Source organism: Bradyrhizobium sacchari, assembly GCF_002068095.1.
Taxonomy (GTDB): Bacteria; Pseudomonadota; Alphaproteobacteria; order Rhizobiales; family Xanthobacteraceae; genus Bradyrhizobium; species Bradyrhizobium sacchari.
Genome location: NZ_LWIG01000004.1, coordinates 1 through 48,447 on the forward strand (window position 1 = coordinate 1; position 48,447 = coordinate 48,447).

Sequence of the window (48,447 nt, forward strand, 5' to 3'; positions counted from 1 at the left end):
ACGATCTCGACGCCGGTCTTCTGGTCGTCGTTCTTGGTGCGCAGGCCCTTGAGCTGCTCGGAGGCACGGAGCAGGGCGACGCCGCCGCCCGGGACGATGCCTTCTTCCACAGCCGCGCGGGTCGCATGCATCGCGTCATCAACGCGATCCTTGCGCTCCTTCACCTCGACCTCGGTCGCGCCGCCGACGCGGATCACCGCGACGCCGCCAGCGAGCTTGGCGAGACGCTCCTGGAGCTTCTCACGGTCGTAGTCCGAGGTGGTCTCCTCGATCTGCGCCTTGATCTGGGCAACGCGCGCCTCGATGTCGGCCTTCTTGCCGGCGCCGTTGACGATCGTGGTGTTCTCCTTGTCGATCATCACCTTCTTGGCGCGACCGAGCATGTTGAGCGTGACGTTCTCGAGCTTGATGCCGAGGTCTTCCGAGATCGCCTGGCCGCCGGTCAGGATCGCGATGTCCTGCAGCATGGCCTTGCGGCGATCGCCGAAGCCCGGAGCCTTGACGGCCGCGACCTTCAGGCCGCCGCGCAGGCGGTTCACGACCAGGGTCGCGAGCGCTTCGCCTTCGACGTCCTCGGCGACGATGACCAGCGGCTTGCCGGTCTGCACCACGGCCTCGAGCAGCGGCAGCAGCTCGTTCAGCGAGGAGAGCTTCTTCTCGTTGATGAGGATGTAGGCGTCGTCCATCTCAACGCGCATCTTGTCGGCGTTGGTGACGAAGTAGGGCGAGATGTAGCCGCGGTCGAACTGCATGCCCTCGACGACGTCGAGTTCGGTCTCGAGCGACTTGGCTTCCTCGACGGTGATGACACCCTCGTTGCCGACCTTCTTCATGGCGTCGGAGAGGAACTTGCCGATCTCCTGGTCGCCGTTGGCCGAGATGGTGCCGACCTGGGCGATCTCCTCGTTCGAGGTGACCTTCTTGGAGTTCTTCTGCAGGTCCGCAACCACGGCCTCGACCGCGAGATCGATACCGCGCTTGAGGTCCATCGGGTTCATGCCGGCGGCAACCGACTTGGCGCCTTCCTTCACGATTGCCTGGGCGAGGACGGTTGCGGTGGTGGTGCCGTCGCCGGCCGCGTCAGCGGACTTGGAGGCGACTTCGCGCACCATCTGGGCGCCCATGTTCTCGAACTTGTCGTCGAGCTCGATCTCCTTGGCGACGGTGACGCCGTCCTTGGTGATGCGGGGAGCGCCGAACGACTTGTCGAGCACGACGTTGCGGCCCTTCGGACCGAGCGTGACCTTCACCGCGTTGGCGAGAACGTCGACGCCGCGCAGCATCTTGTCGCGCGCTTCAACCGAGAATTTGACTTCTTTGGCTGCCATCTCGAATTTTCCTTGGATGATGTTTGACTGGAGGGAGGAGAGGGGCTCTTAAGCCGCCTTCTTCTTGGACTCGCTGACTTCGAGAACGCCCATCACGTCGCTCTCCTTCATGATCAGCAGGTCCTGGCCGTCGATCTTGACTTCGGTGCCGGACCACTTGCCGAACAGCACGCGGTCGCCGACCTTCAGGTCGATCGGGATCAGCTTGCCGGCCTCGTCGCGGCCACCGGGGCCAACGGCGACGACTTCGCCCTGGGAGGGCTTTTCCTTGGCAGTGTCGGGAATGATGATGCCGCCAGCGGTCTTCTCTTCTGCGTCGATGCGCTTGACCACGACGCGGTCGTGAAGCGGACGGAATTTCATGCAGTCCTCCTAAACATTTGCACGAGTTGAGGATTTTGAATTGTTAGCAGTCGATGCCCGTGAGTGCTAGCACGAGCGAGATTGAAATAGGACAGGAATTTTGCGGGGGCAAGGGCTTCTAGCAGAAAAATCAGCACCCGGAAGCGGGGACTGCCAGAATCTCTTTCCCATCGTTAACCAGCCTTGGAGACCGCTTCGAGGCTCCCTCGGGGACCGTATTAGCACGGGGGCATGTCTGCTGCTAACGCATTGAATTTCAACAGCTTGTTAAACTTTTGAGCTTGAGATGGGTTGTCAGTTTGCGTCACATTTCTCTCATGTGAGCGCATCTCCACCGGGTGGCTCGTAAGCAGCGTACCGGAAAGCCACCCCCAGAATGCGCTCCTGCAAAGGAGGTTGGCATGGGACTGCGGGTTGGGGGCGTTTCCGAGGACTTCCGGAAACAGATGCTGGGCTACGGGCTGACGACGGCACAAATTCTCTACCGGATGCCGGATCATCCCTCGCTGCTCCAGACCTATGTCTGGCAGAACTACGACATGTTTCCGAAATTTCCCGCGCTGACCGACTTTCTGGCCTTCTGGCAGGAGAAGCTCGACGGTCCCTTGTTCTCGGTGACGGTCGCCCATTCCAAGCTGATCAAGCCCGCCGAGCTGCGCGCCGTCGACGGCGTGTTCCGGCTGCATTGAGGGCGAGCCCCGATCTCGTCGCACCAGCCTCGCAGGGTGGGCAAAGGCGCGCTCTTCGCGCCGTACCCACCATCCCACCGCGATCGCAGCTGGCGATGGTGGGCACGCATCCGGCGTCGCTCTTCGAGCTATGGCGGACAAGCCGCTTTGCCCAACCCTGTGAACGCGCTATCTGCTCGACCGGTGCCTGAGGGTCATCAAGCGCCGCTGCTGCAATAGCGCTTCCACATCGCGCGATAGGCCTCGTCCACCGCTTGCGCGTAGGCGACCGGGTTGCAGGCGGCCGCAGCGCGCACCTGTCCGGGCAGTGCGTGGCGCAACTCGTCGAGGTCGCCGAGCTCAGCCGCACGGCTCACCGCGATGTCGACATAGGCCTCCTCGCTGTCCGTCACCCAGTCCGGCAGGCCAAGCGCGGTAAGGATGGAGCCGGCGGCACGGCTGGGCAGGCTCTGCCCGAGCTTGGCCACCACCGGCACGCCCATCTGCAAGGCTTCCAAAGTGCTGACGCCGCCATTCTGCGGGAACGGGTCGAGGGCAATATCGACGCGATTGAACGCTGCCAGATGATCGATGCGCAAGGTGGTTCCGAGCAGATCGACGCGTTCGGCCGGCACGCCGCAAGCTGCAAGCCGCGCCAGCAGATTGTCGCGGACCAGTTGATCGTCCAGCGCAACATCCTTGATCAGCAGTCGCGACCCCGGCACCCGCTCGAGAATCCGGGACCAGGCTTTCGCGGCCTGGTCCGAAATCTTGCTGATGCGGTTGAAGACACCGAATGTGACGAAGCCGTTCGAGATCGCCGGCGTTGACGTCTGCGCAAGCTCGATCGGCAGTGGCTCCAGCGTCACAAAGCACGGCAGATCGACGATCGTTTCCGCAAACAGATGCCGGACCGCGGGAGGAATCGCGACCGGGTCCGAGAACAGATAATCGATCGTCGGCAGCCCGGTGCCGGTGCCGTGACCCCAGCCATGGGCCTGGATCGGCGCCGGCTTGCGTGCAAATACGCTGAGGCGGTTTCCCTTGGTGTGGCCGGACAGATCGATCAGGATATCGATGCCATCGGCGCGGATCTCGGCATCGAGGCGATCGTCGTTCCATTGCGAGGCATCGCGCCAGCGATCGGCGATCTTTCGGAATTCGGCGGTCGCCGGATCTTCTTTCGACGAACAGGAGTAGCACACGACCTCAAACTGTGTCCGGTCGTGGTATTGCAGGACCGGCTTGAATATGAACGCGGCCGAATGCGCGTTGAAGTCCGCCGAGACATAGCCGAGCACCAGTGGGCGATCCGGATCGCGGCTGTTATCGTACGCTTCCACCGCTCGTGAAGCGAACGTCTTGCCGATCCGCTCCCACCAGACCTGCCGCGCCTGCTGATGCTGCTCGACGCTGGCATCGGCCGCGAAATCGAGCGTGAATATCTTGTTGGAGATGGCGCCTGGGAAGTCAGGCTCGATCTCGAGCGCTCTGTCGTAACTGGCCAGGGCTTCGTCGACCCGCCCAAGTGCGGAGAGACAAATGCCCCGGACCAAATGAGCTTGAGCGGCATCGGGATCGAGCGCGATAGCTCTCTCACTATCCTTCAATGCTTCGGCGATTTGCGGGATCTGGAGCCAGACACAGGCGCGCCCGAGCCACCCGTTCATCTCGTCGGGCGCCAGGGCGATTGCCCGATTGCAATCCGCCATGGCGTCGTCAAATCGCAGAAGTTCCTGCAATGCGATGGCGCGGTTCGCCAGCGCCGAGGCATAGTCGGGCTTGATCGACAGCGCGCGGTTCAGGCTTGCGATGGCCTCGTCGTAATTGCGCAGACGGCAGAGCACCCAACCCCGGCCATTGTGGGCTTCGGCAAGTTTTCCGTCGATTGCGAGCGCCTTGTCGTAGCAATCGAGCGCTTGCTGAAGATCGAGGGTCACGCTCGCGTTGCCGAGATTGGACAGGGCTACGGCGAAGTTGGGGCGCAGGGCGAGGGCCCTTCGATAGCTCTCGCGGGCCTCGTCGTGACGTCGCAGCTTGTTCAGTGCGATGCCCCGGCTCATGTGAGCATCGGCAGATTGCGGATCCACGGCAACCGCCCGGCTCAGCAGAATTTCGGCTTCCTGATAGTTCTTGGCATCAGACTCCAGACTGCCGAGCATATGCAGCGCGATGAACTGGTTGGGCGCAAGCTGCAAGACCTGGCGGTAGCCGGCCCGGGCCTCGGAGAGAAGCCCTTGCTTGTGCAGCTGGAGGGCCAGCCCGAGCAATGGCAGCACTTCGGCTTTCTGTCGCTTTTGAAGCCGGGCATTGTGAAATGCACGCTGACCTACGCTGTTGCTCATCAATCAATCCCCCAGAATCTCTTATGGGAGATTAAGTCGGCGAGGGCGCGAATACGAGACGACGGCCGTTCGTGACGACAGCTTCGGGCAAGCTACGAGCGGTTGTGGTCATCGCGTTGACTGGCCCGCAATTGCTGCCCGGTCCAGGACTGGCTAATCTACCGTTGGGTTGTCCCCGTCCGGCGGGCGCGGCTCAGATCAGGGAGACAGACAATGGCCAGGCAAAAGGCATCAAGACCCGCAACCAAGACCGCGGTCAAGAAGCGGAGCGGCACCAAGGCGGCGGCGCGATCCTCGGCGCGCAAGGCGGTGAAGACAAAGGCGCGCGCGGCCGCACCGAAGAAGCCGGCGCGCCCCAGGCAGCGCATCGCGATCAGCCATCATCGCGAAGAAGACTTCAAGGCCGACGGCCTGCGTGCCTACGCAAAATACCGCGACCTCGGCATTGCCGCTGCGACCCATGGCCTGGCGCAGGCGCACGTGATACGCCTGCAAGGCCCCTGCGATCCGGCGGAGGTCTCGAAGCTGCACTTCCACGACGTCGAATTCCAGATGGTCTATGTGCTCAAAGGCTGGGTGAAGACCTACATGGACGGGCAGGGCGAGACCTTGATGAAGCAAGGCAGCGCCTGGACCCAGCCCCCGAAGATCAAGCACATGATCCTGGATTATTCGGACGATGTGGAGCTGCTGGAGGTGATCCTGCCGGCGGAGTTCAAGACGGTGGAGTTGAAGGCGTAAGGGGCTGCGGAAAGAGCGCGCCGGTCTCTCAACTCGTCATTGCGAGGAGCTCTTGCGACGAAGCAATCCGGACTATCTCCGTGGGACGCATTTCCGGATTGCTTCGCTTCGCTCGCAATGACGGGTGGAGAGAGCTAACTCAGCACCCCCACCACCGCCCCCATCAGGCACGTCGTCAGCGTCCCCGATACGATCGACTTCAGCCCGAGCGCGTTGATCTCCTCGCGCCGCTCCGGCGCCATCACACCCAGCCCGCCGATCATGATGCCGAGGCTGGCGAAGTTGGCGAAGCCGCACATCGCGTAGAGCATGATCAGGCGCGAGCGTGGATCGAGCGTATCGGGCGGCAGTTTCGAGAAGTCGACATAGGCGATCAGCTCATTGAGCACGGTCTTGGTGCCCATCAGGCTGCCGGCCGTTACCGCCTGGTCCCACGGCAAACCCATCAGCCAGCACACCGGCGCCATGACAAGGCCCAGCAGGCGCTGCAGCGAGATCGCGGCGCCGCCGATGTTTGGCAAGAGGCCGAGGATGGCGTTGACGAGGTAGACCAGCGCCACGAGCACGAGGAGCATCGCGACGATGTTGAGCAACAGCTCGAGCCCCGCGCTCGTGCCTTTCACGATCGCATCCATCGTGCTCGCGACCTCCATCTCCGGATCCTCCAGCGCGCCGCCGGTGCGCTTGTCCGAGGTCTCCGGCACCATGATCAGGCTGACGAGGATCGCGGCCGGCGCGCCCAGCACGGAAGCGATGACGAAATGCGCGGCCGCATCAGGAATAAGAGGAGCAAGGAGCGTCGCATAGAGCACCAGCACGGTGCCGGCGATGCCGGCCATGCCGCCGGTCATGACCAGGAACAATTCGCTGCGGGTCATCTGCGCCAGATACGGCCGCACGAACAGCGGCGCCTCGACCATGCCGAGGAAGATGTTGGCGGCGGTCGAGAGCCCGACCGCGCCGCCGACGCCGAGCGTCCGCTCCAGCAGCCAGGCCATGCCGCGCACGATCGGCGGCAGCACGCGCCAGTAGAACAGCAGCGTCGTCAGCACGCTCATAACCAGCACGATCGGCAGCGCCTGGAACGCCAGGATGAAGTCCGCGCCGGGCACCTTCAGGTCGAAGGGCAGGGTGCCGCCGCCGATATAGCCGAACACGAAGGCGGAGCCTGCGCGCGAGGCCGCCGAGATCGCGCCGACCGCATCGTTGATGGTGCCGAAGGCATGGGCGACGACCGGCAGTTTCAGCAGCACGACCGCGGTGACGAAGGTCACGGCGAGGCCGATCGCCGCCTGGCGCAGCGAGACCGCGCGGCGATTCTCTGCGAGCGCGAAGGCGATCAGCAGCAATGCGAAAATGCCGAGTGCCGATTGCAGGCGAAGCATGATGTCCCCAAACCCCCAATGATTATGGCCGCGCCTGCGTTGCAAAGGCAATGCCGACAGGCCGCGGAAGCGCCCCGTTGTTGACAAGCGGACCCGTCTCAGCCACGCGGGGAGACCCATCGAGATAAGGGGGCGGACCGCCCGAGGTGACCGAAAAGGCGATGCCAGAGCAGCCAATATCCCAAAATCCGCCGGTCAGCGCCGGCGCGCTCCTCGCCCACCGCGCCTTCCTGTACTTCCTGCTCTCGCGCAGCCTGTCGCGCTTCTCCAGCCAGATCGCCGCGGTCGCGATCGGCTGGCAGATCTACGATCTCACCGGCTCGGCCTTCGACCTCGGGATGGTCGGGCTCGTGCAGTTCCTGCCGACGGCGCTGCTCGTGTTCGTCGCCGGCCACGCCGCCGACCGTTTCGAGCGCAAGCGTGTGGTCCAGCTCTGCCAGCTCGTGGAAGCCCTGACGGCGCTTTATCTCGGCGTCATCACCTATCTCGGCGCGGTCAGCGAGGTGCAGATCTTCATCGCGACCTTCGTGCTCGGCATCGCCGGCGCGTTCGAGAGCCCGACCACCGCCGCGCTGCTGCCGCTGATCGCGCCGCAGGGATCGCTCCAGCGCGCCACGGCGGTCGCGAGCGGTGCGGGGCAGGTCGCGACCATCACCGGTCCCGCGCTTGGCGGTTTCGCCTACGCGATCGCGCCGCATCTCGCCTATGCCGTGATGCTGCTGTTCTGGATCGTGGGGATGATCCTTACCGGCTTCATCCGGCCGCGTCCGCAGGCGGTGGCCAAGGACATGGACGATGCGGACAATATCTTCGCCGGGGTCCGCTTCATCCGCAGCAATCCCGCGATCCTCGGCACCATCTCGCTCGATCTGTTCGCGGTGCTGTTCGGCGGCGTCACCGCGCTCTTGCCGATCTATGCCCGCGACATTCTGCAGACCGGCCCGGTGGGTCTCGGTGTGCTCCGTGCCGCGCCTGCGGTCGGCGCGCTGCTGATGACCATGGTGCTGGCGCGCCACGCCATCTCGCGCCATGTGGGCCTGCGCATGTTCCAGGCCGTGATCGTGTTCGGCCTTGCCACGATCGTGTTCGCGCTGTCGTCCTGGATGTGGCTGTCGGTGCTGTCGCTCGCGATCCTCGGCGCGGCCGACACGATCAGCGTCGTGATCCGCTTCTCGCTGGTGCAGCTGTCGACGCCGGACGAGATGCGCGGCCGTGTGGGCGCGGTGAATTTCCTGTTCATCAACGCCTCCAACCAGCTCGGCCAGTTCGAGAGCGGGCTCACGGCGGCACTGTTCGGCACCATGCCCGCCGCCGTGCTCGGCGGCATCTGCACGGTCGCGGTGGCGCTGTTGTGGATGAAACTGTTTCCGACCCTGCGGCAGGTGGAGAGCTTGGAGTAGGCCCCCGCTCCCTCCACGTCATTACGAGGAGCTCTTGCGACGAAGCAATCCAGAATCTCGCCGCGGAGGCAGCCTGGATTGCTTCGCTGCGCTCGCAATGACGATTGTTGAGATAGCGTGGTGACTTAGGTCACGTCACCCCCGCAGCCGAGCAGCAGCAGGCGCCACTTGACGCCTACTGTGCATGGGGTTGTTTTCGCAGTTTTCTGTTCAACCCCGTCCGACGAACGGCATCTTGGTCGCCATGACAGTCATGGTCAGCACGTTGGCATCGAGCGGCAGGCCGGCCATGTAGGCGACGGCATCGCCGACCGCCTTGGCGTCCATGCGCGGCTCGTGCTTGGTGGTGCCGTCGGGCTGCAGCACGCCGGGGCCGTTGACCATGCGGTCGGTCATCGGGGTCGCGGCATTGCCGATGTCGACCTGGCCGACCGCGATGTCGTACATGCGGCCGTCGAGGTTTGAGGCCTTGGTGAGGCCGGTGATGGCGTGCTTGGTCGAGGTGTAGGCGGCAGAGAACGGCCGCGGCGCATGCGCCGAGATCGAGCCGTTGTTGATGATGCGGCCGCCGCGCGGGCTCTGGTCCTTCATGATGCGGAAGGCGTGCTGGGTGCACAGGAACGGGGCGGTGAGGTTGGTGTTCACCACCGCCTGCCACTGCTCGAGGCTGAGGTCCTCGAAGTTCACGGCGGGTGCGCCCATGCCGGCATTGTTGAAGAGCACGTCGAGGCGGCCATAGGTCGCCTTCACCTTGTCGAACAGCGCGGCGATCTGGTCCGGCTTGGTCATGTCGGCGGTGATACAGAGGCTCTTCCCCGCGGGGCCGAGCTTTGCGGTTTCCTCGAGCATCTCAATTCGGCGTCCGACCAGCACCACGGTGAAGCCGGTATTCATCAGCGCCAGCGACGCCGCGCGCCCGACACCGGTGCCGGCGCCCGTAACCACTGCGATTTTTTTTGCTTCACTCATCGTTCCTGCCTCTTCTCTTAAGCTGTCAGGTTTTGGGTTCTTTTTCGTTCTTATAGGGCGGGCGCGGGATGTTCTGATGCGCGGCGCGTAAGGCCGCCGACCAGCGCGAGCGCAGATCGTGGAAATAGGGCTCGCCCGCCTCGATGCGGTGGTTGAGATCGGCCTCGCAGGCGTCCGTGCGCACCACCAGGACATCAATCGGCAGGCCGACGCCGAGATTGGACCGCATGGTCGAGTCCATCGAGATCAGGCCGGTCTTCAGCGCCTCGTAGAGCTCGACGTCGTAATGCATGGCGCGGTCGAGCACCGGCTTGCCGTATTTGTGCTCGCCGATCTGCAGGTAAGGCGTATCCGTCGTGCACTCGATGAAATTGCCGGCGGTGTAGACCATGAACAGGCGCATGCGCGCGCCCTTGATCTGGCCGCCGAACAGGAAGGAGACGTCGAAGGAGACGTCCTCTGACTTCAGCGCCGGGCCTTCGGTCGCATGCACCGCCCGGATCGCCCGGCCGATGCGCTGGGCGGCCTGGAACATGGTCGGCGCGTTCATCAGCGTCTCGATCTCGCCCGTATTGGGGTCCTCGAGGCCTTCGGTCAGCGTGGACAGCACCGACTGGCTGATGGCGAGGTTGCCGGCGCTGGCGATCGCCATGATGCGGTCGCCGGGCTTGGAGAAGATATGCAGCTTGCGGAAGGTCGAGACGTTGTCGAGGCCGGCATTGGTGCGGGTATCGGCGATCATCACCAGACCGTCCCGAACCAGGATTCCGCAGCAATAGGTCATTTCCAGTCCCCGAACGCGTTTGCGCGGAATTACTAGCGAATTTCAGGGAAGCATGAAACCCCCGATTCCCGCGGAAAGGGTCGTCATTCCGGGGCGCGAGGAAGTCGCGAGCCCGGAATCCATTCATCCACTAACCTTGCCGTCCGATGTATTCCGGGCTCGCGCGGCGCGCGCCCCGGAATGACGGGACGGAACGGCTTGGCTTTCCCACCTCAATCCGCGCTATCGACCAGAAACGCCGCATCGACGGGGACGCCGAGGGCCGTGACCAGCCGGTTGGTCTCCGCGGCCATGCCGACGATGGCGAGCAACTCGCCATATTCGGCCGCGGTCATGCCCTTGGCCCGGGCGCTCGCAGTGTGCGAATGGATGCAATAGCTGCAGCCATGCGCGACCGATACCGCGACATAGAGCATTTCCTTGACCTTGGGATCGAGCGCGCCCGGCGCCATCACCTCCTTGAGGCTGTCCCAGGTCCGCCGCAGCGTCTTGGGATCATGCGCCAGCGCGCGCCAGAAATTGTTGATGAAATCGGACTGCCGCACCTTGCGGATGTCGTCGAAAACGGCGCGCACCTCGCTGGAGAGTTCGTCGTCCGAAAGCAGTTTTACAGTTGCCATGAGGGCCTCGCGGGATCGGGTCTGATCCCGCGAGTTTAGCACGGCTGATGCGCTCAGGCGGCATCCTCGGCCGAGCGGCGCAAGGCGAGCTTGCCGACGTCGACATACTGCCGCTGCTGCGCATGGGCGTGCTGGGCTGCGACGTGAATGTCGCGCAGGCGCCGCTGCAGCGGCGATGTGTCGTAGACCGCGCTGCTTCCGGCCAGCGCGAAACAGGCATCCGCGATGCCGACGCAGGTCGTGGCGAGCCAGGTCGCCGATCGAGCCCCTTCGATCACGAGGTCTTCGTTGTTCAGCGTGCCGGACTGCGCGTGGCGCCAATGGCCGGCAACCTGGACCTCGTGAAAGCCCTGCGCGGCGCCGAGGTCGGCGGAGATCCGGCCGAGTTCGTACTGGAAAGTCTCGGACTCCCGCATCGGGACCGCCGCATATAATTGCTGCCGCCCTGTATGCGCCAGCGCGAGCAGGTCATCGACCATGCCCTCGGCGAGGCCCACCGAGAACGCGCCGTGAAGCAACGGCAGCCATTGCCGTAGTGCTTGATAAAGCGGACCCGACTGACGCGGGGCGGCCTCGAGATCGAAGAAATTGGCCTCGGGAACCAGCGTCTCCCGTAGCGTGACGTGATGGCTGCCGGTGCCCTTGAGCCCCGCCGCGTGCCAGGTGTCCTCGACGTCCCAGTCGCGCGCCGGCAGCGCAACGACGCGAAGCAGCGGCTTGCCCTGTGGGCCGGGGATCGGTTTGCCGTTTTCGGTGACGATGCAGAACCCGCCGATCCAGTCGGCATGCGTGCAACCGCTGGCGAACGGCCAACGGCCCTTGACCCGATAGCCGCCCGACACGCGTTCTGCCGTTCCACCCGGCTGGGATGAGCCGCAGATCGCAGTATCAGGTCCGTCCTGATAGATGCGCTTGTACAGTTCCGCGGGTGAGGCTGCGACGAAGAGGCTGCTGGCTCCGGCGACAACCGCGATCCAGCCGATCGAGCCGTCGAGACGGGCGAGCGCCTTGATGACCTCCAGTCCGGCGGGAAAATCGAGCTCCAGTCCGCCTTCGCTCCGCGGGACGAACATGCGAAAGATCCCGATCGATCGCAGCCGTTCCACGAGGTCGGGCGGGATGCGGCGTGCAGCTTCGATCTCTGCGGTGCGTGCCGTGATCTCGGGTGCCAATTCCCGGATGCCCACAAGCATGGCTTTGTGGGGATCGCGCAGTGCGAAGTGGTCGCTGAGTCTTTCTTGAAGCCGCATCTGTCTCAACCTCTGTTGCGGGAACGGATCGCAACGGAGGTTGAACAGACAATGCTACGGCGCGGCTTCAACGCGGCGGTCGTCGGTTACGGCTGTAACGCTGCTAGCTCTGGCGCTGGGACTGCGATTGCGATTGGCCGCCGCGGCCGGCCTGTTCGACCTTGACCGCGACTGTCAGCGTCTCCGCGCCGCCGCCATAGCGGGTGCCGCGCACGGGGGCCGCCCCGAGATAATCGAGGCCGATGGCGACGCGGACATGGGCATCGGTGGTGCAGATGCAGTTGGCGGGATCGAAGCCGACCCAGCCGAGGTCGGGGACATAGGCCTCCGCCCAGGCATGGCCGGCATCCTGATGCACCGTGCCGTCGGAGCGCAAGAAGTGGCCGGAGACGAAGCGTGCCGGCACGCCGCCGGTGCGGGCGCAGGCGATGAAGATGTGCGCGTAGTCCTGGCAGACGCCGCGCTTGAGCGCGAACGCCTCCGCCGCCGAGGTGCCGCTGTTGGTCGGGTCCTCGTCGAAGGTCATGTGGTCGCTGATCTCGCTCATCAGCGTGTGCAGGAAGCCGAGCGTGTCGCTCTCGGCCTCGCTGCGCAGCTGCCGTGCGACCGCCGCCATCGCCGGATTCACCGAGGTGAGGTCGGTGGCGCGCAAGAACATGCCGGCCGGAAAGCGCTCGTCGGCGCCGCGCAGCACGCCGCCGGTGTCGTGGGTCTCGATCAGCCCTTCGGCGGTGATCCTGATGTCGCCGACGGGCCCGCAGGACAGCACATGGGTGACGTTGCCGAAGGCGTCCTCATGGGTGTCGAGTCTGGTGTCCGTGGAGACGTCGATCTGCCACTCCGCCACATATTGTCCGTCATGGCTGCACGGCGTCATGCGCAGGATCTGGATCACGCTGGTGGCCGGCGGCTCGTAGCGATAGGTCGTGGTGTGCTGGATTCGCAGGCGCATGGTGGACCATTGTTCTGGCGTCGTCACTCCGGAGCGATGCGCCAGCATCGAACCCGGAATCTCGAGATTCCGGTCTGATCCTTCGGACCATCCCGGAATGACGGCGTCTATCAGATCAAATACTGCTTCGTGATGATTTCGCCCAGCCTGGAATTGTCCGCAATGAATTCCTGAATGAATTCATGCACGCCATGCTGGAAAATGTCGTTCATATTGCTGTGTTCCAGCCGGTTGCGGATGCCGCGGGCGTGGCGCTGGGCCGGACCCTGGCGGCCATAGGCAACGCCGATCTGGTCGAGGTTGCGCACGAGATTGCCATAGCAGCTGGCGAGCGAGCGCGGCAGCGTGTCGTTGAGGATCAACAGATCCGCGATCAGCCACGGCTTCAGCGTCTCGCGATAGACCCAGTGATAGGCCGTCAGTGCTGAGACCGAGCGCAGGATCGAGCTCCACTGGTAGAAGTCGAGCGGCCCGCCGACATGCTCTTCCTCAGGCAAGAGCACATGGTACTTCACGTCGAGGATGCGGGCGGTATTGTCGGCGCGCTCGAGATGCACGCCCATGCGCGAGAACCAGTAGGCGTCGTTCCGCAGCATGGTCCGGTAGGCCGAGCCGTCGAAGCGCAGCGAGGTCTCCTGCACGAAGCGCAGGAATTTGGCGAGGTCCTCGCGCGTCGAGGTGCCCTTGCTCCAGACCGCCTGCAGCTCGATCCAGGCCGAGTTGATGGTGTCCCACATCTCGCTGGTGAGCGCGGTGCGCACCGAGCGCGAGTTCAGCCGCGCCGCCTCGATGCAGTTCCGGATCGAGGACGGGTTGTTCGGCGAGAACGAGAGGTACTCCACGACGTTGTGCTCGTTGGCTTCCTCATAGGTCTGATAGAAGCTCGCGGCGACGCCGGCCGTGAGCAGCGCCGAGTCCCATTCGTTGGTCTTGCCGATATAGGCGGCGGGAAGCGCGGTGACGCGCAGCGTCGCATCGATGGTGCGCGCGAGATATTCGGCCCGTTCGACATAGCGGGCGAGCCAGTAGAGGTTTTCGGCGGTACGCGACAGCATCTCTCTACTCGTCCAGAATCCAGGTGTCTTTGGTGCCGCCGCCCTGGCTCGAATTCACCACCAGGGAGCCTTCCTTCAGTGCGACGCGGGTGAGGCCGCCCGGCACGATCGTGGTGCTCTTGCTGCCGGTGAGCACGAAGGGGCGAAGGTCGACGTGGCGCGGGGCAAGGCCCGACGCCGTGCAGGTCGGGCAGGTCGAGAGCGCCAGCGTCGGCTGGGCGATAAAACCTTCCGGCTCGCGCTTGAGCTTCTCGCGGAAGGCCTCGATGGTCGCCTTGGTCGCGGCCGGGCCGATCAGCATGCCGTAGCCGCCGGAGCCGTGCACCTCCTTGACGACGAGCTCGCCGAGATTGTCCAGCACATAGGCGAGGTCCTTCGGCTCGCGGCAGCGCCAGGTCGGCACGTTCTTCAGGATCGGCTCCTCGCTGAGATAGAACTTCACGATGTCCGGCATGTAGGAGTAGATCGCCTTGTCGTCGGCGATGCCGGTGCCGACGGCATTGGCGAGCGTGATGTTGCCGGCCGCATAGGCCGACATCAGCCCGGGCACGCCGAGCACGGAGTCGGGGCGGAAGGTGAGGGGATCGAGGAAATCGTCGTCGACGCGGCGGTAGATCACATCGACCCGCTTCACACCCTCGGTCGTCCGCATGAACACTTCATTGTTCTTGACGATGAGGTCGCGGCCCTCGACCAGCTCGATGCCGAGCTTGTCGGCCAAGAACGAGTGCTCGTAATAGGCGGAGTTGTAGACGCCCGGCGTCAGCAGGGCGACCGTCGGCTCGCCGGATGCGCTTTGCGGCGCGACCGAGCGCAAGGCCGCGAGCAGCTCGTCCGGATAGCGCTCGACCGGCGCCACCCTGTGGCGGGCGAACAGGTCCGGAAACAGCCGCATCATGATCTCGCGGTTCTCCAGCATGTAGGACACGCCGGAGGGCGTGCGCGCATTGTCCTCCAGCACAATGAAGTCCTCGGCGTCGACCCGGACGATGTCGATGCCGGCGATGTGCACGTAGACGTCGTGCGGCACCTGCTGACCGTTCATCTCGGGGCGGAAGACCGGATTCTGGAAGATCAGATCGTCGGGGACAACCTCGGCGCGGAGGATGTCGCGACCATGATAGATGTCGCGCAGGAACATGTTCAGCGCCTTCACGCGCTGCTTCAGGCCCTTCTCCAGCAGCGCCCATTCCTTGGCGGACATGATCCTCGGGATCACGTCGAACGGGATCAGGCGTTCGGTGGATTCGGAGTCGCCGTAGACCGCGAAGGTAATGCCGATCCGGCGAAACAGGAGCTCGGCTTCCTGGCGGCGATATTCGAGCGCCTCCGGAGGCGTCTCCTTGAGCCAGCGCGCCAGCTCCTGGTAGGCGGGGCGAAGGTCCCCGCCGGGAATATTCATTTCATCAAACGCGACTGCCATAGATCCCGACTTGTCTCCCTGGCCATGCGGCAAGAGTGCATGACTTTCATGTGGTAGCAAGGGCCGGGCCAGCGCGATAAGCATGGACTGGCAGGATTTAGCGGGGACGGACGGCGGCTTGCCTGAAAAAATGGCTGAGGACTGCTTATTTCGGCAGCAAAACCGCGTGACTTCAACGCGTTACCTCGGCAAAGTCGGTGCCACAGGTGAGGGACAGAGTTTATGAGCGAGATCGTCACGGCGGGCATTCTGGTCATTGGGGACGAAATCCTGTCGGGCCGGACCAAGGACAAGAATATCGGCTTCATCGCCGAATATCTGACCAATATCGGCATCGACCTGAAGGAAGTCCGTGTCGTCTCCGACGACGAGGCCGACATCATCGCCGCGTTGAATGCACTGCGGCATCGCTACACCTACGTCTTCACCACCGGCGGCATCGGGCCGACCCATGACGACATCACCGCCGACAGCGTCGCCAAGGCCTTCGGCGTCGGCATCGACCATCACCCGGAGGTGGTCGCCCGCTTCCGCGAGCGCTGGAGCGAGCAGGACCTCAACGAGGCCCGCCTGCGCATGGCCCGCATCCCCGATGGGGCCGAGCTGATCCAGAGCGCCACCATCCTCGCCCCCGGCTTCAAGATCGGCAATGTCATCGTGATGGCCGGCGTGCCCTCGATCATGCAGGCGATGATGGACATCGTCTCGCCCAAGCTGAAATCGGGCGTGCGCATGCTCTCCGAATCGGTTCGGGCCAATGCGCGGGAGGGTGACATCGGCAGCCCGCTGCGGGCGATCGCCGCCGCCCATCCCGACACCATCATCGGCAGCTATCCCTTCATGGACGAGGAGCAGAAGCCAAACACCAACCTGGTGGTGCGATCGCGCGATGCCGACAAGCTCGCGGCGGCGATGGCCGCAGTGAAGGAAATGCTGGCGGGATTGAACATCACCCGCTAGCACCAAGTTGCCGGCGGACGAATGGCAGGAGACGACGATGGCGGGTGAAGCACCGGAACTGAGTGCGCAGGAGCGGGCGGGCAAGGCCTTTCCGGTCTCGTGGGACCAGTTCCACCGGGATTGCCGGGCGCTGACTTGGCGGCTCAACGAGGTCGGTCCGTTCCACGCGGTCATCGCGATCACCCGCGGCGGCCTGGTGCCGGCCGCGATCGTCGCGCGCGAGCTCGGCGTGCGCGTGATCGATACGGTCTGCATTGCGAGCTACGACCACAACAAGCAGGGCGAGCTGCAGGTGCTCAAGGGCATTTCCGAGGCGGCGATGAAGCTCGGCGGCGGCACCGGCAAGGGGCTTCTGATCGTCGACGACCTCGTCGACACCGGCAAGACCGGCAGGATGGTGCGCGAGATGCTGCCCGACGCACATTTCGCTACCGTGTACGCCAAGCCGATGGGACGTCCGCTGGTCGACACCTTCATCACCGAGGTGTCGCAGGACACCTGGATCTTCTTCCCCTGGGACACCGCGCTGTCCTACCACCCGCCGCTGCGCGACGGGGCGGCGTGATCGCCGTCGTTGCGAGGAGCGAAGCGACGAAGCAATCCAGACTGTTTGCGCGGATGCATTTCTGGATTGCTTCGCTTCGCTCGCAATGACGGGCGGAGGCGGCCATGCCTCTGCAAAACCGCGTCACGCCGACCGGCGACGTCATCGCGACGCCGCATCGCGGGATGTTCACCGGCAACCGCGGCATCATCCATGATCCCGCGACGAAGACGCTGCTGAAGAAGCGCTGGTCGACATCGGCGTGGATCACCTGCCTATGCGAATTCCGGGGATGGCGGCGGCCGGTGATGGCGCGTCGGAGCTGGACCGAGCTGTTCTTCCTCGACGAGGCCACCGCCTTTGCGGCCGGGCACCGGCCCTGCTTCTTTTGCCGCCGCGACGATGCCAAGCGCTTTCGCGCCGCGTGGGAGAAGGGCAATGGTGTGAGCGGCATCAGCGCGAAGGCAATGGATGTCGTTCTGCATCAGGAGCGGCTCGATCGTGGCAGGAAACGGCTGCACGAATTGCCGATGCCGCTCGCGCAATTGCCTGATGGCGCAATGGTGCAGCAGGGTGACGAGAGCTTTCTGGTGACGCAGGGCAAGGCGTTGCGGTGGTCGTTCGCGGGCTACGCCCCGCATGCACCCGCCCTCGATCGTCCGATGTTGCTGACGCCGCCGTCCACGCTGCGTGCGATCATCGCCGGATATCAGCCGGTGCTGCATCCGACGGCGCGCAGCTAGCGCAGCGACTTGCCTTCTTCATCGACGGTCATCCGGGCATCGCGCAGCGCCCATTCGCGGATCACCTGTCGGCAGCGGGTCAGCTCGGCTTCGCTCGCGGCATGCGCATCCGTCGATGCCCGTTCGACCATCGCCTTGCAATTGACGAGCACGGAGCGGTCCTCCGCGCGCGCCGAAGCCGCGGTCGCAACGACTGCCGCGGCGAGGATTGCCGGCCGGATCATCGCCGCTACGAGAGCCTTTCGCGCGCCAGCGCCGCGCCGGCGCCGAGCGCCATCAGCTTGGCTTCGGCGATCTCGCGCCGCATCGGCGCCATGCCGCAATTGGTGGTGGCGATGATGTTGCTCTTGGGAACGAATTTCGACACCGCGTCGATCACCTTGACGACGTCCTCGGCGGTCTCGACCGTATCGCTGGCGACATCGATCACGCCGGCCTGCACGATCTTGGTCTTCAGGAGCGCGAGCAGGTCGAGCGGCACTTTCGAATTGCGGCACTCGATCGCGACCTGCTGGATCGGACTCGCGTCGATCGCGGGGAAGATCTGCTCATACTGCCGCCATTGCGCGCCGAGCGTCTCCTTCCAGTCCGTGTTGGCCTTGATCCCATAGCCGTAGCAGATGTGCACGGCGGTGGCGCAGGTGAGGCCCTGCGCGGCGCGCTCCAGCGCCTTGATGCCCCAGTCGTTGACCTCGTCCATGTAGACGTTGAAGGCGGGCTCGTCGAACTGCACGAGATCGACGCCGTCGGCCTGCAGCGCCTTGGCTTCTTCGTTCAAGAGCTCGGCGAAGGCGAACGCCATCTTGACGCGGTCGCCATAATAGCGGTCGGCAATGGTGTCGATGATGGTCATCGGGCCGGGCAGGGTGAATTTCAGCTTCTTCTTCGTATGCGTGCGCGCGACGCGCGCCTCGAAGGCATGGACGCGGTCCTTCAGCCGGAGCGGCGCGACCACCTGCGGCACCATTGCCTTGTAGCGGTCCTTGCGGATGCCCATCTCGACCTTGTGGGCGAAATCGATGCCCTCGATCTTCTCCAGAAAACCGTGCACGAAATGCTGCCGGGCCTGCTCGCCCTCGGTGACGATGTCGATGCCGGCGTCCTCCTGGATCTTCAGCCAGATCAGCGTCGCGTCACGCTTGGCGCGGGCGAGCTCGTCGCCTTGGGACTTCCAGGGCGCCCAGAGCATGTTGGGCTCGGCGAGCCATTCCGGTTTCGGCAAGGAGCCGGCGATCGTGGTTGGAAACATCATGGCGGCTCTCCCGGCAGGTTCAGTTGCGCCCCTTCCTGCCATGTCCTAACGTCGAGGTACAGAACAACGAAAGTCGCTCTCTATTCCAGCGGCGGCGACAGGGAAGGCGCAAAAGGAAAGGTCAATGGAAAGGTCATGATCGACCTCTATTACGCACCGACGCCGAATGGCTGGAAAATCTCGGTCATGCTGGAGGAACTCGGGCTTCCCTATAAGGTGATCCCCGTGAATATCCGCGCCGGCGAGCAGTTCAGCCCTGAATTTCTGGCGCTCTCCCCGAACAACCGGATCCCCGCGATCGTCGATCATGAGCCGGCCGACGGCGGCGCGCCGTTCTCGGCGTTCGAGACCGGCGCGATCCTGATCTATCTCGCGGAGAAGACCGGTCGTTTCTTGGCCAGCGATTTGCGCGGGCGCTCCACCACCATCCAGTGGGTGATGTGGCAGATGGCGGGCCTGGGGCCGATGCTCGGCCAGCACGGCCATTTCGCGCTTTATGCGGCCGAGAAGATCCCTTACGCGATCGAGCGCTATCGCGACGAGGCGGCGCGGCTCTACGGCGTGCTCGACCGGCAGTTGGCCAAGACCGGCGCCTATGTCGCCGGCGACTATTCCATCGCCGACATCGCCTGTTTTCCCTGGACCATGACCCACAAGGCGCAGGGCTTTACGCTCGACGACTATCCGAGCGTGAAACGCTGGTACGCCGAGGTTCGGGCGCGGCCGCAGGTGCAGGCCGGGCTTGCGATCGGAAAATTCGTGAAAGAGCCGTTCGACGAGGAATCACGCAAGATCATGTTCGGCCAGCGTGCGAAGGAAGTGTTGGGAAAGCGGTAGGCTGTTCGCCACAACCGTCATTGCGAGGAGCCCTTGCGACGAAGCAATCCAGGCTGTTTCCACGGATGCATCTCTGGATTGCTTCGCTTCGCTCGCAATGACGGGTGAGAGAGCGGGACACACGAGACACAAGGAAAACGCCATGATCGAATTCTTCTTCGACTGTTCCAGCCCCTGGACCTATCTCGCCTTCCACAACATCCAGCCGCTGGCCAGGGAGTGCGGTGCCGGGATCGTCTGGCGACCGATCCTGGTCGGCGGCATCTTCAACACCGTCAATCCGAGCGTCTATGCACAGCGCGAGAAGCCGGTGCCGCTGAAGGCGCGCTACATGAAAAAGGACCTCGCCGATTGGGCGCGCTCGGCGGGCCTGTCGATCAAGATGCCGCCGACGGTGTTTCCGGTGAACAGCGTCAAGGCGATGCGCGGCTGCATCTGGTTGGGTGCGGACACGGTGCCGTTCGCGACCGCCGTGTTTGAGACCTATTGGGGCGAGGACAAGGATATCTCGCAGGACGCGGTGCTGGCCGGGATCTGCAGCAAGGTCGGCATCGATGAGCAGAAATTCTTTGCCGGCATCTCCGAGCAGGGCATCAAGGACCAGCTCAAGGCCAACACCGAAGAGGTCGTGGCGCGCGGCGGCTTCGGTTCGCCGACGATTTTTGTCAACAAGACCGACATGTATTTCGGCAATGACCGCTTGCCGCTGATCCGCGAGGCCCTTGAGCGCAACAAGGCGAGCGCGGCCTGATGGTGCGCGCTGTCGTCTGCCGCGCGCTTGGTGCGCCCGAGACCTTGGGGTTGGAGGAGTTTCCGTCGCGCGCCCTGAAGCCGGGCGAGGTCCGCGTCGCGATCCGCGCCGCTGGGCTCAATTTTCCCGACGTGCTGATGGCGGCCGGCGAATATCAGCTCAAGCCCGAGCTGCCGTTCACGCCCGGCATGGAGGCTGCCGGCGACGTGACTGAATTGGGCGCGGAGGCGAGGGGCGTCGCCGTCGGGGACAAAGTCATCGTCAAGATGCGCCATGGCGCGTTTACCGACGAGGCCGTGGTGACGCCGTCGCAACTCACCCCTAAGCCGTCCACCTTCGACTATGCGGAAGCTGCGACCTATCTCGCCGGTCACGGCACGGCCTATCACGCGCTGATCGATCGCGGCCGGGTCGAGCCGGGCGAGGTGCTGCTGGTGCACGGCGCCGGCGGCGGCGTCGGCCTTGCCGCCGTCGAGATCGGCAAGTTGCTGGGCGCGACCGTGATCGCAACGGCCTCCAGCGACGACAAGCTCGCGATCGCGAAATCGCGCGGTGCCGATCATCTCATCCGCTACGATCGCGAGCCGTTTCGCGACGCCGTCAAGCGCATCACCAACGGCCGCGGCGCCGACGTCGTGTTCGACCCAGTGGGCGGCGAGGTGTTCGAGAACTCGATGCGCTGCATCGCCTGGGGCGCGCGCCTCTTGGTGATCGGCTTCACCGGCGGCATCGGCTCGGCGAAGACCAACCTGCTGCTGATCAAGGGCGCCAGCGTTCTCGGCGTGCGCGCCGGCGAGGCGGCACGGAAAAACCCCGCGCTCGGCGAAGTGCGCCTGAAGGCGCTCTTGCGGTGGGCGGAGGAGGGCAAGCTGCGCCCGAACGTCTCGCACCGACTGCCGCTAGCGGAGTTTGCGAAGGCGATGCGGCTATTGATCGATCGCAAGGCGATCGGACGCGTGGCGCTGGTGATGGAGTGACCTCCACCACAGTCATTCCGGGGCGCCCAAAGGGCGAACTCTGGTGCGCAATTGCGCACCAAAGAATCTCGAGATCCTCAGGTGCGAAAGTGCGCACCATAGTTCGATGCTTCGCATCGCCCCGGGATGACGCTTCGCGTCACTTGTACTCCCGCTCCGTCCACCACGGGAAATAGTCCGGCATGTCCGTCGACACCTTGTTCTTGAACTGCGCGGGACGCTTCTCCAGGAACGACACCACGCCTTCCTTGACGTCGTCCGAGCGGCCGCGGGCGTAGATGCCGCGGCTATCGACCTTGTGCGCTTCCATGGGATCGTCGGCGCCCATCATGCGCCACATCATCTGGCGGATCAGCGCCACCGACACCGGCGCGGTCTTGGCCGCGAACTCTTTTGCCAATTCGCGAGCGGTCGGCAAGAGATCGTCGGGCGGGACGACCTTGCTGACGAGGCGGCCGGCGAGCGCTTCCTGCGCCGGGAAGACGCGGCCCGAATAGCACCATTCCAGCGCCTGCGAGATGCCGACGATGCGCGGCAGGAACCAGCTCGAGGCGGCCTCCGGCACGATGCCGCGCTGGGAGAACACGAAGCCGAAGCGCGCGGCCTCCGAGGCAATGCGGATGTCCATCGCGAGCTGCATGGTGACGCCGATGCCGACCGCAGGGCCGTTCACCGCCGCGATCACGGGCTTGAGGCACTTGAAGATGCGCAAGGTCACCTGGCCGCCGCCGTCGCGCACCTGCGGATCGCTGTAATCGACCTTGCCGTCGGCGAAGCGCTTCACCGGCCCGCGCCGCGCGTCGCGGTCGAAGGTATCGGCGCCGGAGGAGAGATCGGCGCCCGCGCAAAAGCCGCGGCCGGCGCCGGTGACGATGATGGCGCGGACATTGTCGTCCTTGTCGGCGGCGTCGAACGCGTCGATCAGCTCTGCTTGCATCTGCGCGTTGAAGGCGTTGAGCTTGTCGGGCCGGTTCAGCGTGATGGTGAGGATCTGCTCTGAGACCTCATATTTGATCGTCTCATACGCCATGGTGGTTTCCTTCCCTGTCATTCTTGAATCAATTCTGTCATTGCCGGGCTCGACCCGGCAATCCATCTTTTTTGAAGAGGATGGATGCGCGGGTCGAGCCCGCGCATGACGATTTGTGCTGAGACGCTGGATGCGTGCTCAACGAGCCGGTGGCTTCGGCCAGGGTTTCTGTGCGCCGCGCAGGCCTTCGAACGCCTTGGCCATGCCGAGCACGCCGATGTCGTCGAAGCGGCGGCCGACGATCTGCACGCCGATTGGAAAACCCTTGGCGTCGAAGCCGCCATTGACGGAGACGGCCGGATTCTCCGACATATTCCACGGCACGGTATAGGCGATGTGCTCGAACGGCTTCATGGGATCGTTGGTCGGTGAGGCCCACTCCGCCGGATAGTTCACGTTCGGCGCGGTCGGCGAGATCACATAGTCAAGCTCGCAGAACAGCTTTGACGCCGCGGCGCGGATCGCCATGGTCTGGTTGAAGCCGCGGATGACATCCACACCCGAGAGCTTCGCACCGGACTCGCCCCATTTGAAGATGTAGGGCAGCACCTTGGCCTGCTCGCCCGGCGTCAGCTTCGACAGATCGTCCCACATCCGCGCGCGCCAGAAATTGTCGAGGCCGTCGAGCATCTCGCGGGTGAGGATGCCGTCGACTTCCGTCACGACTGCACCCGCGGATTCAAATGCCTTCGCGGCCCTCACCGCGACCTCGCGCACCGGCTTCTCCAGCGCCAGGCCGCAGCCGGGATCGAGCATCAGGCCGATGCGCAGCTTTCGCGGCGACTTCTCCAGTCCCTTCCAGTTCAGCGGCTCGGCCGGCAGGCTCATGCCGTCGCGTCGGTCGGGCTTTGCGATCGCGCTCATCATCAGTGCGCAATCATCGACGGTGCGGGTCATGGGGCCGGCGACGCGGCCGACATAGGTGGGATCGATCGGCACGCGGCCGAAGCTCGGCTTCAGGCCGACGAGTCCGCACCAGCCGGCGGGCAGGCGAACCGAGCCGCCGATATCGGTGCCGAGATGCAGGGGACCATAGCCGGCCGCGGCAGCGGCGCCCGCGCCGGCGCTGGAGCCGCCGGGGTTCTTGCTGAGGTCCCAGGGATTGCGCGCCAGCGCATGGAAGCTGGAGAGACCCGAGGACAGCATGCCGTAATCGGGCATGGTGGTTTTCGCGAAGATGATCGCGCCGGCTTCGCGCAGCCGCGCGGCGGGCGGGGCATCCTTCTCTGCCGGCACCAGCTTGACGCTGGCCGCGCCCAGCGGCACCGGCACGCCCTTGGTCGCGATGTTGTCCTTCACCGTCACAGGCACGCCGTCGAGCGCGCCGGACGGCTCGCCGCCGGTCCAGCGCGCGGTCGAGGCCTTTGCGGCCTCGCGCGCGCTTTCGGGATCGAATGCATAGAGCGCCTTGAGGTGCGGCTCCCACGCAGCGACATGCGCGAGCACGTCCTCCAGCACCTCGCTCGGCGAGAATTGCTTGGCGCGATAGCCCGCGATCAGGTCGACCGCGGAAAGATCGTGCAGCGAGGTGACCGCCTCCTCGGCGCTCTTTTTATGCATTGCTAGCCTACCGGCATGCGCGTTTCGATGATGCGGGCGAACATGCTGGCGCCGATCGGCAGGATCTTGTCGTCGAGCACGAAGCCGGGATTGTGCACGGGCACCGAGCCGTCGTGGCCGACCCAGAAATAGGCGCCGGGAATGGTCTCCAACATGTCGGCAAAATCCTCGCTGCCCATCTTCGGCTGGGTGCGCGTGATCACCTTGGCGGGGTCGACGACGGTGCGCGCGACGTCCTCGACCACCTTCGACTGCTCGACCTGGTTGACAAGCACGTTGAAGGTATCGCGGATGTCGACGTCGATGACGCATTGGTAGGCGTTTGCGATGCCGGCGCAGATGGTTCGGATGCGTTCGCTCACCAGGGTGCGGACTTCCTTCGAGAAGGTACGGATGGTGCCGCAAAGATGCGCGTCGCCGGGAATGACGTTGTAGGCGGAGCCCGCATGGATCTGGGTGATCGACACCACCGCGGCCTGCAACGGCTCGACGTTGCGGCTGACGATGGTCTGGATCGCCTGCGCCAGCGTGGTTGCGATGATCACCGCGTCCTTGGAACGCTCGGGCATCGCGCCATGCGCGCCATAGCCGGTGATGCGCAGGTCGAAGAAATCGGCGCTGGCCATCGCCGGGCCGGGCAGGATCGCGATCTCGCCGTGGTTGAGGTCGGGCGCGTTGTGCAGGCCGTAGAGCTCGTCACACGGAAACTTCTCGAACAGACCGTCCTTGATCATGGCGCGGGCGCCGCCGAGGCCTTCCTCGGCCGGCTGGAAGATCAGATGCACGGTGCCGTCGAAGTTCCGGGTTTCGGCGAGATAGCGCGCGGTGCCGAGCAGCATGGTGGTGTGGCCGTCGTGGCCGCAGCCGTGGAAGCGGCCGGGGATCTTCGAGCTCCATTTCAGGTTGGTGTTCTCTTCCATCGGCAGTGCGTCCATGTCGGCGCGGAGGCCAATGCGCTTGCTGCCCGAGCCCTTGCCCTTGATGACGCCGATCACGCCGGTGCCGCCGAGGCCGCGATGCACCTCGATGCCCCAGCCCTTCAGCTTGTCGGCGACGATGCCGGAAGTGCGCACTTCCTCGAAGCCGATCTCGGGATGGGCGTGGAGGTCGCGCCTGATAGCGGTGAGTTCGTCGGCATAGCCGTCGATGCGGTCGATCGTGGGCATGTGTCCTGTCCGGTTAGCGTGAGGGAGGATTGAAAACGGGGCCGTTCGGCTTGATGCGGATGCCCGGGCGCAGACGCGTCCAGGGCAGCGAGGCGGTATCGGCCGGCATCGCGCCCGGCGCGGCGCAGATCATCAGCTTTTCCGCAATCGGTTCGAAATCGGCGCGGAAATGCACCGAGCTCTTGTTGACCAGGATCTTCTCCTGCGTCGGCTCGATGCCGACATAGCGGTACATCGCCTGGTCAGCGAGCTGGGCCTTGTGCGAGGAGACGACGACCCGGACGTTGCCGATGCGCAAGGCTGCGGAGGGGCCCATCTCCATCTCGCGGCCGCCGTAATAGGGGCCGGGTGCGATGAAGCGGCCGTCGGAGAGCTTTTCGACGACGAAGGTCTCGCGATAGGGCTCATCGCCGGGAATACCGGACTTGCCGCCGAGCGATAGCGTCACGGTGGCGCCGACGCCGGCCGCATGCGCGGCCTTCGCCGACTCCGGATCATAGATGGCACCGGTCGCAGCGCTGGCCTTGTTGCGCACCAGCGCGCGCAGCATGCCGGTGGTGTCGGAATCGCCGCCGGCGCCGGGATTGTCCTGGGTGTCGGCGATGATGATCGGCTTGCTGGCGCCCTTCGAAAGTTCCATGGCGTGGCGGACGCCGTCGTCGGGCGTCCAGATCTTGCCGTCGAAATCGTCCTCGTGGCTTTCGATCAGCTTGACGATGGCGTCGGCCGCACGGTCGGCATCTTCCTGCGTCTTGCCATAGGCGAACACGCTCGGCCCGCAATCGCGGAAATCGGCGGCAGGGAAGCCGGGCGCGAAAGAAAGGGTTGGAACCGCGTCGCTCTCCCACGCGGCGAGCTCTTCGTAGATACCTTTGGTCGGAAAGTCATTGGTGCATTGCCAGCTGATCGCGATCAGGAAAGGCAATTGCCGGAACGACTTTGCGAAACGCTGCTTCGTCTTCAGCAGCAGCGCGAGATGCTTTGCGCAGGCGCGGCCTGTGTCAGCCATGTCGACATGCGGATAGGTGCGGTAGGCGATCAGCGCATCCGCATGTTCCATCATTGCGGGCGTGACATTAGCGTGCAGGTCGAGGCTTGCGACCAGCGGGACATTCTTGCCGATGACGCGGCGCACACGCGCCAGGATCTCGCCTTCACCATCGTCGAGATGCTCCGTGACCATCGCGCCGTGCAAATCGAGATAGACCGCATCGATCGGGCCCGCGGCCGCGATGCCGTCGACCATCACCTTCACGATGCGCTCGAAGGCGTCCTTGGTGACATGTGCCGACGGGCTCGCCCCGCAGGCGATGGTCGGAATGAGTTCCCAGCCGTTCGCCTCCGCGCTGTCGACGAAACCGGCAAGGCCGACATTGATGCGGCGCATCACCTTCAGGACGTCGGCACCTTCAGTCATCGCCGGCCAGCCGCCGCCATGCTGGAAGTCCGCGAACGTCGCCTTTGTCGGCGCGAAGGTGTTGGTCTCGTGCAGGAAGCCGCCGACCGCGATACGTGTCATTCAATCCAGTCCCGGGCAAAGAATGCCGCGACGTTACCCGCCTTTGCGGCAAGCGCAAGCAAGGCAGACAATCGCGCCACGCATGGCCTCAAGCTGTTTTGGGAATGCTTGCGGCGCTCACCGTCATTGCGAGCGAAGCGAAGCAATCCAGAATCTTTCCGCGGCGGCAGTCTGGATTGCTTCGCTTCGCTCGCAATGACGGAATATGCGGATCAAGCCGTAGCCGCCACACCCTCCGCTACCGGCCGGAAGTTCGCAAAATCCCAGTTGCGTCCCGGCGCCGCATCCAGCAGTGCCTTGGTGTAGGCCTCCTGCGGATGCGTCAGCACTTCGGCGGCGGGGCCCTGTTCGACGACGCGGCCGTGCTGCATCACCACGACCTCGTCGCAGATCTGGGCGGCGACGCGCAAATCGTGGGTGATGAACAGGATGGCGATGCCGAGCCTCTTCTGGATCTCGTCGAGCAGTTCCAGCACCTGGGCCTGCACCGAGACGTCGAGCGCGGAGACCGCTTCGTCCGCGACCAGCACGTCCGGATCGAGCGCAAGCGCGCGCGCGATCGCGATGCGCTGGCGCTGGCCGCCGGAGAACTGGTGCGGATAGCGCGAGACCGCATCGGCCGGCAGGCCGACGAGCTCGAGCAGCTCGCGGGCGCGCTTCATCGCGTCGGCATGCGAGACGCCGTAGTTGATCGGCCCTTCCGCGATGCTCTCGCCGACGCTGACGCGCGGATTGAGCGAGCGGTAGGGATCTTGGAACACGATCTGGATCTTCTGCCGGTGCGGCTGCAGCAGGCGGCGGGAGATGTCGGAGATCTCGCGGCCCGCAAGGCGCACGCCGCCGGAGGTCGGGTCGATCAGGCGGACGATACAGCGCGCCACCGTCGACTTGCCCGAGCCGCTTTCGCCGACGATGCCGAGCGTGCGGCCCTTGCGCAGCGTCAGCGTGACCTTGTCGGCGGCGACGACCTCGCGGCCTTTGCCGAACAACGCGCGTTCCTTGTAGACCTTGCTGAGCTCGTTGGCCTCCAGCACGATAGGTTCGCGGCTCTCCTCGCGCGGCGGCCGCGGCACCAGGCTCGGCACCGATGCGAGCAGGTTGCGGGTATACTCCATGGTCGGATTGCGCAGCACGGTCTCGAGCGGACCGGTCTCGACGAGGCGGCCCTGCCGCATCACCGCGACACGGTCGGCGATCTCGGCCACCACGCCCATGTCATGGGTGATGAACAGCACGGCGGTGCCGTGATCGCGCTGGAGGTCGCGGATCAGGGTCAGGATCTGCTTCTGCGTGGTGACGTCGAGTGCGGTGGTCGGCTCGTCCGCGATCAGCAGCTTCGGCTCCAGCACCAAGGCCATCGCGATCATGATGCGCTGGCGCTGGCCGCCGGAAAGGCGGTGCGGGTAGGAGGCGAAGATGCGCTCGACCTGGGGCAGGCGAACCTGCTCCATCATGTCGAGGATGCGCTTCTTGCGCGCCTTCGCGTCGAGCTTGGTATGGGCGCGCAGCACCTCGTCGATCTGGCGGCCGACCGGCACCACCGGATTGAGGGCGGTCATCGGCTCCTGGAAGATCATAGCCATCTGCGTCGCGCGGAGCTGGCGCAGGCGGCGATCGGTGGCGGTGAGCAGCTCTTCGCCGACCAGCTTGACGCTGCCGGAGGTCGGCACCAGCGTGCCCTTCGGCAGCAGGCCCATCGTGGTGAGCGAGGTCACCGACTTGCCCGAGCCGCTTTCGCCGACGAGGCACAGCGTCTCGCGCTCGCGCACCTGGATCGAGATGCCGTCGATGATCTTGGCACCGCCCGGCTTCTTGCCGACGGAGACGACGAGGTTGTTGATGTCGAGAACGGGGTTGGTCATCAGGTCACTCCGTCGTCATTGCGAGGAGCGAAGCGACGAAGCAATCCAGAATCTTTCCGCGGAGGCAGACTGGATTGCTTCGCTTCGCTCGCAATGACGGAACAAGGGGATGGGCCGGCGAAACAATCACTTCCCCTCCCGCTGCTTCATGCGGGGATCGAGGGCGTCACGGGCGGCATCGCCGATCAGGTTGATGCTGAGGATGGCGATCGAGAGCAGAAGGCCCGGCCAGAAGATCAGCGAGGGCTTGATCTGGAAGTACTGGCGGCCCTCGGCCATGATGTTGCCCCAGGTCGGCGTCTCCGGCGAGATGCCGGCGCCGAGGAAGGACAGGATCGCCTCGGTGAGAATTGCGGAGGCGCAGACATAGGTGCCCTGGACGATCAGCGGCGCGATCGTGTTCGGCATCAGGTGACGCCACATGATCTTCGGCAGGCTGGAACCGACCGAGATCGCGGCCTCGACGTAGGGCTCCTCGCGCGCCGACAGCACGACCGAGCGGACCAGGCGCGCCACGCGCGGAATCTCGGGGATGGTGATCGCGATCAGCACGGTCCAGATGCTGGCGCCGGAGAGCGAGACCACCGCGATCGCGAGCAGGATGCTCGGCATCGCCATCAGGCCGTCCATGATGCGCATCATCACGGAATCGACCAGCTTGAAGAAGCCGGAGACGAGGCCGATCGAAAGCCCGATGACGATCGACAGGATCGCCGAGCCGATGCCGATCAGCAGCGAGATGCGACCGCCATAGACCACGCGCGACAACAGGTCGCGTCCGTATGCGTCGGTGCCGAGCAGGAATTGCGCCGAGGCCGGCTTGAGCCGCTGTGACGGTGCGAGCTGGATCGGATCATGCGGCGCGATCAGCGGCGCGAGGATCGAGATCACCACGATCAGGGCGAGCAGGAACGTCGCGGTCGCGATGATCGGCGTCGAGGTGAGGAAGCCGAAGCGCGGCCGCAGCGGCGACGTGATCGGAATGGACGACTGGGGAAGGGTATCGACCGACATTTTGTTCTTGTCCTTGCCTCAGTACCGGATCCGGGGATCGAGCAGGGTGTAGGCGACGTCGATGAGAAGGTTGACGACGACATAGATCAGCGACGTCAGCAGGATCATGGCCTGGATCACCGGATAGTCGCGCGCCAGCACCGCATCGACAGTGAGGCGTCCGATGCCGGGGATGTTGAACACGCTCTCGGTGACGACGACGCCGGAGATCAGCAGCGCAAAGCCGGTGCCGATCACGGTGATCACGGGCACGGCGGCATTGCGCAGGGCATGCCGCATCATCACGGCGACCTCGTTGATGCCTTTCGCACGCGCCGTTCGCACGTAATCTTCACCGAGCACGTCGAGCATCGCCGCGCGCGTCATGCGCGCGATCAGCGCGATGTAGATGAAGGACAGCGCGCAGGTCGGCAAGATCATGCGCTCGAAGAACGGGCCGAAGCCGTTAAAGATGCTGCGGAAGCCCTGCACAGGCACCAAGCGCAAATCGATCGCGAAGACCTCGATCAGGACATAGCCGACCACGAACACCGGAACCGAGAAGCCCAGGACCGACAGGCCCATCACGAAACGGTCGATCCAGGTGCCGTGCTTCCACGCGGCGATCACGCCCAGCGGCACTGCGACGATGACGGCGAGGATGATGGTGCACAGCGCGATCGAGATCGACGGCTCGACGCGCTGGCCGATCATCTTCATCACCGGCAGGTTGGAGATCAGCGACGTTCCGAGATCGCCGTGCAGCAGCTTGTTCACCCAGGTGATGAACTGCACGATCAGCGGCTCGTTGAGGCCGAGCGATTCCCGGATGCGCTCGAGCCGTTCCGGTGTCGCATTGTCGCCGGCGAGGATCGCGGCGGGATCGCCCGGCGTCAGGCGCAACAGCAGGAACACGAACAGCGCGACGACGCCCATCACGGGCACCGCGGCCAGAACGCGGCGAATGAGATAACCTAGCATGCACCTATCTCCGGCTGCGGAACTTGTGGGGCCCTGGAGCGCCCGTGGATTCGAACGAGTCTATCATGCGCGCCTGTCACTCGGGCTGGGAAGGCCGGCCGGAGATGCCGGTCTTTCGGGGCAAATTGTGTGCCAAGGGCAGGGCGGTCGCAAGGGGCCGCGCCGCATCAGATCGGAACCACTCAAGATGCATGGCGATACTCACGCTCAACCCCAAGTGACGGCACCGCCGCCGGCGCGTTGATCCCGCGCCAGCCGTCGATGGTCTCGGCGATCATCTGCGCCGTTGCCGCCGACAGGGTCCAGCCGAGATGGCCGTGGCCGGTGTTGAAGAACACGCCCGGTGTCCGCCCCGCGCGCACCACCGGCATCATGTTCGGCATCATCGGGCGCAGCCCGGCCCAGGGCACGACGCGCGAGGTTTCGATGTCGGGGAAGTTGCTGCGCACCCAGTCGACCAGCGGCTGCACGCGGTCGGCGCGAATGTCGCGGTTGAAGTCGTTGAACTCGGCCGTTCCGGCCACGCGAAAACGATCGGCGCCGAGCCGGCTGGTGACGATCTTGGCGGCTTCGTCGAGCAGGCTCACGGTCGGCGCCGCGGCGCGGCTTTCGGCAGTGTCGAGCTGCACGGTGATCGAGTAGCCCTTCACCGGATAGACGTTGATGCGATCGTCGAGGAGGGCGGCGAAGTGGCGGCTGGCGACGCCGGCGCAGACCACGATTCCGTCCGCCTTCAGCATGCCGCGCGTGGTTGCTGCGGCATCCCTTGCGGCAAGTTCGGCCCAGCCGAGCACGAAGCCGCTGCCGGCGCGCGCGATTGAATCGATATCGGCTTCGTGGACGAAGGTCGCGCCGCGCCGCTTGCAGGCGTCCGCCAGTCCGCGGGTGAACTTGTGGATATCGCCGGTCGCATCCGACGGCGTGTAGAAGCCGCCATAATACGCCTTGCGCAGCGTCGGCTCGATCGCGTGGATTTCCTCCGGCGTCACCGGACGGCGATCGAGGCCGCCCTCCTGCAACAGCGCGTTGACGCGCAGGCCGGATTCGAAACCTTCCTTGTCGTGATAGATGTGGAGGATGCCGCGGCGTTCGAGATCGAAGTCGATGCCTTCGCGCGCCGCGATCTCGAACAGATGCTTGCGGGCTTCGATCGCAAGCCGTGTGGTCTCGATGGTGTTGGCCCGGTAGTTGCCGATGTTGGCGACGAACTCGCTCATCCACGAATATTTGTGCCAGTTCGGCCGCGGGTTCATCAGCAGCGGCGCATCGCGCCGGAACATCCAGCGCAGGCCTTTCAGGATCGTTGCGGTAGAGTTCCACACTTCGGCATTGCTGGCGGAAAGCTGTCCGCCGTTGGCGAACGACGTCTCCATCGCGGCATAGCGGTGCTTGTCGAGCACCGTCACCTCAAAGCCGCGTTCGAGCAGGGCATAGGCAGTCGTCACGCCGGTGATGCCGGCGCCGATGATGGCGATATGAGTCATGGCAGGTCTCGGGGCTCCCGTGAGTTAGGATAGGCGAACCACCGGCCGAAGGCCGTTGGCGCCCCATCTGTCACGGTTACCTGAGAGCTTGATCCGCTGCGGCTCCTGCAACGGACGATCCCCTTCGGTGGACGTCGCGATTGCCTAAAATCGCGCCGCCTCTCTCCAGATTGTCCTGACGATACAGTCCTTTTGCCTGAGAGTTTCCGGGGCGGTTGCTCCGTCGGCGCCGCGACGAAAGCTGAAAACCTTCGTTGCGATCTCTCCCGCATCGTCGCGTGGACAATCGACCAGTACGATACGCCTCATTTTTAGACAAGGCTAAATTTAGACCGCGACTGCCAACGCATTGTGCAGTGCGAAGTTGTTGCAGTCATTCCAGCGTCGCCAGCAACCCCGCCATCAAACGCCCACGTTCGACGAGGCTGTCGACCTCGATGAACTCTTCCAGCGTATGGCCGTTGCCGCCGCGCACGCCGAGGCCGTCGAGCGTGGGGATTCCCATCGCACCGGTGAAATTGCCATCGGAGCCGCCGCCGGAGCTCGCGTGCGGCAATTCCGCGCCGAGCGATTTGGCGATACCGCGTGCCTTCTCATACAGCGCCATGGTGCCGGCATCCGGTTCCCAGACCGGCCGTGTCACGCCGCGCGTGACCTTGAAGGCGACGTCGTTGCTGGTGCCTGAGAGTGCCAGCATCCGCTCGACGCCGCGGTCGAGATCGGCCTGCCGCTTGGCCATCGACAGCGCCTCTCCGGTCGCGGTCGTGGCAACGCAATTGACCCATTGTCCTCCATGCACGACGCCGACCGAGAAAGTGCAGTCCTCCGTCGTCATCGCGTCGATGGCGAGGATCTGCCGCGCCATTTCGCGGATCGCCGAACGTCCCGCCGACAGCGTCGCGCCGGCGTGGCTCGGCCGTCCCGTCGCCTCGAGATTGAAACGCGCAATGGCGTAACGTCCGGTGGTGACGCCGTTGTCGGGGCGGCCCGGCTCGGGCACCAGCACGTATTTGTTGCGCGCGGCTTCCGCCTCGATGATGTCGCGCGTGGAAGGCGTGCCGACTTCCTCGTCGGGTGTGAACAGGACGGTGATCGGCAGCGGTGTCGTGAACGAGGCGCGCGCCAGCTGCCGGATCGCTTCCAGCGATAGATAATTGCCGCCTTTCATGTCGTAGATGCCTGGGCCGTAGCACTTGTTGCCCTCGCGCCGCCATTTCAGCTTCTCGATGGTGCCGACCGGGTGGACGGTATCCATATGGCCGGCGATCAGGATTCCCGGCTCGCCCTGCTTCGGATGCGGAAAGCGCGCGCGGATCACGCCGCCAAAACCCTGACGGCCGGCGATGCGCTCGATCGTCGCACCCATGATTGCCATGTCCCGCGCCGCGATATCGAGCATGCGGTTCACCGCGCCCGCGTCCCAGGTCGGGCTTTCGCATTCCACCCAGGAACGCAGGCCCTCGAGCATGGCCTCGGAATCGAAGGGAAGATTGGCTGGATTCATCTTAATGTCTCTCAAGCTGCGAAAGATGGAACGCGCATTGCACTGGCGCGGGGCAGGACAAGCGGACAGCGTTGTAGAGCGAAACCGATCTTTGTGGAGCCCGTGCACGTGCCGCGAGGGGCTGCAGCGAAACCGGATTGACGCGCTCAATACTGTCTGCAAGTCTCGAAAAGATAAAGGCATTGCATGAGGTTAGTTCGCCCAAGGAACGAACCGGATGCCCAACCAATAACCTGCCTTTGACCAGTTTCACGTCAGGAGAAACATTTTATGTCCAACTTCATGCGCCGGGGGCCTCGCGGGTTCGCCTCCAAACTTGCGCTGTCGGTCGTCGCGCTTTCAACGGCACTGGCCTCGCCGGTGCTCGCGGCCGGCAAGACCCTCACAGCGGTCATGCATTCGGACCTTCGCATCATCGATCCGATCTTCACCACGGCCTACATCACCCGTGACCACGGCTACATGGTCTACGACACGCTGGTGGCCCCCGATTCGAGCTTCAAGATCCAGCCGCAGATGGCGGACTGGAAGATCTCCGACGACAAGCTCACCTACACCTTCACGCTGCGCGACGGCCTGAAGTGGCATGACGGTGCGCCGGTGACGGCGGAAGACTGCGTCGCCTCGCTCAAGCGCTGGGCCGCGGTCGACGGCATGGGCCAGAAGCTCATGGACTTCACGGCGAGCATCGAGGCGACCGACGCCAAGACCATCACGCTGAAGCTGAAAGAGCCCTACGGTCTCGTCCTCGATTCCATCGGCAAGCCGTCCTCGCGCGTCGCCTTCATGATGCCGAAGCGTCTCGCCGAGACACCGCCGGACAAGCAGATCCCCGAGCAGATCGGCTCGGGTCCCTTCAAGTTCGTGCAGGGCGAATTTCAGCCGGGCGTGAAGGCGGTCTACGTCAAGAACACCGACTACGTGCCCCGCAAGGAGCCGGCGAGCTGGACCTCCGGCGGCAAGGTGGTGAAGGTCGACCGCGTCGAGTGGATCACGATGCCGGACTCGCAGACCGCGGTGAACGCGCTGCAGTCTGGCGACATCGACTTCATGGAAAACCTTCCTTACGACATGCTGCCGGTACTTGAAGCGAACAAGGAGATCACGATCGAGGTCTCCAACAAGTTCGGTTTCCAGACTCTCGGCCGGATGAACTTCCTCTATCCGCCGTTCGACAATGTGAAGGTGCGGCGCGCGGCCTTCCTGGCGATGAACCAGAAGGACGTTCTCGACGCGCTCGTCGGCAACGCCAAGTACCAGAAGGTCTGCGGCGCGTTCTTCGTCTGCGACACGCCGCTGGCGACCGAAATCGGCGCCGAGACTCTGGTGAAGGGCAACGGCATGGCCGAAGCCAAGAAGGCGCTCGCCGAGTCCGGCTACGATGGGACCCCGGTCGTGGTGATGGCGCCTGGCGACGTCACCACGCTCAAGGCGCAGCCGATCGTGGCGGCCCAGCTGCTGCGCGAGGCCGGCTTCAAGGTCGACCTGCAGGCGACCGATTGGCAGACGGTGGTGAGTCGTCGCGCCAGCCAGAAGCCCCCGAAGGAAGGCGGCTGGAACATGTTCTTCACCAACTGGGTCGCAGCCGACGTCGCCAACCCGATCGCCAATCTCTCGATCGGCGGCCAGGGCAAGAAGGGCTGGTTCGGCTGGGCGGAAGACGCCAAGATCGAGCAGCTCAAGGACGCCTTCGTCCGCGCCTCCTCGGTCGAGGAGCAGAAGAAGATCGCAGCCGACATCCAGAAGGAAGCCTATGAGCAGGTGATCTACATCCCGCTCGGGCAGTACCTGCTGCCGAGCGGCTGGCGCAAATCGCTCACCGGCGTGCTCGACGGTCCGGCAACCCCGCTGTTCTGGAACGTCGACAAGTCGGAGTAAGGCCTAGATAAGGAAAGGCGCATCGCGCGCCTTTCGTTTCGACCGTTACGCGGCGCCGCTGTCATCAGCGGCGCCGCTCGCCAGCCAGCCGCTCGCCAAGGAGAACTTCAATGTTCGAACTCATGCGTCGGGGGCGTAGGTCGTTCGCCTCCAAACTTGCGCTCTCGGTCGCGGCGCTTTCGGCACTGGCCTCGCCAGTTCTTGCCGCCGGCAAGACCATCACTGCCGTGATGCATTCGGATCTGCGCATCCTCGATCCGATCTTCACCAGCGCCTATATCTCGCGTGACCATGGCTACATGGTCTATGACACGCTGATCGCGACGGATTCGAGCTTCAAGATTCAGCCGCAGATGGCGGATTGGAAGATCTCCGACGACAAGCTGACCTACATTTTCACGCTCCGCGATGGTCTGAAGTGGCATGACGGCACGCCCGTCACCGCGGAAGATTGCGTTGCCTCCCTGAAGCGCTGGGCCGTCGTCGATGGGATGGGGCAGCAGCTGATGCTGTTCACCGCGAGCATCGAGGCGACCGACCCCAAGACCATCACGCTGAAGCTGAAGGAGCCGTACGCGCTCGTGCTGGAATCGATCGGCAAGCCGTCCTCTCGGGTCGCCTTCATGATGCCGAAGCGTCTCGCCGAGACGCCGGTGGACAAGCAGATCCCCGAGCAGATCGGCTCCGGCCCCTTCAAATTCGTGCAGGGTGAATTCCAGCCCGGCGTGAAGGCGGTCTACGTCAAGAACACCGACTATGTGCCGCGCAAGGAGCCGGCGAACTGGACCACCGGCGGCAAGGTGGTGAAGGTCGACCGCGTCGAATGGCTTACGATGCCGGACGCGCAGACGGCGTTGAACGCGCTGCAGTCGGGTGACGTCGATTTCATGGAATTTCCCGCTATCGAAATGTTGCCCGCCATTGAAGCCGACAAAGACCTCAAGATCGATATCCTGAACAAGTTCGGATTCCAGACGGGTGCACGGATGAACTTCCTTCATCCGCCGTTCGACAACGTCAAGGTCCGCCGCGCCGCGTTCCTCGCGGTCAAGCAGAAGGACGTGCTCGATGCGCTGATCGGCAATCCCAAATACTACAAGACTTGTGCTGCGGCCTTCATTTGCGACACGCCGTTCGCGACGGACGTGGGCGGCGAGACCCTTGCGAAGGGCGGCGACATGGCTGCGGCCCGGAAGGCGCTCGCCGAGTCCGGGTATGACGGGACACCGGTCGTGCTGATGGCGCCGGGCGATGTGCTGACGCTGAAGGCTCAACCGATCGTGGTGGCCCAGCAGCTGCGCGAAGCCGGCTTCAAGGTCGACCTGCAGGCGACCGACTGGCAGACGGTGGTGAGCCGCCGCGCCAGCCAGAAGTCTCCGAAGGAGGGCGGCTGGAACATGTTCATCACCAACTGGGTCAGCGCCGACGTTGACAATCCGATCTCCAACGTCGCCGTCGGCGGGCAGGGCAAGAAGGGCGGCTGGTTCGGCTGGGCGGAGGACGCCAAGATCGAGCAGCTCAAGGACGCCTTCGTTCGCGCGACCTCGGCGGAGGATCAGAAGAAGATCGCGGCCGAGATCCAGAAGGAAGCTTACGACCAGGTGCTTTATATGCCGCTGGGTCAATATCAGGCACCGAGCGCGTGGCGGAAGTCACTCACCGGCGTGCTCGACGGCCCGGCAACCCCGGTGTTCTGGAACATCGACAAATCAGAGTAGGGCGAAGGCGCGGCCTCGCGCCTTTCGTTCCGAACGTTACGCCAACGTTACGCCGCGGTGCCGCTGTCGTCAGCGGCGCCGTTTTCGTTTGTTGCTCTTGCGTGGCTTGAGATGGCGGGCCGCTTTTTAACTCTTCCAGTTTCTAATTGTTGCTATTTGTTTCCATCCTGAAATAGATGTGGCGTCTCAACGCATCATTTTCCTTGTCCCATTTGCGTCCCGTGCCGTTCGATTTTGCATTCCAGGCGATGGCCGAACGGTCCGATCGTGCGCCGGCGCGATGGCGCCGCCCGTTCCTGCATTGGCTGAGCGCAGTCGAGGCAGGCTGGGCCGTGCCGCTTCTCCTCGCCTGCTTCGTCGCGATCTGGACGCTTTACCTCGTCATCGCTTATGCCGGCGGCGGCCTGCATCCGGATACGCTCGAAGCCTGGGCCGTTGGCCGGAATTTCGCCTTTGGCTATCAGAAACATCCGCCGCTGATGGGGTGGGTTACGGCGGCATGGACCTCCGTGTTTCCGCTCAGCGACTGGTCGCTGCAATTGATGGCGATGGCCAATGCCGGGCTCGCGCTGTTCTTCGTCGACCTGATCTCGCGGCAGTTCGTGACCGGGCACAAGCGCGTGCTGGTGCTGCTGCTGTTGATGTTGACGCCGGCCTATCAATTCCATGCCCAGCGCTTCAACGCCAATGCGGTGCTGCTCGCGACCTGGCCGCTGGCGACGTATTGCTTCCTGCGCGCATTCGAGACGCGCGCCGCGTTGTGGGCGGCTGCGGCGGGATCCACGACGGCGCTGGCGATGATCGGCAAATATTACTCGATCTTCCTCGTCGCGAGCTTCGTCTTTGCCGCGCTGGCGCACCCGGGGCGGCGCGCCTATTTTTCCTCCGCTTCGCCCTGGATCTCGGTCGTCGTCGGGCTCGCGGCGCTGTCACCGCATCTGTATTGGCTCGCGACGACGGGCGCATCGACCTTCACCTATGCGCTGGCCCACGCAAACGGCAACGTCGTGAGCTCGCTCGGTGAGGTCAGAAACTTCCTGCTGGGGCTGGCGGCGGCCATGAGCGTGTCGGCTGTGTGCTGGGCGCTGATCGCCGGCACGCGGCTGAAGCAGTTTCCGGCGGATTTTGCCGCGATGAGCCCGGGCCTACGACTTCTCTTCTTCATCGCGATCGGAACGATCGCGCTGCCGGTGCTGACGTCGCTCGCGATGGGGACAGATCTGCCGTCGCTGTGGGCGTTGCAGGGGCTATTTCTTGTGGTCGTGCTCGTGGTCTGCGGCGCCCGCTATCCGATCGAGCGCTTCCACACCGTCAACGTCACAGTGATCGTGGCCATCGTCGCGCTCGCGGCAGTTCTGGTCGCGGCTCCGATCCATGCCATTTACCGCAACAAGCACGGCTACGAAGAAGGGCGGAATTTCTACGCACAGGCGGCTGACAGGGCGACGCACGAGTGGCGCGAGCTGACCGGGGAGCCGCTCAGCATCGTGACCGGCGACGACGCGCTGACCTTCGCCACGGCATTCTACAGCCCCGACCATCCGCGGCATGCGCGCCCGCTGGTGTATCAATACCCCTGGGGCGTGCCGCGCAAAGCCATGGCGGATGGCGGTTGGGCCGCGCTCTGTTTCCACGACCAGGATCTTTGCCGCGGGTGGATCGAGTGGGTGTCACCCCAGGCCGGACCCTCGGTCAGGCGCGAGTTCACTGTGCAGGCTTCACTGTGGGGCCGACCCGGCCTGACGCGGCAGATGATCCTGCTGATGGTGCCGTCTCGCGGCGAGCGGGCCGCGCCCGAGAGCGCCGCCAACGATTTCAGCGCGAGCAGGCGAGCTGCGGAGTAGGCGCGCGCTCAGCAATGACTGTCGCGCACCTGCTCGAGCCCTTCGCTGGCGAAAGGTGCAGTGAACGCGGCCTGCTCCGCATTCGGCTCGGGCCGCTTTGCGTCCGTCGGCTCCGAGGCGTGGCGGTCTTTGCGGAGTTCCAGTTCCATTGTTGCGGCCTTTCGAATTGCTGCGGTACAACATCAAGGCCACCGTGAAGTTCCTCAGGTCACGGGACGATGATGCGGCTTGAACAGCCGTCCTTTCTCCACCACCAGCACGATTCCGAGCGCAGCCAGCGTCGACAGGAAGAAGCCGATCGAGAACGGCAGCAGCGTGCCGTCAAAGCTCTGGCCGATCGCCATGCCGACCACGATGCCGATCAGGGTCGTGATCGAGCCGTAGAGCGATGAAGCGGTGCCGGCGATGTGGCCCTGCGGCTCCATGGCCAGCGCGGTGAAGTTCGCGACCATCATGCCAAACGAGAACATCATCAGCGCCGAGAGCACCATGAACAGGGCAAGCGGCAGCACACCGAGGCTTTCCGTCAGCAGCATCACGCCCGCTACGACCGTGTAGAGCGTCAGCGCGCCGTGCGAGATCACGCGCATGCCGAGCCGTCCGACCAGCTGCGCGTTGAGGAAGCCCGCCACAGCCGTACCGGCCGCGATCGCAGCGAAAGCGATCGGAAAATAGCGGCCGAGGTGATAGATGCCGGTGAAAACCTGCTGGGCGCAGAACACGTAGGCAAAGAGCGCGCCGATGACGCTGCCGGCGGCTGTCGCATAGCCGATGGTCTGGCGGTTGGTCACGGTCTGGCGAAAGGCCGAGAGCACATCGGCGGGCGCGAGCGACCTGCGCTCCGATTCGGGAAGGGTTTCAGGCAGCCGCAGCACGCACCATGCGAGCGCGAGCAGGCCATAGAGCATCAGCACGACGAAGATGCCGCGCCAGGCCGTCACCAGCAGCACGGCCTGTCCGAATGACGGCGCGATCACGGGCACCGCAATGAACACCATCATCGCGAGCGACATCACGCTCGCCATGCGGCGGCCGACATAGCAGTCGCGCACGATCGAGGTCGCGATCACGCGCGTTGCCGAGGTGCCGAGCCCTTGCAGCGCGCGCGCCAGCAGCAGCGTCTCGAACGAGGGCGCGGCAACCGCGAGCACGCTCGCCACCGCATAGACCGCCATGCCGCCGAGCAGCACCGGACGGCGACCGAAGCGGTCGGACAACGGCCCCATGACGAACTGACCGGCGCCGAAGCCGATCAGGAAGGTCGACAGCACGAGCTGGAGTTGATTGGCGACGGGAATGCTGAACGCCGTCCCGATATTGGGCAGAGCCGGCAGCATCATGTCCATCGCAAGCGGATTGAGCGCCATGATGGACGCAATCACGATAACGAATTCGGGAAAACCCATGGGCCGGTGTCCCGAGGACACCCAACCGTCGGCATTGACGTCGGACAAGAAGCTCACCTCTGAAATTCAGGGCTTTTTCTAGCGGTTATGCTGCGGCGCACAACCCATGTTTCGGGATGGCTGTCAGGCAGGACGACGGCGGACACGAGTTGGTGAGGTCGCCCGCCACTCCGGCCGCGGCGTCGAGGTTAAGGGCGGCTTAAGGCCGACGGTTCTGAGCTGATTCGACCAGGCCAAGCGCCAATTGTCCCGCGGTCTCCACGTAATCCAGGTCGCGATGGATCAGCATCACGGTCGTGGCGCCGTCGAGCAGGATCACGATCTGGCGCGCGAGCGCCGCGGCATCGGCAACGCCGTGGCCCTGCAATTCCGTTGCGAGCCAGGCTTCGAAGCGCTTCTTGTGCGCCGCCCCGGCCTTGACCGCAGGATGTGCCGGGGTGTTCGCGAGCTCGGCGATGGTGCGGAGGAATCCGCAGCCGCGCCAGCGCGGCGTGTTCACGGAGCGTCCGAGCTTGGTGAAGAGACCGCGGACCTTGTCGGCGGCGCCGCCGTCGGTCTCCGCGAACCAGCGCATGTAAAGCTCCAGCGTCGGCTGGTCCCTGGCCGCGATGGTTTCGGCGACGAGCTCGTCCTTGCTGGTGAAATGATAATAGAGCGTCTTCTTGGTGACGCCGGCCGTCTCGGCGACGGCATCCATGCTCACCGCCTTGATGCCTTCGCCATAGAACAGGCGCGTCGCGGCAACGACGATCTGCTCCCGCGTGCTGTCACCGCTTCTCGACATGGCCTCAAATGTATACTGCCTAGTGAGTATACACGGCAAGGCCGCTGTGGCTGACTTCCGCGCCTGTTCGACCTGGAAGGAGCCTGCACTTGTCCGATCTCGTCCTCGCGCAGACGCGCGGCGCCGTTGCACTGCTGACGTTCAATCGCCCCAACAAGCTCAACGCGCTGAGCTACGCCCTCATCGACCGTCTGATGACGACCCTCGACCGCATCGAGGACGACGCCAGTGTTCGTGCCGTCGTGCTGACCGGGGCAGGCGACCGGGCCTTCTCGGCCGGCGCCGACATCGCCGAATTCTCGGAGAGCGTGAAAGCCGGGCCCGATGCCGCGGTGAAGGCGTTCGTGCGGCGCGGCCAGGCGATGACGGCGCGCCTGGAGGCGTTTCCGAAGCCGGTCATCGCTGCGGTCAACGGCATCGCCTTCGGCGGCGGCTGCGAGATCACGGAAGCCGTGCATCTTGCCGTCGCGAGCGAGCGGGCAAGCTTCGCCAAGCCGGAGATTGCCATCGGCATCACGCCGACCTTTGGCGGCACCCAGCGCCTGCCGCGGCTCGCGGGCCGGAAGCGTGCGCTGGAACACCTGCTGACGGGAGATTCCTTTTCTCCACAACGAGCCGTCGAGATGGGATTGGTCAACCGCGTCGTGCCGCACGAGCAGCTCATGGACGCCACCTTCGCGCTGGCGGGTCGCATCGTCAGGCATTCGCAGCTGGCGGTCGCCCGGGTCATCACCGCCACCACGCGGGGCCTCAACGTCTCCATCTCCGAAGGCCTTGCCATCGAGGGGGAGCAGTTCGCGCGCATGGCGGCGACACAGGATACGCGCGAAGCGCTCGACGCCTGGCTGGCCGCACGCGCGTCGCGGTAGGGGGCGTGGCGACGGTTTCGCCGCCGTCTCAGCCGGGGCCGGCAACCAGCCATTCACCATAAGATCGCGGACGCCGCATCGGGGAGATGAATCCGCAACTCATCCTGTCCATTGTGGGCCCGATGGGGCGCCGCGCAGGCGCCCCGAGGGAACCCACCAAGGCAGGTATTTCGCGATGTCCGACGTGACCGGCATAGCACGAGGATTGGGCCCCTCGCTTGACACGAGCGCAGGGCGAAACACCTGGCTTGCCTGGCTCATCGGGCTGACGGCGCTGCTGGTGCTCGGCAATCTTGTCAGCGACGGCTCAATTCCCCTGAATTACGGCTGGGATGTTCGCGTCAATTGCGCCGCGGTCGATGCCTATGCCGACGGGCTCGATCCCTATTTCGTCAAGAATTTGAAGGGCACCAGGTTTTCCTACCCCTATCTGCCTGTGACGCTCGACGTGTTTCGTCCCCTCTGCGCGGGCGGTGTCCTCGTCGCTCATCACATGAGCCTATACCTCGTGCTCGCCGTGCTCTGCGCCCTGGCCCTTCCGGGTCTTGGCCCGACGCGCACCAGCCCGCGCGATGTTGCGCTCAGGCTGCTCTGCGTGTTCGGTGCGTTCCTCGGCTTCGAGTGGGTCTGGGCGTCGGGGAATTTCGCGATCCTGGGCGGCGTGCTGACCGCAGTCGCGCTGAGGCTTCTGCTTTCGCCGGCCTCCGGCGCATGGGACCGCGGCTTCGCCTTGCGCGTCGGCGGTGCCGCGCTGCTTGGTCTCGTGACCTCTTTCAAGCTGGTGTTCTGTCCCGTGATCGCCGCGCTCTATTTCCTGCCGCTGCCGCGCGCGCGCAAGCTGGCGCTGGTCGCGGTGGCCGCGTTCGGCTTCGCATTGCCGATCCTGATCTCGAGGCTGTTCTACGCCGACCTGTTCTCGAGCTGGCTGGGTGTGCTGACGAAGCAGATCCCCGATCAGCATGTCGTCGAGCTCATGGAAAACAATCCGTCGCTGCTGCTGCTGGCGCGCAGCCTCCTGGAGCAAGTCGGGCTAGGCGACAGCAAGCCGGTGATGTTCGCGACCTATGGGATCGCAGCGCTCGCAATCGTGCTCGTGCCGTTCGTCCTGTCCGTCCTGCGCGAGGTCGGCAGCGGACCGGTTCGGGAAGGGGAATCGCTTCTGGCGCGGCTCGATCGCTGGCTGATCGAGCATCCCCGCGTCGCCACGCGCGTCACCGTGCTCGCGATGTTTGCGCTCTATGTCAGCTCGCCCCGCCTCAAGGAATATGCCTTCTTCGAGCTCGCGGTCTATGCCGCGGTTCTCATCGCCGATCTTCCGTCCCTGGCACTCGCCGCCATGCTCAGCGTCGGTCTGCTCGCTCCCGGCATGGTCTCGATTTCGGGACACACGGTGGAGGGCGGCTTCATCCTCCTCATCGTCGCGCTGGCAACCTTCTGGATCCTGCTGCTGGATTTTCGCGCGGAGCCGATGCGACTTGAGCCGCGGGACGCGCGTTGATGACGAGCCTCGCCTCGTCCGCAGATGCCCGATCCCTGGCCGCGAACGCGTCAGGAAGCCGCTGGCGGACCTGGGTGATCCTGGTCGCGGCATTGCTTGTCGCCATGTCCGTCACCGTCGACTTCGCCGCAGAGGACACCTTCGGCTGGGACGTACGGATCAACTGCGCGGCAGTGGATGCCCACCTTGCGGGGCTCGATCCCTATTTCGTCAAGAACCTCAAGGATACGAAACTCTCCTACCCCTATCTTCCGGTCACCCTCGACGCGTTTCGGCCGCTCTGCGCCGGCGGTTTTCTGGTCGCCCATTACAAGCCGACCTATCTCGTCCTTGCGTTGATCTGCGCGCTGCTGCTGCCTGGTCTCGGCACGGCGCGCCGGGGTTGGCGGGATGTCGTGCTGCGAGGCGTGTTCGTGCTCGGTGGTTTCCTCGGCTTCGACTGGGTCGTTGCGACCGGTAATTTCGAGATCCTCAGCGGCCTGCTGACGGCGGCCTCGCTCGCATTGTTGCTGCGCTCTGTGCCGTCCGGCAGGCGGGGTGAGGTGAGCCTCATGCCGCAGCTCGCCGGGGCGGCCGTGCTCGGCCTCGTCACCGCGTTCAAGCTGGTGTTCTTGCCGGTCCTTGCCGCGCTCTATTTCCTGCCGCAGCCGAGACGCCGCAAGCTGCTTCTGGTTGCGGTGGCGGCGGGCGCGTTCGTCCTGCCGATCCTGGTTTCGCTGCTGTTATATCCGGATCTGTCTCGGAGCTGGCTCAGCGCGATCACCGGCCAGATCCCCGGACAGCATTCACCCGCAAGCGAGGTCAATCCGTCGCTGTTGCTGATTGCGTCGACGCTTGCAGGCCAAATTGGACTTGCCGGCAGCAAGGTGTTCGTCATCGGCCTCTACGGGGTCATCGCGATCACGCTTGTGCTCGCGCCGTTCGCGCTTTCGGTGTGGCGCATGTTCAAGCGCCAGGGCGAGCCTCGGACAGCCTCGCTGCTTCAGGCGTTTGACGACTGGCTGGTGAATCATCCGGGCGCGGCGATGCGCATCACCGTCCTCGCGATGTACGCGCTCTATCTCTGCACGCCGAGACCGAAGGAATATACCTTTTTTCAGGTGGCGCTCTACGCGGCCATTCTCGTCGCCGATCTGCCCGCGATGATGATGGTCGCCGCACTCACGGTCGCGGTCGCCATTCCGGTCCTGGCGTCGGCCTCGGTCACCGCCTTCATGGGCGGGTATGGCCAGCTCACGCTCGCGCTGATCTGCTTCTGGATTCTGCTTCCGCGCGAACCGCAGCGGATGTGATCTATCTCGGCGCCGGCGGCGCAGTGTAGAGGCTCATATAGGCGCCCGTGTAGTCTTCTTTCCAGCCTCGCCGGCCGACGAGGAACTGCCGGAGCTGCTCGTGTCCGCGGACCCAGAGCACCGCATCGATTCTGTATTTGCTGATGACCGAGTCCCAGGCGGCCTCGTCGATGTCCCAGCGCACCAGCTTGAGATAGTCGCGCAGCAATTCGTCCGGATAGGCGGTCGCGGCCCGGCCGTCCACGAACATCGGCACCGATCCGTGGGTGCGGAAGATCAGGAGCCCGCCGGAATTCCAGTGGTTCAGCACGCGCGAATGCGTGGAGTGCGCGAGCAAATAGCCGGCATCCTCATCCGAGAGCATGTCCGGCAGCGCCAGCGCCGGTCGCACCTGCAGGAAGCTGAGCGGCAGCACGAACACACCGATGATCCCCGCCGCCAGCATCGCGCGGCGGATGTCGAACCGCGACAGCCGCTCGGGCAGCAGCCGGTCGACATGCAGCGCCATCGGGACTGCCGAGAAGATGAAGAAGAACGCGATGTACCTGAACTGGTAGAGGCCCAGGAACAGGAACAGCCAAGCCAGCAGGCGCGGCTCCACCGGAATGGGTTTCGAGTTTCGATAGTGCAGCTCGAGCGCAATGAACGTCAACGCATAGGCGATGCCGGGGATGCTTCCGGGCAGCTCCATGTTGTGGAGATAGGGACGCCATTCGCCGATATTGGCCTGGATGAAATGGCCGAGCGTCGCCATCACGCCGTCGTAGATGTGCCATCCCAGGGGATTGACGAAGATCGCAGCAACGCACCCGATGCCCGCGAAGCAGTAATTCCTGAAGTTCGCCCAGTCCCGTCGCAGCAAGGCGACGCCGGCGAAGACGCCGATGATCGGAAAGGCGAGCATGAAGCCGCCGTGCAGATTGACCCACAGCACCATCAACACCGGCAGCAGGAACCAGCTGCGCCGCTGCAGGCATTCGCCGTAGAAGATCACCGCGAACAGCATGGTCGCGATATTCGGCGATGCCGCCAGATAGGTGTTGGGCGCCGCCTCGTAGCAGGGGTAGAGCAGGCATGCGGCGAAGACGGTGATGCAGACCGCCGGCACCGATGCGCCGCTGCGCAGGCCGCATGAGGTGAGGTATGCGACGATGACCGCGCCGCAGGCGACGACCAGCAGGACGATCCCGGCAAGGCCCGCGTGCTGGTAGAGCACGCTGGCAATCACGTCCCAGAGCCACGACAGATTGTACCAGCGCTTGTCTGCGAGCGTGAACGCCCACGGATCCTGAAACGGGATCTCGCCGCGCTCCCTGATCAGGTCTCCCGCCGCGATGTGCCAGCCGAGGTCGTAGTGGCTGAGCTGGACCGGACCGTTCGAAATGTAGAACACCGACAGGAACGCGATCAGGACGAGGTAGATCTCGCGCCCGTGCAAATGGCGTCCGAACGCCGTGGGCGCCCCGCCAATCCCGGTCCGGGACCAATTCTCGCGCGCGTCCATGAAAACTCTCACCATCGAAGCCGGCGCTGCAGGCTGCCGCGTTTCCCTTGAAGCCTGCGGCAACGGCGGCAGACATCGTTCGATTTAGGGGAGGACGGTCTAAGGTCGGGTAAAGGTCGGTTGCACTATGCAGGCGAGTTGGTGAACGAATGCTTGCGTGAAGGTAGGCGTCGGCGGGGGTGCAATCTGGGCGAGAAATGGTAAACTATAGCAATCTGTCACTGAAAACTGCTGGCATTCTGTCTAAAATTATCGCTTGATATCTCCGGGCTACGAGATCGAGGCGAGAATGAGTGACACACCGTCCCAGTCATCGGCTCCGCAGGAGCGCGGCCTTGCAATTACCACGGCGCAAGCGACCGTTGCGGCGGCGGCCCTGGCAGTCGTTAGCGCCATTGGCGGCGCGTTCATTCAATCAATGACGACGCGCGACGTTGAGGCGGGAAAGTCGTCAACTGCCCTCAGCATCGAGAAGACAAAGGTCGACGGTAGTCTGGAGATCGAACGACAGAAGCAGGCAGCGGCAACCGAGCTGGCGAGGCGGGAATTTGAAACAAAGCTCATCCTGAAGGCCATCGAAACGCCGGATCGGGACGAGGCGGTTCGAAACCTCAAATTCTTTTTGAATGCGGGTTTCATTCAGGACCCGGATCAGAAAATCGTCAATCTCAGCGCGAGTCAGTATCCTTCGATTACGCCACCGCCACCGACCGTTTCCGTGCCGTTCGAGAGACGCCCGGCTGGGCAGCCTCCTACTTCTCAGGATCAGGTCAATCCGAAGTTATTTGAGGCGGCTTCCTCGTTAGTCGGGTATTCCACGGCCAATGTGCCGGGGACAGGTCGCGGGATGCTTGCTTCGGCATGGTCGGTCAACGAGGTCGCGCGGATTGCACTTGGAAAGCCAATCAGTTCTTCAAATGGCGATAACGGGTTGAGCATCCTCGCAACCTTTGAGATCTTGAAAGCTCGTCATATCGAGCAACCGATCGCGAAGGTGAAACCCGGAATGATCATCGTGTCGCCCACGCAAGGAAGTGCAACCGGGCATATTGGAATTACGGGGACGCCGTTGGCGGATGAGCCCGATAATTTCATCATTTTCTCGAATAGCTCAACCAGTGCTGCGTTCGCGCAAAACTTCACCTTGCGGTCATGGAAGGCACTCTTCGAGGAGAAGAAGCTGGAAGTTCATTTCTTCGAGATCGATTTCAAAGCGCAATGACTGGGCACGCGAACCCCGTGTCAAAGGCGGGGGCTGATAGTGCCCGACCGCGTGCCGGTCGCGGCGTCGATCTCCGGCGGCGTCTTGCGACCGCGGGTCTGTTTATGATCGTGCGGCCGCGCCATTCCCGGTCAGCTCTCATGGTGCGGGCAGCCGGGGTCGAACCGGCACAGCGCTTGCGCGCCGAGGGATTTTAAGTCCCTTGCGTCTACCAATTCCGCCATGCCCGCTTGATCCAACGAGATCAAACACTTAAGTCCACCTGCGGCCGTCTGGAATTGGCGTTTGCGGCCCGGCGGGTGTCCTTCCTTAAGCGAGCCGGGCGCACAAGGCAAAGCCTCAATCCGGACATCTGTTGCTGCTTTAGGCATTCTCAATCCACGGGGACTATTCATCCGGCATGGCTGCTTCGCTTTCATCTCCGCTGCGCTTCTGCGGCGCGTTTCTCGTGCTGCTCGCGGGCGGGGCGGCCCTGGCCGGCTGCGCCGGCATCAGCGAGACGGTCGCGCCGGCCTTTGCCGATCCCGCCAAGTACGATCTGTACGATTGCAAGCAGCTCGAGACCGAGCGCAAGGCCCTCACCGCCCGCACGACCGATTTGCAGAGGCTGATGGACAAGGCGGAGACGGGGGCCGGCGGGGCCGTCGTGTCCGAGCTCGCCTATCGCAACGACTACGTCGCGGTGCGCGGGCAGGCGCAGCTCGCTGAAGACGCCTGGCGCCGCAACAGATGCCGGGAGACGCCGCCGGGTGCAGCTCCGGTGGCCTCAAGTCCGCAGCCGCCGGTGATCAAGCCCGCTCCGAGATCCGGCAGCGTCGCGCGCTGAGCCGGCACGAATGCATCAGCCTCAGGGCCGCCAGCGGTAGATCCAGTCCTGGCGTGCCAGCATGCGGTCCGGGCCAAGCGCACGGATCGCAAGATCGCGCGCCATCGCGAGCGGCCCGGTGAGATGATAGATGCGGCCCTGCTGCCGCGCGGTCCGCTGC

The 48,447-nt window shown here is 64.4% G+C and carries 43 protein-coding genes, 1 tRNA gene, 1 pseudogene and 2 riboswitches; of the genes and pseudogenes, 17 read left to right on the forward strand and 28 right to left on the reverse strand.

Annotation, left to right across the window (positions count from 1 at the left end):
- Nucleotides 1-1,328 (reverse strand): chaperonin GroEL (groL, locus tag A5906_RS05500; protein ID WP_080134260.1); only part of this gene is annotated, 1,328 nt, incomplete at its 3' end.
- A gap of 48 nt (nt 1,329-1,376) precedes the next feature.
- Nucleotides 1,377-1,691, reverse strand: coding sequence for a co-chaperone GroES (locus A5906_RS05505; RefSeq protein WP_025037205.1), 315 nt, complete (start codon nt 1,689-1,691; stop codon nt 1,377-1,379).
- Nucleotides 1,692-2,092: 401 nt separating this feature from the next.
- Between A5906_RS05505 and A5906_RS05510 the strand changes: the two genes are divergently transcribed.
- Nucleotides 2,093-2,380, forward strand: coding sequence for an usg protein (locus A5906_RS05510; protein ID WP_018648592.1), 288 nt, complete (start codon nt 2,093-2,095; stop codon nt 2,378-2,380).
- Between the two features lie 197 nt (nt 2,381-2,577).
- Here A5906_RS05510 and A5906_RS05515 read toward each other — a convergent pair whose 3' ends face one another.
- Entirely contained in the window at nt 2,578-4,704 is a 2,127-nt protein-coding gene (locus tag A5906_RS05515) for an O-linked N-acetylglucosamine transferase, SPINDLY family protein (protein WP_080134261.1), read from the reverse strand.
- A gap of 213 nt (nt 4,705-4,917) precedes the next feature.
- Between A5906_RS05515 and A5906_RS05520 the strand changes: the two genes are divergently transcribed.
- Nucleotides 4,918-5,445 carry a cupin domain-containing protein gene (locus A5906_RS05520; RefSeq protein ID WP_080134262.1) on the forward strand — a complete coding sequence of 176 codons (528 nt, stop codon included), beginning with the start codon at nt 4,918-4,920 and terminating at the stop codon, nt 5,443-5,445.
- A gap of 134 nt (nt 5,446-5,579) precedes the next feature.
- Here the strand turns inward: A5906_RS05520 and A5906_RS05525 are convergent, their stop codons facing one another.
- Nucleotides 5,580-6,830, reverse strand: coding sequence for a NupC/NupG family nucleoside CNT transporter (locus A5906_RS05525; protein ID WP_080134263.1), 1,251 nt, complete (start codon nt 6,828-6,830; stop codon nt 5,580-5,582).
- 161 nt (nt 6,831-6,991) lie between these two features.
- On the opposite strand from A5906_RS05525, the gene A5906_RS05530 reads away from it, so the two are divergent.
- A complete protein-coding gene (locus A5906_RS05530; RefSeq protein WP_080134385.1) occupies nt 6,992-8,230 on the forward strand; it encodes an MFS transporter in 1,239 nt (412 codons plus the stop codon).
- 210 nt (nt 8,231-8,440) lie between these two features.
- Here the strand turns inward: A5906_RS05530 and A5906_RS05535 are convergent, their stop codons facing one another.
- The 7 genes from A5906_RS05535 to A5906_RS05565 form a co-directional block, all read right to left on the reverse strand.
- Nucleotides 8,441-9,199: an SDR family oxidoreductase gene (locus A5906_RS05535; protein ID WP_080134264.1), complete on the reverse strand. Its 759-nt coding sequence runs from the start codon at nt 9,197-9,199 to the stop codon at nt 8,441-8,443.
- 25 nt (nt 9,200-9,224) lie between these two features.
- Nucleotides 9,225-9,983 (reverse strand): proteasome-type protease, encoded by a 759-nt coding sequence (locus A5906_RS05540; protein WP_057740901.1) that lies wholly within the window; start codon nt 9,981-9,983, stop codon nt 9,225-9,227.
- A gap of 212 nt (nt 9,984-10,195) precedes the next feature.
- Nucleotides 10,196-10,603, reverse strand: a complete 408-nt coding sequence (locus A5906_RS05545) for a carboxymuconolactone decarboxylase family protein (protein ID WP_080134265.1) — start codon at nt 10,601-10,603, stop codon at nt 10,196-10,198.
- Nucleotides 10,604-10,656: 53 nt separating this feature from the next.
- The gene (locus A5906_RS05550; RefSeq protein ID WP_245326602.1) at nt 10,657-11,796 is read right to left on the reverse strand and encodes a flavin-dependent monooxygenase; all 1,140 of its coding nucleotides are present in this window, start codon (nt 11,794-11,796) and stop codon (nt 10,657-10,659) included.
- Nucleotides 11,797-11,956: 160 nt separating this feature from the next.
- Complete coding sequence (locus A5906_RS05555; protein ID WP_080134267.1) at nt 11,957-12,805, reverse strand: transglutaminase family protein; 849 nt, start codon at nt 12,803-12,805, stop codon at nt 11,957-11,959.
- Nucleotides 12,806-12,915: 110 nt separating this feature from the next.
- Nucleotides 12,916-13,860 (reverse strand): alpha-E domain-containing protein, encoded by a 945-nt coding sequence (locus A5906_RS05560; protein ID WP_080134268.1) that lies wholly within the window; start codon nt 13,858-13,860, stop codon nt 12,916-12,918.
- 4 nt (nt 13,861-13,864) lie between these two features.
- A complete protein-coding gene (locus tag A5906_RS05565) occupies nt 13,865-15,283 on the reverse strand; it encodes a circularly permuted type 2 ATP-grasp protein (RefSeq protein ID WP_080134269.1) in 1,419 nt (472 codons plus the stop codon).
- 222 nt (nt 15,284-15,505) lie between these two features.
- On the opposite strand from A5906_RS05565, the gene A5906_RS05570 reads away from it, so the two are divergent.
- The 3 genes from A5906_RS05570 (at nt 15,506) to A5906_RS05580 (ending at nt 17,530) form a co-directional block, all read left to right on the forward strand.
- Entirely contained in the window at nt 15,506-16,243 is a 738-nt protein-coding gene (locus A5906_RS05570; protein ID WP_080134270.1) for a competence/damage-inducible protein A, read from the forward strand.
- 37 nt (nt 16,244-16,280) lie between these two features.
- Nucleotides 16,281-16,808 carry a xanthine phosphoribosyltransferase gene (gpt, locus tag A5906_RS05575; RefSeq protein ID WP_080134386.1) on the forward strand — a complete coding sequence of 176 codons (528 nt, stop codon included), beginning with the start codon at nt 16,281-16,283 and terminating at the stop codon, nt 16,806-16,808.
- Nucleotides 16,809-16,912: 104 nt separating this feature from the next.
- On the forward strand, nt 16,913-17,530 hold the full coding sequence (locus A5906_RS05580; protein ID WP_080134271.1) for a hypothetical protein: 618 nt from the start codon (nt 16,913-16,915) through the stop codon (nt 17,528-17,530).
- Here A5906_RS05580 and A5906_RS05585 read toward each other — a convergent pair.
- Both A5906_RS05585 and A5906_RS05590 read right to left on the reverse strand, forming a co-directional pair.
- A complete protein-coding gene (locus A5906_RS05585; protein WP_080134272.1) occupies nt 17,527-17,754 on the reverse strand; it encodes a hypothetical protein in 228 nt (75 codons plus the stop codon). The two genes, A5906_RS05580 and A5906_RS05585, sit on opposite strands and share 4 nt — an antisense overlap.
- 5 nt (nt 17,755-17,759) lie before the next feature.
- On the reverse strand, nt 17,760-18,782 hold the full coding sequence (locus A5906_RS05590) for a methionine synthase (protein WP_080134273.1): 1,023 nt from the start codon (nt 18,780-18,782) through the stop codon (nt 17,760-17,762).
- A gap of 135 nt (nt 18,783-18,917) precedes the next feature.
- On the opposite strand from A5906_RS05590, the gene A5906_RS05595 reads away from it, so the two are divergent.
- The 3 genes from A5906_RS05595 (at nt 18,918) to A5906_RS05605 (ending at nt 21,347) form a co-directional block, all read left to right on the forward strand.
- Complete coding sequence (locus tag A5906_RS05595) at nt 18,918-19,619, forward strand: glutathione S-transferase N-terminal domain-containing protein (protein WP_080134274.1); 702 nt, start codon at nt 18,918-18,920, stop codon at nt 19,617-19,619.
- A 142-nt stretch (nt 19,620-19,761) separates the two neighbouring features.
- Nucleotides 19,762-20,370, forward strand: coding sequence for a 2-hydroxychromene-2-carboxylate isomerase (locus A5906_RS05600; protein ID WP_080134275.1), 609 nt, complete (start codon nt 19,762-19,764; stop codon nt 20,368-20,370).
- Entirely contained in the window at nt 20,370-21,347 is a 978-nt protein-coding gene (locus tag A5906_RS05605) for an NADPH:quinone oxidoreductase family protein (protein ID WP_080134276.1), read from the forward strand. Before A5906_RS05600 ends, A5906_RS05605 begins: the two co-directional genes overlap by 1 nt.
- A 139-nt stretch (nt 21,348-21,486) precedes the next feature.
- On the opposite strand, the gene A5906_RS05610 is transcribed toward A5906_RS05605, so the two are convergent.
- The 9 genes from A5906_RS05610 to A5906_RS05650 all read right to left on the reverse strand — a co-directional run bounded on the left by A5906_RS05610 (nt 21,487) and on the right by A5906_RS05650 (nt 33,446).
- Nucleotides 21,487-22,377 (reverse strand): crotonase/enoyl-CoA hydratase family protein, encoded by an 891-nt coding sequence (locus A5906_RS05610; RefSeq protein WP_080134277.1) that lies wholly within the window; start codon nt 22,375-22,377, stop codon nt 21,487-21,489.
- A 138-nt stretch (nt 22,378-22,515) separates the two neighbouring features.
- Nucleotides 22,516-23,937, reverse strand: coding sequence for an amidase (locus A5906_RS05615; RefSeq protein WP_080134278.1), 1,422 nt, complete (start codon nt 23,935-23,937; stop codon nt 22,516-22,518).
- A 2-nt stretch (nt 23,938-23,939) separates the two neighbouring features.
- Complete coding sequence (locus A5906_RS05620; protein ID WP_080134279.1) at nt 23,940-25,103, reverse strand: M20 aminoacylase family protein; 1,164 nt, start codon at nt 25,101-25,103, stop codon at nt 23,940-23,942.
- 13 nt (nt 25,104-25,116) lie between these two features.
- Nucleotides 25,117-26,622, reverse strand: a complete 1,506-nt coding sequence (locus tag A5906_RS05625; RefSeq protein ID WP_080134280.1) for a M81 family metallopeptidase — start codon at nt 26,620-26,622, stop codon at nt 25,117-25,119.
- 212 nt (nt 26,623-26,834) lie between these two features.
- A complete protein-coding gene (locus tag A5906_RS05630) occupies nt 26,835-28,484 on the reverse strand; it encodes an ABC transporter ATP-binding protein (RefSeq protein WP_080134281.1) in 1,650 nt (549 codons plus the stop codon).
- Nucleotides 28,485-28,610: 126 nt separating this feature from the next.
- Nucleotides 28,611-29,498 (reverse strand): ABC transporter permease, encoded by an 888-nt coding sequence (locus tag A5906_RS05635; protein WP_018647026.1) that lies wholly within the window; start codon nt 29,496-29,498, stop codon nt 28,611-28,613.
- Between the two features lie 18 nt (nt 29,499-29,516).
- Nucleotides 29,517-30,458, reverse strand: a complete 942-nt coding sequence (locus A5906_RS05640; protein WP_018647027.1) for an ABC transporter permease — start codon at nt 30,456-30,458, stop codon at nt 29,517-29,519.
- Nucleotides 30,459-30,640: 182 nt separating this feature from the next.
- Nucleotides 30,641-31,942 carry a D-amino acid dehydrogenase gene (locus A5906_RS05645; protein ID WP_080134282.1) on the reverse strand — a complete coding sequence of 434 codons (1,302 nt, stop codon included), beginning with the start codon at nt 31,940-31,942 and terminating at the stop codon, nt 30,641-30,643.
- A 63-nt stretch (nt 31,943-32,005) separates the two neighbouring features.
- A riboswitch (glycine riboswitch) is annotated at nt 32,006-32,115 on the reverse strand.
- Between the two features lies 1 nt (nt 32,116).
- Nucleotides 32,117-32,221: riboswitch (glycine riboswitch) on the reverse strand.
- Nucleotides 32,222-32,315: 94 nt separating this feature from the next.
- On the reverse strand, nt 32,316-33,446 hold the full coding sequence (locus A5906_RS05650; RefSeq protein WP_080134283.1) for a M20/M25/M40 family metallo-hydrolase: 1,131 nt from the start codon (nt 33,444-33,446) through the stop codon (nt 32,316-32,318).
- A 270-nt stretch (nt 33,447-33,716) separates the two neighbouring features.
- Here A5906_RS05650 and A5906_RS05655 point away from each other — a divergent pair, with 270 nt between their 5' ends.
- The 3 genes from A5906_RS05655 (at nt 33,717) to A5906_RS05665 (ending at nt 38,886) form a co-directional block, all read left to right on the forward strand.
- Complete coding sequence (locus A5906_RS05655) at nt 33,717-35,324, forward strand: ABC transporter substrate-binding protein (RefSeq protein WP_080134284.1); 1,608 nt, start codon at nt 33,717-33,719, stop codon at nt 35,322-35,324.
- A gap of 110 nt (nt 35,325-35,434) precedes the next feature.
- Nucleotides 35,435-37,042: an ABC transporter substrate-binding protein gene (locus tag A5906_RS05660; RefSeq protein ID WP_080134285.1), complete on the forward strand. Its 1,608-nt coding sequence runs from the start codon at nt 35,435-35,437 to the stop codon at nt 37,040-37,042.
- A gap of 212 nt (nt 37,043-37,254) precedes the next feature.
- A complete protein-coding gene (locus tag A5906_RS05665) occupies nt 37,255-38,886 on the forward strand; it encodes a glycosyltransferase family 39 protein (protein ID WP_347337590.1) in 1,632 nt (543 codons plus the stop codon).
- Nucleotides 38,887-38,894: 8 nt separating this feature from the next.
- Here A5906_RS05665 and A5906_RS42860 read toward each other — a convergent pair whose 3' ends face one another.
- From A5906_RS42860 to A5906_RS05675, 3 genes are all read right to left on the reverse strand, one after another.
- Nucleotides 38,895-39,035 carry a hypothetical protein gene (locus A5906_RS42860; RefSeq protein ID WP_167523487.1) on the reverse strand — a complete coding sequence of 47 codons (141 nt, stop codon included), beginning with the start codon at nt 39,033-39,035 and terminating at the stop codon, nt 38,895-38,897.
- A gap of 54 nt (nt 39,036-39,089) precedes the next feature.
- Nucleotides 39,090-40,340, reverse strand: coding sequence for a multidrug effflux MFS transporter (locus A5906_RS05670; RefSeq protein WP_080134387.1), 1,251 nt, complete (start codon nt 40,338-40,340; stop codon nt 39,090-39,092).
- A 151-nt stretch (nt 40,341-40,491) separates the two neighbouring features.
- The gene (locus A5906_RS05675; RefSeq protein WP_080134287.1) at nt 40,492-41,076 is read right to left on the reverse strand and encodes a TetR/AcrR family transcriptional regulator; all 585 of its coding nucleotides are present in this window, start codon (nt 41,074-41,076) and stop codon (nt 40,492-40,494) included.
- A gap of 89 nt (nt 41,077-41,165) precedes the next feature.
- On the opposite strand from A5906_RS05675, the gene A5906_RS05680 reads away from it, so the two are divergent.
- From A5906_RS05680 to A5906_RS05690, 3 genes are all read left to right on the forward strand, one after another.
- Nucleotides 41,166-41,945, forward strand: a complete 780-nt coding sequence (locus A5906_RS05680; protein ID WP_080134288.1) for a crotonase/enoyl-CoA hydratase family protein — start codon at nt 41,166-41,168, stop codon at nt 41,943-41,945.
- 175 nt (nt 41,946-42,120) lie between these two features.
- Nucleotides 42,121-43,443 (forward strand): hypothetical protein, encoded by a 1,323-nt coding sequence (locus A5906_RS05685; protein ID WP_080134289.1) that lies wholly within the window; start codon nt 42,121-42,123, stop codon nt 43,441-43,443.
- Nucleotides 43,443-44,735, forward strand: a complete 1,293-nt coding sequence (locus A5906_RS05690; protein WP_080134290.1) for a hypothetical protein — start codon at nt 43,443-43,445, stop codon at nt 44,733-44,735. Before A5906_RS05685 ends, A5906_RS05690 begins: the two co-directional genes overlap by 1 nt.
- A 1-nt stretch (nt 44,736) precedes the next feature.
- Here the strand turns inward: A5906_RS05690 and A5906_RS05695 are convergent, their stop codons facing one another.
- Nucleotides 44,737-46,239: a hypothetical protein gene (locus A5906_RS05695; RefSeq protein ID WP_080134291.1), complete on the reverse strand. Its 1,503-nt coding sequence runs from the start codon at nt 46,237-46,239 to the stop codon at nt 44,737-44,739.
- A gap of 289 nt (nt 46,240-46,528) precedes the next feature.
- On the opposite strand from A5906_RS05695, the gene A5906_RS05700 reads away from it, so the two are divergent.
- A complete protein-coding gene (locus A5906_RS05700) occupies nt 46,529-47,461 on the forward strand; it encodes a hypothetical protein (protein ID WP_136614992.1) in 933 nt (310 codons plus the stop codon).
- Between the two features lie 141 nt (nt 47,462-47,602).
- Here the strand turns inward: A5906_RS05700 and A5906_RS05705 are convergent.
- Nucleotides 47,603-47,691, reverse strand: a tRNA-Leu gene (locus A5906_RS05705).
- A gap of 170 nt (nt 47,692-47,861) precedes the next feature.
- On the opposite strand from A5906_RS05705, the gene A5906_RS05710 reads away from it, so the two are divergent.
- Nucleotides 47,862-48,287, forward strand: coding sequence for a twin-arginine translocation pathway signal (locus tag A5906_RS05710; RefSeq protein WP_080134293.1), 426 nt, complete (start codon nt 47,862-47,864; stop codon nt 48,285-48,287).
- A gap of 21 nt (nt 48,288-48,308) precedes the next feature.
- Here the strand turns inward: A5906_RS05710 and A5906_RS43905 are convergent.
- Nucleotides 48,309-48,447 (reverse strand): annotated as a pseudogene (locus tag A5906_RS43905) (FAD-dependent monooxygenase); the annotation flags it as partial.

Bases quoted from the DNA above. Each gene is read 5' to 3' on its own strand.
- A5906_RS05505 (WP_025037205.1), bottom strand. From the start codon at position 1,691: ATGAAATTCCGTCCGCTTCACGACCGCGTCGTGGTCAAGCGCATCGAC.
- A5906_RS05510 (WP_018648592.1), top strand. From the start codon at position 2,093: ATGGGACTGCGGGTTGGGGGCGTTTCCGAGGACTTCCGGAAACAGATG.
- A5906_RS05515 (WP_080134261.1), bottom strand. From the start codon at position 4,704: ATGAGCAACAGCGTAGGTCAGCGTGCATTTCACAATGCCCGGCTTCAA.
- A5906_RS05520 (WP_080134262.1), top strand. From the start codon at position 4,918: ATGGCCAGGCAAAAGGCATCAAGACCCGCAACCAAGACCGCGGTCAAG.
- A5906_RS05525 (WP_080134263.1), bottom strand. From the start codon at position 6,830: ATGCTTCGCCTGCAATCGGCACTCGGCATTTTCGCATTGCTGCTGATC.
- A5906_RS05530 (WP_080134385.1), top strand. From the start codon at position 6,992: ATGCCAGAGCAGCCAATATCCCAAAATCCGCCGGTCAGCGCCGGCGCG.
- A5906_RS05535 (WP_080134264.1), bottom strand. From the start codon at position 9,199: ATGAGTGAAGCAAAAAAAATCGCAGTGGTTACGGGCGCCGGCACCGGT.
- A5906_RS05540 (WP_057740901.1), bottom strand. From the start codon at position 9,983: ATGACCTATTGCTGCGGAATCCTGGTTCGGGACGGTCTGGTGATGATC.
- A5906_RS05545 (WP_080134265.1), bottom strand. From the start codon at position 10,603: ATGGCAACTGTAAAACTGCTTTCGGACGACGAACTCTCCAGCGAGGTG.
- A5906_RS05550 (WP_245326602.1), bottom strand. From the start codon at position 11,796: ATGCTTGTGGGCATCCGGGAATTGGCACCCGAGATCACGGCACGCACC.
- A5906_RS05555 (WP_080134267.1), bottom strand. From the start codon at position 12,805: ATGCGCCTGCGAATCCAGCACACCACGACCTATCGCTACGAGCCGCCG.
- A5906_RS05560 (WP_080134268.1), bottom strand. From the start codon at position 13,860: ATGCTGTCGCGTACCGCCGAAAACCTCTACTGGCTCGCCCGCTATGTC.
- A5906_RS05565 (WP_080134269.1), bottom strand. From the start codon at position 15,283: ATGGCAGTCGCGTTTGATGAAATGAATATTCCCGGCGGGGACCTTCGC.
- A5906_RS05570 (WP_080134270.1), top strand. From the start codon at position 15,506: ATGAGCGAGATCGTCACGGCGGGCATTCTGGTCATTGGGGACGAAATC.
- gpt (WP_080134386.1), top strand. From the start codon at position 16,281: ATGGCGGGTGAAGCACCGGAACTGAGTGCGCAGGAGCGGGCGGGCAAG.
- A5906_RS05580 (WP_080134271.1), top strand. From the start codon at position 16,913: ATGCCTCTGCAAAACCGCGTCACGCCGACCGGCGACGTCATCGCGACG.
- A5906_RS05585 (WP_080134272.1), bottom strand. From the start codon at position 17,754: ATGATCCGGCCGGCAATCCTCGCCGCGGCAGTCGTTGCGACCGCGGCT.
- A5906_RS05590 (WP_080134273.1), bottom strand. From the start codon at position 18,782: ATGATGTTTCCAACCACGATCGCCGGCTCCTTGCCGAAACCGGAATGG.
- A5906_RS05595 (WP_080134274.1), top strand. From the start codon at position 18,918: ATGATCGACCTCTATTACGCACCGACGCCGAATGGCTGGAAAATCTCG.
- A5906_RS05600 (WP_080134275.1), top strand. From the start codon at position 19,762: ATGATCGAATTCTTCTTCGACTGTTCCAGCCCCTGGACCTATCTCGCC.
- A5906_RS05605 (WP_080134276.1), top strand. From the start codon at position 20,370: ATGGTGCGCGCTGTCGTCTGCCGCGCGCTTGGTGCGCCCGAGACCTTG.
- A5906_RS05610 (WP_080134277.1), bottom strand. From the start codon at position 22,377: ATGGCGTATGAGACGATCAAATATGAGGTCTCAGAGCAGATCCTCACC.
- A5906_RS05615 (WP_080134278.1), bottom strand. From the start codon at position 23,937: ATGCATAAAAAGAGCGCCGAGGAGGCGGTCACCTCGCTGCACGATCTT.
- A5906_RS05620 (WP_080134279.1), bottom strand. From the start codon at position 25,103: ATGCCCACGATCGACCGCATCGACGGCTATGCCGACGAACTCACCGCT.
- A5906_RS05625 (WP_080134280.1), bottom strand. From the start codon at position 26,622: ATGACACGTATCGCGGTCGGCGGCTTCCTGCACGAGACCAACACCTTC.
- A5906_RS05630 (WP_080134281.1), bottom strand. From the start codon at position 28,484: ATGACCAACCCCGTTCTCGACATCAACAACCTCGTCGTCTCCGTCGGC.
- A5906_RS05635 (WP_018647026.1), bottom strand. From the start codon at position 29,498: ATGTCGGTCGATACCCTTCCCCAGTCGTCCATTCCGATCACGTCGCCG.
- A5906_RS05640 (WP_018647027.1), bottom strand. From the start codon at position 30,458: ATGCTAGGTTATCTCATTCGCCGCGTTCTGGCCGCGGTGCCCGTGATG.
- A5906_RS05645 (WP_080134282.1), bottom strand. From the start codon at position 31,942: ATGACTCATATCGCCATCATCGGCGCCGGCATCACCGGCGTGACGACT.
- A5906_RS05650 (WP_080134283.1), bottom strand. From the start codon at position 33,446: ATGAATCCAGCCAATCTTCCCTTCGATTCCGAGGCCATGCTCGAGGGC.
- A5906_RS05655 (WP_080134284.1), top strand. From the start codon at position 33,717: ATGTCCAACTTCATGCGCCGGGGGCCTCGCGGGTTCGCCTCCAAACTT.
- A5906_RS05660 (WP_080134285.1), top strand. From the start codon at position 35,435: ATGTTCGAACTCATGCGTCGGGGGCGTAGGTCGTTCGCCTCCAAACTT.
- A5906_RS42860 (WP_167523487.1), bottom strand. From the start codon at position 39,035: ATGGAACTGGAACTCCGCAAAGACCGCCACGCCTCGGAGCCGACGGAC.
- A5906_RS05675 (WP_080134287.1), bottom strand. From the start codon at position 41,076: ATGTCGAGAAGCGGTGACAGCACGCGGGAGCAGATCGTCGTTGCCGCG.
- A5906_RS05685 (WP_080134289.1), top strand. From the start codon at position 42,121: ATGTCCGACGTGACCGGCATAGCACGAGGATTGGGCCCCTCGCTTGAC.
- A5906_RS05690 (WP_080134290.1), top strand. From the start codon at position 43,443: ATGACGAGCCTCGCCTCGTCCGCAGATGCCCGATCCCTGGCCGCGAAC.
- A5906_RS05695 (WP_080134291.1), bottom strand. From the start codon at position 46,239: ATGGACGCGCGCGAGAATTGGTCCCGGACCGGGATTGGCGGGGCGCCC.
- A5906_RS05700 (WP_136614992.1), top strand. From the start codon at position 46,529: ATGAGTGACACACCGTCCCAGTCATCGGCTCCGCAGGAGCGCGGCCTT.
- A5906_RS05710 (WP_080134293.1), top strand. From the start codon at position 47,862: ATGGCTGCTTCGCTTTCATCTCCGCTGCGCTTCTGCGGCGCGTTTCTC.